Source organism: Cupriavidus sp. 05N40 (assembly GCF_056397305.1).
Window position 1 is genome coordinate 57,672 of record NZ_JBFTND010000004.1, and the last position, 44,810, is coordinate 102,481.

Annotated in this window: 41 protein-coding genes, 1 other RNA gene and 2 pseudogenes; 34 read left to right on the forward strand and 10 right to left on the reverse strand. The window is 66.6% G+C overall.

Annotation, left to right across the window (positions count from 1 at the left end; genetic code table 11):
- The first annotated feature begins 437 nt into the window (after positions 1 to 437).
- The 7 genes from AC1DO7_RS02005 to AC1DO7_RS02035 all read left to right on the forward strand — a co-directional run bounded on the left by AC1DO7_RS02005 (position 438) and on the right by AC1DO7_RS02035 (position 7,534).
- Complete coding sequence (locus AC1DO7_RS02005; RefSeq protein ID WP_441613627.1) at positions 438 to 1,874, forward strand: high affinity choline transporter 1; 1,437 nt, start codon at positions 438 to 440, stop codon at positions 1,872 to 1,874.
- Positions 1,875 to 2,072: 198 nt separating this feature from the next.
- Positions 2,073 to 2,429 carry an FmdB family zinc ribbon protein gene (locus AC1DO7_RS02010; protein ID WP_477115732.1) on the forward strand — a complete coding sequence of 119 codons (357 nt, stop codon included), beginning with the start codon at positions 2,073 to 2,075 and terminating at the stop codon, positions 2,427 to 2,429.
- A gap of 14 nt (positions 2,430 to 2,443) precedes the next feature.
- Positions 2,444 to 3,145 (forward strand): DUF502 domain-containing protein, encoded by a 702-nt coding sequence (locus AC1DO7_RS02015; RefSeq protein ID WP_477115733.1) that lies wholly within the window; start codon positions 2,444 to 2,446, stop codon positions 3,143 to 3,145.
- A 43-nt stretch (positions 3,146 to 3,188) separates the two neighbouring features.
- Complete coding sequence (gene aspS / locus AC1DO7_RS02020) at positions 3,189 to 4,994, forward strand: aspartate--tRNA ligase (protein WP_441613624.1); 1,806 nt, start codon at positions 3,189 to 3,191, stop codon at positions 4,992 to 4,994.
- A 228-nt stretch (positions 4,995 to 5,222) separates the two neighbouring features.
- Positions 5,223 to 6,116, forward strand: coding sequence for a hypothetical protein (locus AC1DO7_RS02025; protein ID WP_441613623.1), 894 nt, complete (start codon positions 5,223 to 5,225; stop codon positions 6,114 to 6,116).
- A gap of 171 nt (positions 6,117 to 6,287) precedes the next feature.
- Positions 6,288 to 6,761, forward strand: a complete 474-nt coding sequence (nudB, locus tag AC1DO7_RS02030) for a dihydroneopterin triphosphate diphosphatase (protein WP_477115734.1) — start codon at positions 6,288 to 6,290, stop codon at positions 6,759 to 6,761.
- Complete coding sequence (locus tag AC1DO7_RS02035) at positions 6,758 to 7,534, forward strand: endonuclease/exonuclease/phosphatase family protein (protein WP_477115735.1); 777 nt, start codon at positions 6,758 to 6,760, stop codon at positions 7,532 to 7,534. Before nudB ends, AC1DO7_RS02035 begins: the two co-directional genes overlap by 4 nt.
- A gap of 123 nt (positions 7,535 to 7,657) precedes the next feature.
- On the opposite strand, the gene AC1DO7_RS02040 is transcribed toward AC1DO7_RS02035, so the two are convergent.
- Positions 7,658 to 8,554: a LysR family transcriptional regulator gene (locus AC1DO7_RS02040; RefSeq protein WP_441613620.1), complete on the reverse strand. Its 897-nt coding sequence runs from the start codon at positions 8,552 to 8,554 to the stop codon at positions 7,658 to 7,660.
- A gap of 65 nt (positions 8,555 to 8,619) precedes the next feature.
- Between AC1DO7_RS02040 and AC1DO7_RS02045 the strand changes: the two genes are divergently transcribed.
- A complete protein-coding gene (locus AC1DO7_RS02045; protein WP_441613619.1) occupies positions 8,620 to 9,321 on the forward strand; it encodes a short chain dehydrogenase in 702 nt (233 codons plus the stop codon).
- Between the two features lie 45 nt (positions 9,322 to 9,366).
- Here AC1DO7_RS02045 and mobB read toward each other — a convergent pair whose 3' ends face one another.
- Complete coding sequence (mobB, locus tag AC1DO7_RS02050) at positions 9,367 to 9,873, reverse strand: molybdopterin-guanine dinucleotide biosynthesis protein B (protein WP_441613618.1); 507 nt, start codon at positions 9,871 to 9,873, stop codon at positions 9,367 to 9,369.
- A 130-nt stretch (positions 9,874 to 10,003) separates the two neighbouring features.
- On the opposite strand from mobB, the gene clsB reads away from it, so the two are divergent.
- From clsB to AC1DO7_RS02085, 7 genes are all read left to right on the forward strand, one after another.
- Entirely contained in the window at positions 10,004 to 11,326 is a 1,323-nt protein-coding gene (gene clsB / locus AC1DO7_RS02055) for a cardiolipin synthase ClsB (protein WP_441613617.1), read from the forward strand.
- A 372-nt stretch (positions 11,327 to 11,698) separates the two neighbouring features.
- Complete coding sequence (locus tag AC1DO7_RS02060; protein ID WP_043343612.1) at positions 11,699 to 12,289, forward strand: TetR/AcrR family transcriptional regulator; 591 nt, start codon at positions 11,699 to 11,701, stop codon at positions 12,287 to 12,289.
- Positions 12,290 to 12,364: 75 nt separating this feature from the next.
- Complete coding sequence (locus tag AC1DO7_RS02065; RefSeq protein WP_477115736.1) at positions 12,365 to 14,152, forward strand: acyl-CoA dehydrogenase C-terminal domain-containing protein; 1,788 nt, start codon at positions 12,365 to 12,367, stop codon at positions 14,150 to 14,152.
- 218 nt (positions 14,153 to 14,370) lie between these two features.
- Positions 14,371 to 16,797 carry a 3-hydroxyacyl-CoA dehydrogenase/enoyl-CoA hydratase family protein gene (locus tag AC1DO7_RS02070; protein WP_477115737.1) on the forward strand — a complete coding sequence of 809 codons (2,427 nt, stop codon included), beginning with the start codon at positions 14,371 to 14,373 and terminating at the stop codon, positions 16,795 to 16,797.
- Positions 16,798 to 16,815: 18 nt separating this feature from the next.
- Positions 16,816 to 18,117 (forward strand): acetyl-CoA C-acyltransferase, encoded by a 1,302-nt coding sequence (locus tag AC1DO7_RS02075; RefSeq protein ID WP_477115743.1) that lies wholly within the window; start codon positions 16,816 to 16,818, stop codon positions 18,115 to 18,117.
- Between the two features lie 72 nt (positions 18,118 to 18,189).
- Entirely contained in the window at positions 18,190 to 19,146 is a 957-nt protein-coding gene (locus AC1DO7_RS02080; RefSeq protein ID WP_441613614.1) for a DegV family protein, read from the forward strand.
- A gap of 48 nt (positions 19,147 to 19,194) precedes the next feature.
- Entirely contained in the window at positions 19,195 to 19,971 is a 777-nt protein-coding gene (locus tag AC1DO7_RS02085) for an enoyl-CoA hydratase (protein ID WP_441613613.1), read from the forward strand.
- 40 nt (positions 19,972 to 20,011) lie between these two features.
- On the opposite strand, the gene AC1DO7_RS02090 is transcribed toward AC1DO7_RS02085, so the two are convergent.
- The 3 genes and pseudogenes from AC1DO7_RS02090 to AC1DO7_RS02100 form a co-directional block, all read right to left on the reverse strand.
- A complete protein-coding gene (locus AC1DO7_RS02090) occupies positions 20,012 to 20,695 on the reverse strand; it encodes a Fe2+-dependent dioxygenase (protein ID WP_441613612.1) in 684 nt (227 codons plus the stop codon).
- A 77-nt stretch (positions 20,696 to 20,772) separates the two neighbouring features.
- A pseudogene (locus AC1DO7_RS02095) lies at positions 20,773 to 22,977 on the reverse strand (TonB-dependent receptor).
- 269 nt (positions 22,978 to 23,246) lie between these two features.
- On the reverse strand, positions 23,247 to 23,651 hold the full coding sequence (locus AC1DO7_RS02100) for an acyl-CoA thioesterase (protein ID WP_441613611.1): 405 nt from the start codon (positions 23,649 to 23,651) through the stop codon (positions 23,247 to 23,249).
- Positions 23,652 to 23,879: 228 nt separating this feature from the next.
- Between AC1DO7_RS02100 and AC1DO7_RS02105 the strand changes: the two genes are divergently transcribed.
- Both AC1DO7_RS02105 and AC1DO7_RS02110 read left to right on the forward strand, forming a co-directional pair.
- Positions 23,880 to 25,775 (forward strand): ABCB family ABC transporter ATP-binding protein/permease, encoded by a 1,896-nt coding sequence (locus AC1DO7_RS02105; protein ID WP_441613610.1) that lies wholly within the window; start codon positions 23,880 to 23,882, stop codon positions 25,773 to 25,775.
- Positions 25,776 to 25,834: 59 nt separating this feature from the next.
- Positions 25,835 to 25,924, forward strand: a pseudogene (locus AC1DO7_RS02110) (ABC transporter permease); the annotation flags it as partial.
- Between the two features lie 59 nt (positions 25,925 to 25,983).
- On the opposite strand, the gene AC1DO7_RS02115 reads toward AC1DO7_RS02110, so the two are convergent.
- Together AC1DO7_RS02115 and AC1DO7_RS02120 are read right to left on the reverse strand one after the other, a co-directional pair.
- Positions 25,984 to 26,442, reverse strand: coding sequence for an Lrp/AsnC family transcriptional regulator (locus AC1DO7_RS02115; RefSeq protein ID WP_441613609.1), 459 nt, complete (start codon positions 26,440 to 26,442; stop codon positions 25,984 to 25,986).
- A gap of 68 nt (positions 26,443 to 26,510) precedes the next feature.
- A complete protein-coding gene (locus AC1DO7_RS02120; RefSeq protein WP_441613608.1) occupies positions 26,511 to 27,080 on the reverse strand; it encodes a cysteine dioxygenase family protein in 570 nt (189 codons plus the stop codon).
- A gap of 174 nt (positions 27,081 to 27,254) precedes the next feature.
- Between AC1DO7_RS02120 and AC1DO7_RS02125 the strand changes: the two genes are divergently transcribed.
- From AC1DO7_RS02125 to AC1DO7_RS02150, 6 genes are all read left to right on the forward strand, one after another.
- Positions 27,255 to 28,232, forward strand: coding sequence for a LysR family transcriptional regulator (locus AC1DO7_RS02125; protein WP_441613607.1), 978 nt, complete (start codon positions 27,255 to 27,257; stop codon positions 28,230 to 28,232).
- 118 nt (positions 28,233 to 28,350) lie between these two features.
- Entirely contained in the window at positions 28,351 to 29,658 is a 1,308-nt protein-coding gene (locus AC1DO7_RS02130) for a Glu/Leu/Phe/Val family dehydrogenase (RefSeq protein ID WP_477115738.1), read from the forward strand.
- A 409-nt stretch (positions 29,659 to 30,067) separates the two neighbouring features.
- A complete protein-coding gene (locus AC1DO7_RS02135; protein WP_441613605.1) occupies positions 30,068 to 30,967 on the forward strand; it encodes a glutamate/aspartate ABC transporter substrate-binding protein in 900 nt (299 codons plus the stop codon).
- Between the two features lie 63 nt (positions 30,968 to 31,030).
- Positions 31,031 to 31,759 carry an amino acid ABC transporter permease gene (locus AC1DO7_RS02140; protein WP_441613604.1) on the forward strand — a complete coding sequence of 243 codons (729 nt, stop codon included), beginning with the start codon at positions 31,031 to 31,033 and terminating at the stop codon, positions 31,757 to 31,759.
- A gap of 11 nt (positions 31,760 to 31,770) precedes the next feature.
- Positions 31,771 to 32,454, forward strand: coding sequence for a glutamate/aspartate ABC transporter permease GltK (gene gltK, locus AC1DO7_RS02145; RefSeq protein ID WP_477115739.1), 684 nt, complete (start codon positions 31,771 to 31,773; stop codon positions 32,452 to 32,454).
- Entirely contained in the window at positions 32,451 to 33,185 is a 735-nt protein-coding gene (locus AC1DO7_RS02150; protein ID WP_441613602.1) for an amino acid ABC transporter ATP-binding protein, read from the forward strand. Before gltK ends, AC1DO7_RS02150 begins: the two co-directional genes overlap by 4 nt.
- A gap of 79 nt (positions 33,186 to 33,264) precedes the next feature.
- On the opposite strand, the gene AC1DO7_RS02155 is transcribed toward AC1DO7_RS02150, so the two are convergent.
- Positions 33,265 to 34,095, reverse strand: coding sequence for a class II glutamine amidotransferase (locus tag AC1DO7_RS02155; protein ID WP_441613601.1), 831 nt, complete (start codon positions 34,093 to 34,095; stop codon positions 33,265 to 33,267).
- Positions 34,096 to 34,273: 178 nt separating this feature from the next.
- On the opposite strand from AC1DO7_RS02155, the gene AC1DO7_RS02160 reads away from it, so the two are divergent.
- The 5 genes from AC1DO7_RS02160 to rnpB all read left to right on the forward strand — a co-directional run bounded on the left by AC1DO7_RS02160 (position 34,274) and on the right by rnpB (position 39,014).
- Positions 34,274 to 35,362, forward strand: coding sequence for a tartrate dehydrogenase (locus AC1DO7_RS02160; RefSeq protein WP_441613600.1), 1,089 nt, complete (start codon positions 34,274 to 34,276; stop codon positions 35,360 to 35,362).
- Positions 35,359 to 36,672, forward strand: a complete 1,314-nt coding sequence (locus AC1DO7_RS02165) for a glycerate kinase type-2 family protein (protein ID WP_441613599.1) — start codon at positions 35,359 to 35,361, stop codon at positions 36,670 to 36,672. Before AC1DO7_RS02160 ends, AC1DO7_RS02165 begins: the two co-directional genes overlap by 4 nt.
- A gap of 47 nt (positions 36,673 to 36,719) precedes the next feature.
- A complete protein-coding gene (pyrC, locus tag AC1DO7_RS02170) occupies positions 36,720 to 37,754 on the forward strand; it encodes a dihydroorotase (protein ID WP_477115740.1) in 1,035 nt (344 codons plus the stop codon).
- A gap of 14 nt (positions 37,755 to 37,768) precedes the next feature.
- Entirely contained in the window at positions 37,769 to 38,614 is an 846-nt protein-coding gene (locus tag AC1DO7_RS02175; RefSeq protein WP_441613597.1) for a DUF3025 domain-containing protein, read from the forward strand.
- A 59-nt stretch (positions 38,615 to 38,673) separates the two neighbouring features.
- Positions 38,674 to 39,014, forward strand: an RNA gene (rnpB, locus tag AC1DO7_RS02180) — RNase P RNA component class A.
- A 121-nt stretch (positions 39,015 to 39,135) separates the two neighbouring features.
- On the opposite strand, the gene AC1DO7_RS02185 is transcribed toward rnpB, so the two are convergent.
- Positions 39,136 to 39,558, reverse strand: a complete 423-nt coding sequence (locus AC1DO7_RS02185) for an OsmC family protein (RefSeq protein WP_441613596.1) — start codon at positions 39,556 to 39,558, stop codon at positions 39,136 to 39,138.
- A 758-nt stretch (positions 39,559 to 40,316) separates the two neighbouring features.
- On the opposite strand from AC1DO7_RS02185, the gene rplM reads away from it, so the two are divergent.
- The 5 genes from rplM to erpA all read left to right on the forward strand — a co-directional run bounded on the left by rplM (position 40,317) and on the right by erpA (position 43,111).
- Positions 40,317 to 40,745 (forward strand): 50S ribosomal protein L13, encoded by a 429-nt coding sequence (gene rplM / locus AC1DO7_RS02190; protein ID WP_017226025.1) that lies wholly within the window; start codon positions 40,317 to 40,319, stop codon positions 40,743 to 40,745.
- 11 nt (positions 40,746 to 40,756) lie between these two features.
- Positions 40,757 to 41,149, forward strand: coding sequence for a 30S ribosomal protein S9 (rpsI, locus tag AC1DO7_RS02195; RefSeq protein ID WP_441613595.1), 393 nt, complete (start codon positions 40,757 to 40,759; stop codon positions 41,147 to 41,149).
- 3 nt (positions 41,150 to 41,152) lie between these two features.
- Complete coding sequence (locus tag AC1DO7_RS02200; RefSeq protein WP_441613594.1) at positions 41,153 to 42,148, forward strand: DUF6776 family protein; 996 nt, start codon at positions 41,153 to 41,155, stop codon at positions 42,146 to 42,148.
- Between the two features lie 41 nt (positions 42,149 to 42,189).
- The gene (locus AC1DO7_RS02205) at positions 42,190 to 42,633 is read left to right on the forward strand and encodes a bactofilin family protein (protein WP_441613593.1); all 444 of its coding nucleotides are present in this window, start codon (positions 42,190 to 42,192) and stop codon (positions 42,631 to 42,633) included.
- Positions 42,634 to 42,742: 109 nt separating this feature from the next.
- Positions 42,743 to 43,111 (forward strand): iron-sulfur cluster insertion protein ErpA, encoded by a 369-nt coding sequence (erpA, locus tag AC1DO7_RS02210; RefSeq protein ID WP_441613592.1) that lies wholly within the window; start codon positions 42,743 to 42,745, stop codon positions 43,109 to 43,111.
- An 84-nt stretch (positions 43,112 to 43,195) separates the two neighbouring features.
- On the opposite strand, the gene AC1DO7_RS02215 is transcribed toward erpA, so the two are convergent.
- Positions 43,196 to 43,993 carry a phytanoyl-CoA dioxygenase family protein gene (locus AC1DO7_RS02215; protein WP_441613591.1) on the reverse strand — a complete coding sequence of 266 codons (798 nt, stop codon included), beginning with the start codon at positions 43,991 to 43,993 and terminating at the stop codon, positions 43,196 to 43,198.
- 93 nt (positions 43,994 to 44,086) lie between these two features.
- Between AC1DO7_RS02215 and AC1DO7_RS02220 the strand changes: the two genes are divergently transcribed.
- Positions 44,087 to 44,810 (forward strand): LysR family transcriptional regulator (locus AC1DO7_RS02220; RefSeq protein WP_477115741.1); only part of this gene is annotated, 724 nt, incomplete at its 3' end.

Sequence of the window (44,810 nt, forward strand, 5' to 3'; positions counted from 1 at the left end):
TTCCTCTTGAGGTCGTGGGCGGCAGCGCGGCGCGCCGGCGGGGTGCCGGCGGGCGGCTCGGTGGCGCTGCCTTGCCTGCTTTAATGCGCAAGGCACGGGTGACGCTGACGGCAGCTTTGTAAGCTGTGTAACCGGGCGTAAGCCGCATGGCCGGCGACGCCCGTGGCGCGGCGGTCGGGTGCCCCGGCCACCTGTGGCGCCTGCGCAGCATCGGCACGGCAATTTCCGCGCGGCCGGGAATTTTCTTCGCTCGCAGCTGTCTGCGTGGCTATAATCCGCGTTTTGATTCGGCTACGACCGCAGGCTTAGATCAGCCACCCATGCGGCCCCGACCGATGAATTGGACCCGGGACGGGGCAGAGGGGCAGACCAGCGCATCCCGCCCGCCCGGCAACCGGTTTCTCGCCGCAAGGGCATATCTGGGATAGGGCAGCAGCATGCTGATCTGGTTCGTCGTCATCTACTGGGTAATCTCCGTCGGCATTGGCCTGTGGGCCGCGCTGCGCGTGCGCAACACCGCGGACTTCGCGGTCGCCGGCCGCAGCCTGCCGTTCTACGTCGTCACCGCCACCGTGTTCGCCACGTGGTTCGGCTCGGAGACGGTGCTGGGCATCCCCGCGGTCTTCCTCAAGGAGGGCCTGTCCGGGGTGGTGTCCGATCCCTTCGGTTCCTCGCTGTGCCTGATCCTGGTCGGGCTGTTCTTCGCGCGTCCGCTGTACCGCATGAACCTGCTGACCATCGGCGACTACTATCACAACCGCTATGGGCGGCTGGCCGAGGTGCTGACCACGGTGTGCATCGTGATGTCCTACCTGGGCTGGGTCGCCGCGCAGATCAAGGCCCTCGGGCTGGTGTTCTTCACCGTTTCGGACGGCGCTCTGTCGCAGGACGCCGGCATGATGATCGGGGCCGCCAGCGTGCTGGTCTACACCCTGTTCGGCGGCATGTGGGCGGTGGCGGTGACCGACTTCATCCAGATGATCATCATCGTGATCGGCATGCTGTATATCGGCTTTGAGGTCAGCGGCCAGGCCGGCGGCGTGGTGGCGGTGGTGTCGCACGCGGCGGCGGCGGGCAAGTTCGAGTTCCTGCCCTCGCTGGACCTGGTGCAGATCATCGGCTTCGCGGCTGCGCTGTTCACCATGATGCTGGGCTCGATTCCGCAGCAGGACGTGTTCCAGCGCGTCACCTCGTCGCGCACCGAGAAGATCGCCGGGCGCGCCTCGGTGCTCGGCGGCGTGCTGTATTTCTGTTTCGCCTTCATCCCGATGTTCCTGGCGTATTCAGCCACCATGATCGATCCCGAGATGGTGCAGAAGTACATCAACACGGACTCGCAGCTGATCCTGCCCAAGCTGATCCTCACCCATGCGCCGATGTTTGCCCAGGTCATGTTCTTCGGCGCGCTGCTGTCGGCCATCAAGAGCTGCGCCTCGGCCACCCTGCTGGCGCCGTCCGTGACCTTCGCCGAGAACATCCTGCGGCCGTACTTCCGCCACCTCGACGACCGCCGCTTCCTGCGCGTGATGCAGGCCGTGGTGCTGTCGTTCGCCGTGCTGGTGACCCTGTTCGCGCTGAACTCGCACCTGTCGATCTTCCATATGGTGGAAAACGCCTACAAGGTCACATTGGTATCGTCCTTCGTGCCGCTCGCGTTCGGCATGTTCTGGAAGCCGGCCACGCGCCAGGGCGGCCTGGCCGCCATCCTGCTGGGGCTGGCGTCGTGGCTGTGCTGCGAGATCGCCTTTGCCGACGCGGCGGTGCCGCCGCAGATGGTCGGCCTGATGTTCTCGCTCGGCGGCATGGTGTTCGGATCGTTGCTGCCGCAGTGGATCGGCGACCATCCGCGGGTCAAGGAAGTGCACCTCGCCTGAGCGAAGCCGGCCCGGGATGCGCCAGGCGTGCGTTCTGAGGCATTTTCTGCCCCTTTTCCTGCGGCCCGGCATACGCAGAACGGTTTATAATTCAAGGCTTTGCACCGCCATGTGACGCACGGGAACGGCAATCTCCCGGCCAGCGCGGCGGCGCGGTTCCATCCAATTTCCGTTCCAGAATCCTCGCGGAGAGCCACTATGCCGATCTATGCCTACCGTTGCGACGCCTGCGGCCACGGGCGCGATGTGCTGCAGAAAATGAGCGATGCCCCGCTCACCGACTGCACATCCTGCGGCGCGGCGGGCACCTTCAAGAAACAACTGACCGCGGCCGGCTTCCAGCTCAAGGGCTCGGGCTGGTATGTCACCGACTTCCGCGGTGGCGGCAACWGTGCCGCCGCCGCGCCGGCCACGGCCCCCGCCAGCGGTGGCGACAGCGCCGGCGCGGCGCCCGCATCGGGCGGCGACACGGCGGCGGCGGGCACCAGCGCCGCCTCCACCACCACCGCATCGACAAGCACGGCCGGCGGTTGCGGCAGCGCTTGCGCCCATTGAAAGCAGAACGCACCGTGCCGGCGAAGAAAACCTCCGCCCTCAAGACCTGGTTCCTGACCGGGCTTCTGGTGCTCGTGCCGCTGGGCATCACGCTATGGGTGCTCAGCCTGGTCATCGGCACCATGGACCAGAGCCTGGCGCTGCTGCCCGAAGCCTGGCGGCCGGACCGCCTGATGTTCGGCAAGCGCGTGACGGGGCTGGGCGCGATCCTGACCCTGCTGTGCATCCTGGTCGTCGGGATGCTGGCCCACAACTTCATCGGCCAGCGGCTGGTGCGCTGGTGGGAAGCGCTGCTCGGCCACATCCCGGTGGTCGGCCCGATCTACACCAGCGTCAAGCAGGTTTCCGACACGCTGCTGTCCTCCTCCGGCAACGCCTTCCGCAAGGCGCTGCTGGTGCAGTATCCGCGCGAAGGCTCGTGGACCATCGCCTTCCTGACCGGGCGTCCCGGCGGCGACGTGCAGAATCATCTCCAGGGCGAGTACGTCAGCGTCTACGTGCCGACCACGCCCAATCCGACCTCGGGCTTCTTCCTGATGATGCCCAAGGCCGATACCATCGAACTCGACATGACCGTCGACGCCGCGTTGAAGTRCATCGTCTCGATGGGCGTGGTGGCGCCGTCCGAGCTGCCGCGCAAGAGCGGCACGGTGCGCACCGACGAGGCGCAGGCCGAAGCCCTCGCCGAATCCGCCGACACAACGCCTTCAAATTGATCGCCGGCCGCACCAGCGGCCGCGTTATTCCGGGAATTCTCTTATGTCCTCCATGCGTACTCACTATTGCGGTCTCGTGACCGAACAACTGACGGGCCAGGAAGTGGCCCTGACCGGCTGGGTGCAGCGCCGCCGCGACCATGGCGGCGTGATCTTCATCGACCTGCGCGACCGCGAAGGCCTGGTGCAGGTGGTGTGCGATCCCGACCGTCCCGAGATGTTCAAGGCGGCCGAAGAGATCCGCAACGAGTTCTGCATCCGCGTCACCGGCAAGGTGCGTGCGCGTCCGGCGGGCACCGAGAACGCCAACCTGACCTCGGGCAAGATCGAAGTGCTGTGCCACGAGCTGACCGTGCTGAACCCGTCGGTCACGCCTCCGTTCCAGCTCGACGACGACAACCTGTCCGAGACCACCCGCCTCACGCACCGCGTGCTGGACCTGCGCCGCCCGCAGATGCAGTACAACCTGCGCCTGCGCTACAAGGTGGCCATGGAGGTGCGCAAGTTCCTGGACGCACAGGGCTTCATCGACATCGAGACCCCGATGCTCGGCAAGAGCACGCCGGAAGGCGCGCGCGACTACCTGGTGCCGTCGCGTACCAACCCCGGCCATTTCTTCGCGCTGCCGCAGTCGCCGCAGATCTTCAAGCAGATGCTGATGGTGTCGGGCTTCGACCGCTACTACCAGATCACCAAGTGCTTCCGCGACGAAGACCTGCGCGCCGACCGCCAGCCCGAGTTCACGCAGATCGACTGCGAGACCTCGTTCCTGACCGAGCAGGAGATCCGCGACCTGTTCGAGGACATGATGCGCACGGTGTTCAAGAACGCCATCGACGTGGACCTGGACGCCAAGTTCCCGGTGATGGAGTTCCGCGAAGCCATGGCCCGCTTCGGCTCGGACAAGCCTGACCTGCGCGTCAAGCTCGAATTCACCGAACTGACCGACGTGATGAAGGACGTCGACTTCAAGGTGTTCTCGGGCCCGGCCAACAGCGACAACGGCCGCGTGGTCGGCCTGCGCGTGCCGGGCGGCAGCGCCATCTCGCGCGGCGAGATCGATGCCTACACCCAGTTCGTCGGCATCTACGGCGCCAAGGGCCTGGCCTGGATCAAGGTCAATGAAGTGGCCAAGGGCCGCGACGGCCTGCAATCGCCGATCGTCAAGAACCTGCACGACGCCGCCATCGCCGAGATCCTCAAGCGCACCGGCGCCCAGGACGGCGACATCATCTTCTTCGGCGCCGACAAGGCCAAGGTGGTCAACGATGCCATCGGCGGCCTGCGCCTGAAGATCGGCCATTCGGAGTTCGGCAAGACCACCGGCCTGTTCGAAGACGTGTGGAAGCCGCTGTGGGTGATCGACTTCCCGATGTTCGAGTACGACGAGGAAGACGCGCGCTGGGTTGCCATGCACCACCCGTTCACCAGCCCGAAGGACGAGCACCTGCAGTACCTGGAGACCGATCCGGGCAAGTGCATCGCCAAGGCCTACGACATGGTCCTGAACGGCTGGGAAATGGGCGGCGGCTCGGTGCGGATCTTCCGCGAGGACGTGCAGAGCAAGGTGTTCCGCGCGCTCAATATCGGCGAGGAAGAAGCCCGTGCCAAGTTCGGCTACCTGCTGGACGCGCTGCAATACGGCGCGCCCCCGCACGGCGGCCTGGCCTTCGGCCTGGACCGCATCGTCACGATGATGGCCGGTGCCGATTCGATCCGCGACGTGATCGCCTTCCCCAAGACCCAGCGCGCGCAAGATCTGCTGACGCAGGCGCCGAGCTCGGTCGATGAGAAGCAACTGCGCGAACTGCATATCCGCCTGCGCGCGGCCGAGCCGAAGACCGCCTGAGTTCCTGGCGCTTGCGCCTGAATGGAAGGGCCTTGTGTGGCGCCAACGCTGGTTGGCGCCGCCAGGGCCCTTTTTGATTTCCGTGCGTCTGTGCCGTGTCCGGCATGCGGGCTGGTTTCCAATTGTTACATCGCGGAACGAAGCCCCCCGGCCCAAGTCTTCTTCCTTTATGGCGCCAAGCCGCAAGCCCATTTCGAAGGCACGCCGGCCGCGCGGGAGGAATCTGTCGTGTCCCTGGATGTAGAACCGATCCGCCAGTTTTTGCTGGCCCATGCCGAAACCATCGTGACCTGGCTGGTGGCCGGGCTGGCGATGATGTTGCTGGCGCGTTTCGAGTTGCGGCGCGCGGTGCGCCGTTCGGCGATCGCCATGTCGGAGTCGGTTGCCACCACGGTGGCCGCCTGCGTGCCCGATATCGCGCATGCCGCGCAGAGCGGCGGTGCCGCCGCCGCCGTGCCGATGCTAGAGCCGGTCGAGATGCAGCGCGCCGACGCGCTGCGCCGGGTTGCGCTCGACACCGTCGGCACCGTGATGGCACGCGGGCGCTGGCTGGAGGACCTGGGCAACCTGCGCGTGGCCGAGGAGGCGCTGTTGCAGGGCAGCCGCGCCGGCGGCGCCGACCCGCTGCTGGTGGTGGCGCCACAGCAGGTGGTGCAGGCTTACCTGGCGGCACAGCGCAGCTTCGACGAGTACGCTGCGCAATTGCGTGACGAGCGCCGCGAGGCGATGCGCCTGCAAGACGGGCTGCAGGCGCTGGCGGCGGAGGCCGCGCATGTCGAGCAGGAGACCGCGAGCATCGTGATGCGTTTCGAGCAGGCCAACGCGCAGGCGGCACATGGCGTGGAACCCGGCGACTACCAGCGTTTCCTGATCCAGAAGTACAACGCGCTGGGCGTGCGCGAGAAGGAGATCGCGCAGGAGCGCGCGCAGCTTCAGACACAGGCCCAGCTGGCCGCCGACCGCCTGGCGGCGCATGCCAGCGCCGCTTCGCGCGACTACACGCAGGCGCTCACGCCGCTCATGCAGCAGCTGCGCGCGGCGTGGGGCCACGGCGATTCGCCTGGCGTGTTCGAGACCTGGCTGCGCGAGGCGCCGGCTCCGTCGAACGCACACGCTGCCTGAGTGCCGGCGGGCGCCCGCAAAAGTCGCCCGCAAAGATCGCCCGCAGGGCCGCTCGCGGCCCATCCCATGCCTGCCGGTTCCACCATGCGCGAAATCGCGGAGCCGCGGCGTTTTCCCGTCGCGGCTCCGCCCATCTGGGGTAAGCTTGGGAACGTTGTCCGCCTCCATCCCATGTCCTACRAGATTCCCCGATCCGTGCTGGTCGTGATACATACGCCAGACCTGCAAGTGCTGTTGCTGGAGCGTGCCGACCGGCCGGGATACTGGCAATCGGTCACCGGGAGCCTGGATGCGCCCGACGAGCCGCTGGCCGTGACGGCCGCGCGCGAGGTGGCCGAGGAGACCGGGCTTATCGCCGCCGAGCACCGGCTCGAAGACTGGCAGCACACCCTCGACTACGAGATCTACCCGCAGTGGCGCCACCGCTACGCGCCGGGCGTGACGTGCAATACCGAGCACTGGTTCGGCCTGCGCGTGGCGCGGCCGGTGCCGGTGACGCTGGCGCCGCGCGAGCACCTGCAATGGCAATGGCTGCCGTGGCGTGAAGCGGCGGCACGCTGTTTCTCGAGCAGCAATGCGCAGGCCGTGCTGCAACTGGACTGGCGAGTGCAGGGACGGCGCGCTCCCTGCGGAGCCGCTTCATGAGACTGCGCGTCGTCACCTACAACATCCACAAGGGTGTGACCGGCATCGCGCRCAAGCCGCGGATCCAGAACGTGCGCCTGGGCTTGCAGACGGTCGATGCCGACATCGTCTTCCTGCAGGAAGTGCAGGACCGCAACGATCGCCTGGTGGCCGCCGCGCTGTTCGATCCCGACTACACCCAGCTCAACTACCTGGCCACCGACGCCTATCCGCATTCGGTGTACGGGCGCAACGCGGTGTACGACCACGGCCACCATGGCAACGCCATCCTGTCGCGGCATCCGATCCTGATGTCGGAAAACCTCGACATCTCCGATCACCGCTTCGAGCAGCGCGGCCTGCTGCACGCGGTGGCGGACATGAACGGCACCGAAGCCCACCTGATCTGCGTGCATTTCGGGCTGTTCGCGCGCAGCCGCGCGCGCCAGGCCGAAGCCCTGGTCAAGCGCGTGTGCGATGTGGTGCCGGCCGAGGCGCCACTGCTGATCGCCGGCGATTTCAATGACTGGAACCACCGGCTCGACGACCTGATCTGCTCGACCCTGGGCACCACGGAAGTCTCGCATGCCGGCGGCTCGCGCCTGCACACCTTTCCCAGCCACATGCCGTGGTGGCAGCTCGACCGCATCTATGTGCGCGGCTTCGAGATCGAGAGCGCCAGCGCGCTGACCGGACGCGACTGGGCGCAACGTTCGGACCATGTGCCGCTGATGGCGGAGCTGGCCCGCATCGCGGTGCCGGAGCGGCCACTGAAGGCCAAGGTCCGCTCCTGAAGCCGGGGGGGCATCCTTCCACCCCCGGTGCGCGCCGGCGCGTCGCGTCTTCGGCAGCTTGCCGCACCTTTCTCCGCACCATCCTCCGCACCATCCTCCGCACCTTCCGCGCCTTGCCTTTCCTCAGATCCCCATTTTCTCGAGCATCCCCTCGACGAAGCGTACCCGCTTGGGCAGCGGGCGCGGGTCGCGCGGATAGAGCAGGTGCACCGGGCGCGGCGGCGGCAGGGCGTCTTCCAGCAACGGCACCAGCAGGCCCGCGGCCAGGTCGGCGGCCAGCAGCACTTCGGGCTGCATCACGATGCCGCAGCCGGCCAGCGCGGCGCGGCGCAATACTTGCCCGTTGTTGCTGCCGAGCGGGGCGCCATCCGCCGCCGCGCCGCCGTCCGGCAGTTCTGGCCAGCCCATGCCATGGCGCCACAACAGATGGTTCAGGCAACGGTGGCCGGCCAGTTCGGCCGGCGTGCGCGGCACGCCGGCATGCGCCAGGTAGGCCGGTGCCGCGCAGATGCACATGCGGTAGGGCCGCAGCGGGCGCGCCACCAGTTGATCCGAACCGGCGAGGGTGCCGATGCGGACCAGGGCGTCGAAGCCATCTGCGATCAGGTCCGCGTAGGCGTCATCGAGCACCAGTTCTACCTTGACCTCGGGGTGACGCAGCAAGAACGCCGCCACCGCCTCGGCCACCGCGGTCTCGCCCAGCGTCACGGGCGCGCCGACGCGCAGCAGGCCGCGCGGCTCGCTGTGCAGGCGCTCGGCCACGGTGTCGGCGGCACGCACCTGCGCCAGGATGCGCCGGCATTCGTCCAGGTAGAGGCGGCCGGCTTCGGTCAGGCGCTGGCGGCGCGTGCTGCGCTGGAGCAGGCGCACGCCGAGGCGCTGTTCGAGTTGCCCGACATGCTTGCCTACCATCACCGCCGACAGGCCCAGTGCCGCGGCGCAGGCCGTGAAGCTGCCGGCCTCCGCGGCGGCGGCGAAGATCTCCATGCTGCGCAGCTTGTCCATCGATTCCGAATCCATGGTTAGGAATGCTCGAAATCCTAGCCCATTTATCGTGTTCCCGCCGCGTATCAGAATGAATTCCATTGGCGGAAGGAAGGAATTGGCGCCTCGGCCGATTCCGCCGCTTCGGCCATTTCGGCCATTTCGGCCGCATCCCTCCCCATCATCCTGAAGGAACAACAATGAAGAAGATCGTCGTGATCGGTGCGAGCGGCACCCTGGGCAAGGCGGTGGTGGCGAATCTCTCGGCCCGCCATGAAGTGGTCGAGGTCGGCAAGACCAGCGGGGCGCTGCAGGTGGACATCACGGTGCCGGAGTCGGTGCAGGCGCTGTTCGAGCGGCTCGGCAAGGTCGACGGCATCGTCTGCGCCACGGGGCAGGTGTTCTTCGGCCCGGTGCCGCAGATGCGTGCCGAGGATTTCGCCATCGGCCTGAACGACAAGTTGCTGGGCCAGGTGCGGCTGGCGCTGGTCGGCCAGCACTACCTGAACGACGGCGGCTCGATCACGCTGACCAGCGGCATCCTCAGCGACCAGCCCATCCACGCCGGCGCAAATGCCTCCAGCGTCAACGCCGCGCTGGACGGCTTCGTGCGCGCCGCCGCGGTGGAACTGGGCCGGGGCCTGCGCATCAATGTGGTCAGCCCGACCGTGGTGCAGGAATCGTGGGGCGCGTACGGCCCGTTCTTCCCGGGCTTCGAGGCGGTGCCGGCGGCGCGCGTGGCGCTGGCCTACCAGCGCAGCGTGGAAGGCCCGGGCAACGGCGAGATCTACCGGGTCTGGTAAGCAGGCAATTCCGGCAATGCCGGCAGGGAGGGTCGTCGCGGCCGCCTAGCCGGTGTGCGCGCGCACCAGTGCGACGATGGCGTCCACGTCGGCCAGGTCGAGCACCGGCAGCGTGGTCATCGCCGCCACCTTCCCGGGCTGGTCGCTGGCCACGGCGACCACGCCGGGCACCTCAGGCCACAGCGGTGGCAAGCCCAGCGCGGGGCGGAACACTTCCAGCTTGGGAAAATCGCTGCGCTTGTAGCCTTCGACCAGCACCAGGTCGGTGTCGGCAGGCAGCACGCCGAGCGCTTCGGCCAGCTCGGGCGAGGGCTCCGACTCCGCATAGTTGCGCATCAGCGTCAGGTGGCGCGCGCCGACCAGGACCACGTTGGCGCAGCCCCCCTGGCGCATGCGCCAGGAATCCTTGCCCGGCGTATCGGGATCGAAGCCGTGGTGAGTGTGCTTGATCCCGGCCACGCGCAGGCCTGCGGCGACGAAGCGCGGGATCAACTGGTCCAGCAGCGTGGTCTTGCCGCTGCCCGACGAGCCGGAGATGCCGAAAACCTTCACGATAGGGTGGAAGACGGGATAAAGCGCTGAAGATAGCAGAGAACGGCGCGGGCGGCGCGGCCGGGCTCGCAGTGTTGCGCGTGTTGCCCCGCGCTCGCACATGACTTCGGCGTGGCTGATAATGTGCCTCATGTCTTCGATACCGCTCACCCGCCTGCCATACGCGCCGCCAGCCGCCGCCTTGCGAGACGATGCCGATGCGCCGGCGTCGCCGCGCGCGCCGCGCCGCGCCGGGCCGCTGCGCTCCGAGTGGCGCCGCGGCAAGCCGCTTGGCGGCAACGCCGTGCGGCTGCTGCACTGCGGCCGGGATTTTTTCCCGGCGCTGATCGCCGCCCTCGACCGCGCGGTGCTCTCGGTCTCCCTCGAAACGTATATCTACGCCGACGACGACGTCGGCGCGGCCGTGACCGATGCCCTGATCCGCGCCGCCGGCCGCGGCGTGGATGTGCGGCTGGTCGTGGACGGATTCGGCGCGGGCGACATGCCCGCCGCGCTGGCAACGCGCCTGCGCGAAGGCGGCGTGCGGCTCAAGGTGTTCCGTCCGCTGCGCGGCTTCAGCCTGGCTCGCCGCAACCTGCGGCGGCTGCACCGCAAGCTGGCGGTGATCGACCAGCAGGTCGGCTTCGTCGGCGGCATCAATATCATCGACGACCATAACCACGGCCCTTTCGAGAGCGAGGGGCTGGGCCCGCGCTATGATTTCGCGGTGGAGGTGCGCGGTCCGCTGGTGGGCCAGATCGCGCTGACCGCGGAGCGCCTGTGGTGGCAGCTTTCGCTGCGCGGCGAGATGCGCAGCGTGGGCCTGGCGGGCGTGGCGGCTGAATTTCCCCTGATCACCGATTTGCCGCTGCCGCGCCAGGATCTTGCCGGCGGCATGCGCGCCGCGCTGCTGTTGCGCGACAATCTGCGCAACCGCCGTGCCATCGAGCGCCAGTACCTGCAGGCTCTCGGCGGCGCGCGCCGCGAGGTCATCATCGCCAACGCCTATTTCCTGCCCGGCCACAAGATGCGCCGCGCACTGCTGGCCTGTCGCCGGCGCGGCGTGCGCGTGCGCCTGCTGCTGCAGGGGATGGTGGAGTACCGCTTGCAGCACTACGCCACGCATGCGCTCTATGACACCTTGCTCGGCGCCGGCGTGGAAATCCACGAATATGCCGACAGCTTCCTGCACGCAAAGGTGGCGGTCGTCGACGATGCCTGGGCCACGGTGGGGTCGAGCAATATGGACCCGTTCAGCCTGCTGCTTGCGCGCGAGGCCAATGTGGCGGTCTACGATGCCAGCTTCTGCGCCGAGTTGCGCCAGGAGCTGGAGCAGGCCATCGCCACGCGCAGCACCGAGGTCAAGGCCGCCACCCACGCGCGCCGCTCGGCGCTGCACCGCATGGGCAGCTGGGCCGCCTATATGGTGTTGCGCGTAGGCGTGGTGATCGCCGGCGTGACAGGGCGCTACTGAAGCGCTTTTAAGCGTTTGCTGCTTTGCGGCAGGTGCGGCACTCTCGGTCGTGGCATGCCGCTGCGTCGCCGTGTCGCAGCTTGTTGCGGCGCATCGAACGCAGGCGCTGCGTTTAGAAACGCCGGTCTAATTAAATGCTTGCCGCCGAAGGGCGTCGTCACAATAATCTGAACGACCGTTCTTTTTTGCCTTAGACTGCGTGCATTCGCGTCTGCCGGGCGGCGTCATCAGGCAGCCAGGCAGCGAAAAAAAGCATTACGTCAGGGTCATCCGCGGCAGCGATAGGGATCGCGCCGCGAAGAGAATGGAGAAAAAATCATGCGACACCAGTCTGCTCGTCTCGAATCCGCCACTTCCGCGTCCCCCGCGCCCATGCGCAAGGGGGAGATGACGCGCGTGGCGATTCTGGATGCCGCGCTGGAATTGTCGTCCCGCGACGGGCTCGAAGGCTTGACCATCGGCCTGTTGGCGGAACGCATGCAGATGAGCAAGAGCGGCGTGTTCGCGCATTTTGGTTCGCGCGAGGACCTGCAGGTGGAAGTGGTGCGCGAGTATCACCGGCGTTTCGAGCAGGAGGTGTTCTATCCCTCGCTGCACGAACCGCGCGGGCTGCCCCGGCTGCAATCCATGGTGCGGCGCTGGATGGAAAAACGTATCCAGGAAGTCACCACGGGCTGCATCTATATCAGCGGGGCGGTGGAGTACGACGACCGCGCGGAAAGCCCGGTGCGTGACGAGCTCGTCAAGAGCGTCACCATCTGGCGCGCCGCGCTCACGCGCGCCATCGACCAGGCCAGGGAAGAGGGGCACCTGCGCGCGGACTGCGATCCGCGCCTGATGCTGTTCGAGATGTACAGCCTTGAACTAGGCTTGCATCATGACGCCCGCTTCCTGCGCCTGCCCGCCAGCGCCGAGCTCGCCATGGTCGCGCTCAACAAGTTGATCCAGTCTTACCGTACCTGACGCCGCCGCGGCGTCCCGCGCCAGATCGTGCACGGGCGGCGTAGCGGCATCACCAATACCTCCAAGGAGTCTTTGATGGGCCAGTACACCRCACCGTTGCGCGACATGCAGTTCGTGCTCCATGAATTGCTCGGCGTGGAAGCCGAACTCAAGGCGCTGCCCCAGCACGCCGACATCGACGCGGAAACCATCAACCAGGTGCTCGAGGAAGCTGGCAAGTTCTGCGCCGAGGTGGTCTTCCCGCTCAACCAGAGCGGCGACCGCGAAGGCTGCACCTACGTCGGCGACGGCGTGGTCACCGCGCCGAAGGGCTTCAAGGAAGCCTATCACCAGTACGTGGAAGCCGGCTGGCCCGCGCTGGGATGCGATCCGCAGTACGGCGGCCAGGGCCTGCCCATCCTGGTCAACAACGCGCTGTTCGAGATGCTGAACTCGGCCAACCAGGCGTGGACCATGTATCCCGGCCTGTCGCACGGCGCGTACGAAGCGCTGCACGCGCACGGCACGCCCGAGCTGCAGAAGACCTACCTGCCCAAGCTGGTGTCCGGCGAATGGACCGGCACCATGTGCCTGACCGAGCCGCATTGCGGCACCGACCTCGGCATCCTGCGCAGCAAGGCCGAGCCGCAGGCCGACGGCTCCTACAGCATCACCGGCACCAAGATCTTCATCTCCGCCGGCGAGCACGACCTCTCCGCCAACATCATCCACCTGGTGCTTGCGCGCCTGCCGGACGCCCCGCAGGGCACCAAGGGCATCTCGCTGTTCGTGGTGCCGAAGTTCGTCCCCGACGCCAGCGGCAACCCGGGCGAGCGCAACGGCATCAAGTGCGGCTCGATCGAGCACAAGATGGGCATCCATGGCAACGCCACCTGCGTGATGAACCTGGACGGCGCGCGCGGCTGGATGGTGGGCGAGCCCAACAAGGGCCTCAACGCCATGTTCGTGATGATGAACGCGGCGCGCCTGGGCGTGGGCATGCAAGGCCTGGGCCTGACCGAAGTGGCCTACCAGAACTCGCTGGCCTACGCCAAGGACCGCCTGCAGATGCGCGCGCTGACCGGTCCCAAGGCGCCGGACAAGCCCGCCGATCCGATCATCGTGCACCCCGACGTGCGCCGCATGCTGCTGACGCAGAAGGCCTTCGCCGAAGGCGGCCGCGCCTTCAGCTACTGGACCGCGCTGCAGATCGACCGCGAGCTGTCGCACCCGGACGAAGCCGTGCGCAAGGAGGCCGGTGACCTGGTCGCACTGCTTACGCCGGTGATCAAGGCCTTCCTGACCGACAACGCTTTCACCGCCACCAACGAAGGCATGCAGGTGTTCGGCGGCCACGGCTACATCGCCGAGTGGGGCATGGAGCAGTACGTGCGAGATGCACGCATCAACATGATCTACGAAGGCACCAATACCATCCAGGCGCTGGACCTGCTGGGCCGCAAGATCCTCGGCGACATGGGCGCCAAGATGAAGGCCTTCGGCAAGATCGTGCAGGAATTCGTCGAAGCCGAGGGCACCAACGAAGCCATGCAGGAATTCGTCAACCCGCTGGCCGACCTGGGCGACAAGGTGCAGAAGCTCACCATGGAAATCGGCATGAAGGCGATGGGCAACCCCGACGAAGTCGGCGCTGCCGCGGTGCCTTACCTGCGCGTGGTGGGCCACCTGGTGTTCTCGTACTTCTGGGCCCGCATGGCCAAGATCGCGCTGGAGAAGGAAGCCGCCGGCGACAAGTTCTACACCAGCAAGCTGGCCACCGCACGCTTCTACTTCGCCAAGCTGCTGCCCGAAACGGCCGCCGAGATCCGCAAGGCGCGTGCCGGTTCGGCCACGCTGATGGCGCTGGACGCCGACCTGTTCTGATGTACTGAGGGCGTTTCGGCCGCGATCGGTTTGCCCCGTCTCCCGCTTGCGGGAGACGGGCGGGGGAGAGGGCAGGGGTTTGCGATGCGGCAACGCCCGCGCGCGCCTGCCCTCTCCCCCGGCCCTTGCCCATGAATGGGCGAGGGGAGACTACCCGGCGCGGCCGACGCCTGCTTACTCCCTGCCTCTTCTCAACGCTCACTTCCCTAGGAGCGCGCATGTCCAATTTCATCGTCAAGAAGGTCGCCGTGCTGGGTGCCGGCGTCATGGGAGCGCAGATCGCGGCGCATCTCGTCAATGCCCGCGTGCCGGTGGTGCTGTTCGATCTTCCGGCCAAGGAAGGCCCCAAGAACGGCATTTCGCTCAAGGCCATCGACAACCTCAGGAAGCTCTCGCCCGCGCCGCTCGCCATCAAGGACGAAGCCGCGCTGATCCAGGTTGCCAACTACGAGGACAACCTCGCCCTGCTCAAGGAATGCGACGTGGTGATCGAGGCGATCGCCGAGCGCATGGACTGGAAGCATGACCTGTACAAGAAGGTCGCCCCGCACCTGGCATCGCATGCCATCTTCGCCACCAATACCTCGGGCCTGTCGATCACCGCGCTGTCCGAAGGCTTCGACGCGGACCTGAAGTCGCGCTTCTGCGGCGTGCACTTCTTCAACCCGCCGCGCTACATGCACCTGGTCGAGCTGATCCCGACCGCCACCACGCAGCCCGCCATCCTGGACCGCCTGGAGACCTTCCTCACCTCCACGCTCGGCAAGGGCGTGGTGCGTGCCAGGGACACGCCCAATTTCATCGCCAACCGCGTCGGCATCTTCTCGATCCTGGCCGTGTTCGCCGAGGCCGAGAAGTACGGCATCCCGTTCGACGTGGTGGACGACCTGACCGGCGCCAAGCTGGGCCGCGCCAAGTCCGCCACCTTCCGCACCGCCGACGTGGTGGGCCTGGACACCATGGCCCACGTCATCARGACCATGCAGGACACCCTGCAGGACGATCCGTTCGCGCCGGTGTACAAGACGCCGGCCGTGCTCAAGGGCCTGGTCGACGCGGGCGCGCTGGGCCAGAAGACCGGCGCCGGCTTCTACAAGAAGGAAGGCAAGGCCATCAAGGTACTGGACCCCAAGACCGGCCAGTACGTCGACTCGGGCAAGAAGGCCGACGAGATCGTGGTGCGCATGCTGAAGAAGGAGCCGGCCGAGCGCATCAGGCTGCTGCGCGAATCCACCAACCCGCAGGCGCAGTTCCTGTGGGCGGTGTTCCGCGACGTGTTCCACTACATCGGCGTCTACCTCGAGCAGATCGCCGGCTCGGCCGCCGACATCGACCTGGCGATCCGCTGGGGCTTCGGCTGGAACTCCGGTCCCTTCGAGGACTGGCAGTCGGCCGGATGGACGCAGGTCGCCGAGTGGGTGAAGGAAGATGTCGACGCGGGCAAGGGCCTGTCCAGCGCCGCGCTGCCGGCATGGGTGTTCTCCGGCCCGGTGGCCRACAACCAGGGCGTGCATGCCGCGCAGGGTTCGTGGTCGCCGGCCGCGCAGGCCTTCGTGCAGCGCAACGCGCTGCCGGTCTATGAGCGCCAGGTGTTCCGCGCCGCGCTCAAGGGATCGGCCGCGGCCGATCCCCGCAAGGCGGGCCGCACCGTGGAAGAGAACGATGCGGTGCGCATCTGGGTCAGCGATGGCCAGGACGACGTGCTGGTGGTCTCGTTCAAGAGCAAGATGAACACCATCGGGCCGGACGTGATCGACGGCCTCACGCGCGCGATCGACCTGGCGGAAGCCGGGTACAAGGGCTTGGTGGTGTGGCAGCCCACCTCGCTGCAGCTCGGCGCGCCGGGCGGCCCGTTCTCCGCGGGCGCCAACCTGGAAGCCGCGATGCCGGCCTTCATGATGGGCGGCGCCAAGGGGATCGAACCCTTCGTCAAGAAATTCCAGGACGGCATGATGCGCGTGAAGTACAGCGCGGTGCCGGTGGTGGCGGCGGCGTCCGGCATCGCGCTGGGCGGCGGCTGCGAGCTGATGCTGCATTCGGCCAGGCGCGTGGCCGCGCTGGAGACCTATGTCGGCCTGGTGGAAGTGGGCGTGGGCCTGGTGCCGGCGGGCGGCGGCCTGAAGGAAGCCGCGCTGGCCGCGGCACGCGCGGCGCAGGCGGCCGGCAGCACCAACTACCTGCAGTTCGTCACCAGCCGCTTCCAGAACGCGGCCATGGCCCGGGTCTCGGCCTCGGCGCTGGAGGCGCGCGCGATGGGCTACCTGCAGCCGTCGGACACCATCGTGTTCAACGTGCATGAGCTGCTGTACGTCGCGCAGAACGAAGTGCGCGCGCTGGCCAGCGCCGGCTACCGCGCGCCGGTGCCGGGCACGCTGGTGCCGGTGGCCGGCCGCTCGGGCATCGCCACCATCAAGGCGTCGCTGGCGAACATGCGCGATGGCGGCTTTATCTCCGCGCACGATTTCGTGATCGCCAGCCGCATCGCCGAAGCCGTCTGCGGCGGCGACGTGGAAGCCGGCTCGCTGGTCAGCGAGGAATGGCTGCTGGCGCTGGAACGCCGTGCCTTTGTCGAGCTGCTCGGCACGGGCAAGACCCAGGAACGCATCATGGGCATGCTGCAGACCGGCAAGCCGGTGCGCAACTAAGGCAAGCGAGGAACCGACATCATGAAACAACTGCAAGACGCATACATCGTTGCCGCGACCCGCACGCCGATCGGCAAGGCGCCCAAGGGCGCGTACAAGAACACCCGCCCGGACGACCTGCTGGCCACCATCCTGCGCGCGGCCGTGGCGCAGGTGCCTGACCTCGATCCGGCGCTGATCGAGGACGCCATCGTCGGCTGCGCGATTCCCGAGGCGCAGCAGGGCCTGAACGTGGCGCGCATCGGCGCGCTGCTGTCGGGCCTGCCGGTCAGCGTGGGCGGCATCACCGTCAACCGTTTCTGCGCCTCGGGCGTGTCGGCGGTAGCGATGGCGGCCGACCGCATCCGCGTGGGGGAGTCCGACGTGATGATCGCCGCCGGCGTGGAATCGATGAGCATGGTGCCGATGATGGGCAACTCGCCGTCGATGTCGCCGTCGATCTTCGAGCGCGACGAGAACATCGGCATCGCCTACGGCATGGGCCTGACCGCCGAGAAGGTGGCGCAGAAATGGAAGGTCAGCCGCGAAGACCAGGATGCCTTTTCGCTGGCGTCGCACCAGAAGGCCATCCGCGCCCAGCAGGCCGGCGAGTTCAACGACGAGATCACGCCGGTGGAGATCGTCGAGCGATTTCCCGACCTGGCCACCGGCGAAGTCCGCATCAAGACGCGCACCATCTCGCTCGACGAAGGCCCGCGCCCGGAGACCTCGCTTGAAGGCCTGGCCAAGCTGCGCCCGGTGTTCGCCAACAAGGGCAGCGTCACCGCCGGCAACAGCTCGCAGACCTCGGACGGTGCCGGTGCGCTGATCCTGGTCTCGGAAAAGATCCTCAAGCAATTCAACCTGGTGCCGCTGGCGCGCTTCGTCTCGTTCGCGGTGCGCGGCGTGCCGCCCGAGATCATGGGCATCGGCCCCAAGGAAGCGATTCCCGCGGCGCTGAAGGCGGCCGGCCTGACGCAGGACCAGATCGACTGGATCGAGCTCAACGAAGCCTTCGCCGCGCAGGCGCTGGCCGTGACGCGCGACCTGGCACTGGACCCCGCCAAGGTCAACCGCATGGGCGGCGCCATCGCCCTGGGCCACCCGCTCGGCGCCACCGGCGCGATCCGCTCCGCCACCGTGGTGCACGCCCTGCGCCGCCACAACCTCAAGTACGGCATGGTGACCATGTGCGTCGGCACGGGGATGGGCGCGGCAGGGATCTTCGAGCGCGTCYGAACGCGCCGCCGGCGAAATGGGGCCACGGGGACACGGTTTCGCGCCGTGGCCCCGTGGCCCCGCAGCCCCGCGGCCCATTTCGCCACTCTCTCGATCAGGTGAAGAAAGCAGTGCCATGACAAGGAGACAGCTGCCGCCACGATGCGGCTCACCGGACAGGGAGGAAACAACAAGATGCAGGAGACAGTCATCGTGGCCGACGCCGCGTGCGACATGCCGCGCGCGCTGATGGCCCAACTCGGGGTACAGACGCTGCCGTTCCGCATTCGCGCAGGGGATCGCTTCGTGGCCGATGTGCGCGACGAGCCGGCCTTGCCCACGCTTTACGCGCAATACCTGGTCGGCAAGCAGGATCACTACGCCGAATCGATTCCCTTGCTGGAGCGGGAGATCGAGGACCACCTGCTCAAGCATGTGGTGACCACTTGCGACCGCGCGCTCCTGCTTACCATCGCCAGCACGCGCAGCAAGCTGTACGCGCACGCGTCCGGCGCGGTGGTCGGGACCGTGGCCAAGAGCTTCAAGGCACGCAAGGATGCGGGGCGCAGCGGCCTGTTCGACCTGACCGTGATCGACACCGGCGCGATCGGCCCGGGGCAGGCGCTGATCGTGCGCGAGGCCGCCCGCATGCTGGCCGGCGGCGCCAGCGCGCAGTCCGTCGTGGAGGCCGTGGAGGCGCGCCTGCGCGACGCGGCGCACATGTTCCTGGTGCCGGACGAGCTGCTCTATATGTACACGCGGGCGCGGCACAAGGGCGAGAACAGCATCACCTGGGGCCGCTACATGCTGGGCAGCGCCTTCAATATCCGTCCCGTCGTGCATATGCACCGCGGGCAGACCGAGGCGGTGGCCAAGGTGCGCGGCGCTGACGAAGGCATGCGCCGCGTGATGGCCCATGCCGAACGGTGCATCCGCGGCGGCCGCCTGCTCAGCCCGGCAGTTTCCCTCAGCTATGCGGGACCGCCCGAGGCGATCCGCGCCACCGCCGCCTTCCAGTCGCTGGCGCGCACCGCGCAACGGCACGAGGTGGAGCTGATGCTCGCGCCGATGAGCCTGACGGTCGCGCTCAACGTCGGCGCGAATGCGTTCGGGATGAGCTATCTTTGCGAGGATCCGCCGCCGCTGGAATAGGCTGCGGCGATACACAAGTCAACCAGGCAGTAAGGAGAAGACGATTCCATGAGCATCCTGACCAACATCGAGCAAGGCGTCCTGACCATCGAGTTCGATCGTCTGGACAAGAAGAACGCGATCACCGCGGCCATGTACCAGACCCTGGCCGACGCGCTGCGCGCCGCCGAGACCGACCCCGCCGTGCGCGTGATCGTGCTGCGCGGCAAGCCGGAAGTCTTCACGGCGGGCAACGATCTCGAGGACTTCATGCAGCGCCCGCCCACCTCGGTCGAAGGCGACCAGCCGGCGCCGGTGTTCCAGTTCCTGCAGCAGATCAGCCAGGCCGGCAAGCCGCTGGTGGCGGCGGTGAGCGGGCCAGCGGTTGGCGTGGGCACCACCATGCTGCTGCATTGCGACCTGGTCTATGCCTCCGAGACGGCCAGGCTGTCGCTGCCGTTCGCGCAGCTCGGGCTGTGCCCGGAAGCCGCCTCGAGCATGCTGCTGCCGCGCCTGCTGGGCTACCAGCGCGCCGCGGAGAAGTTGCTGCTGGGCGAGCCCTTCGGTGCGCAGGAAGCGCAGCAGATCGGCCTGGTCACGCGCGTGCTGCCGGTGGCCGAGCTGCACGACTTCGTGCTGCAGCAGGCGCGCAAGCTGGCTGCGCTGCCGGCGTCGTCGCTGCGCGAGACCAAGCGGCTGATGAAGGGCGGCGACAAGGACGCGGTGCAGGCCAGGATGGCGGAGGAGGGCGAGTCGTTCCGGCGCATGCTGCAGGCGCCTGAGGCCAAGGAAGCCTTCACCGCTTTCTTCGAGAAGCGCCGCCCGGATTTCTCCCGCTTCAACTGAGCCGCGCCGGCGCCGGGGGGCGTGAAAGGGCATCAGGGCATCAGGGCGTCGCCCATTCGCGCAGCAGGTTGTGGTACACGCCGGTGAGCCGCACCGTGGTGGCGTGCCCATGGCCGAGCGCCTGCGCGGTTTCCTGGACGGCGGTATCCAGGTCGAAGAGGAGGGCGCGCCGGGCATCGTTCCTCACCAGGCTCTGGATCCAGAAGAACGAGCAGAGCCGCGTGCCGCGGGTCACCGGGCTGACGCGATGCAGGCTCGAGGCCGGGTACAGGATCATGTCGCCAGCGGGCAGCTTGACCGCGTGCGTGCCGTAGGTGTCTTCGACGATCAGCTCGCCGCCGTCGTAGTCGTCGGGCCCGCGCAGGAACAGCGTGGCGGAGAGATCGGTGCGGATGCTGCCCGAACTGTCCGGAAGATAGCGGATGGCATTGTCGACATGGGTGCCGAACGATTGCCCGCCCTGGTAGGCGTTGAACAGCTTGGGATAGATCCTGGCAGGCAGCGCCGCCGAAAGGAACAGCGGATGGCGGCGCAGCGCCTGCTCGATCATCGCGGCGATATGCGCGCCCTGGCGGGAGTCGTGCGGCAACTGCAGGTTGTCCTTGGCAAGCGCGGACTGGAATCCCGCGGTCCCCTTGCCGTCGACCCAGTCGGCCTCCATCAGCAGGCGTACGCTTTCCCGTACCTGTTCCGGCGTCAGCACGCCGGGGATATGCACCATCATCGCTTAGACCTCGGGCTCGCGGGCCCCGCCTCGGGCGGGGCCACGGCTTGGAATCCTGCGCTCGGCAGGCAGGCGGATCAGAAAGAATAGACGGCGCTCAGCACGGCCGAGCGGCCATCGCCGTACTCGATCGCCGACGAGCGCGATGCGTTGCCCAGCACCTGGCGCACGCGGTCCACATAGGCCTTGTTGAACAGGTTGTCGATGTTCAGCTGGAACCGCAGGTGCCGGTTCGGCGCATAGCCGAGCATGGCGTTGTGCAGCCAGTAGCCGCCGAGCTTGCCGTCACCCGCGGAAGTGACGTTGCGCTTGCCGACATAGCGCGCGCCATAGCCCAGCGTTCAGCGGGACGGGAGCTGGTAGGTGGTCCACAGGCTGAGCGTATGGGGCGGCGTGTTGGCCATTGCCTTGCCCTCGCGCTCGGGCGTGGCCCGCGACCGGAGCGTGCTGCTGTTCAGGTAGGTGTAGTTGGCCAGGATCTCCCATTGCGGTGTCAGCTTGCCGGCCACGCCCAGCTCTGCGCCGCGCACGCGCTGCTTGCCCGCCAGGGCGTAGCTGCCGTCGGCCAGGCGTTCGCGTGCATTGCTCTTCTCGACCTGGAACAGCGCTGCGTTCAGTCCCAGGCGCCGCGCCATGAACTCCCATTTGCTGCCCACCTCATACGTCTTGTTCTTCTCCGGCGCGAGCGAGCCGGTGGCCTTGTCCACGCCTGAGCCGGTGGTGACCAGATATTCCGCGGACGGGTTGAAGGCGGTGCCGTAGGCAACGTAGATCCTGCCGTTATCCGCGGGTTTGAACACCAGCCCCGCCCGGGTGCTGAGCTGCCGGTCCGAGCTGTCCGCACGCTCCGTCGCCTTGCCTGTCGGGGTGCTCTCCGAGGTGCCGTCGATCCAGTCGTAGCGCAGGCCCAGATTCAGGTCCCAGTGCTTGCCCAGGGCAATGGTGTCGAGGGCGTACAGCGCCTTGACATCCAGCCAGGTCTTGTTGCTCGCGCTGTCCTGCCTGGCGATCGGGCCGCTCCAGAAGCCAGGCGGATTCCGGAGGTCGAAGCCGTTTGCGGGATAGTACCTGGCGAGATTGTAGGAATAGGTGGAGCGGTCGTAGGTTTCGCGGGAGATCTCGAAGCCGGTGACCAGCGTGTGCCCCAGCCCGAACGTGCCGAAGTGGCTGGTCAGGTTGGTCTGGTTGATCCACATGCCGCTGGTCGAGTCGCGGCCATAGCCTTGCGGGCCGGCCGGCTTGTAGCGGCCGGGCGGCAGGCCCGACAGGTCCACGTGCGAGGCGGAGATCACCGTGTCGCGGTGAAGACGCGAGTAGCGGGTCAGGCTCTGCAGCTTGAGGCTGCCGTTGAACTCATGCTCGAACCTGGCGGTGACGGCATCGGTGGTGATGTCCTCCTTGTCCAGGTTGCGCCAGCCGAAGTAGCTGTGGCGGCCGACGCCCGCGAGCGGGTTGCCATGCAGCGCCGGCACGCCGTAGTCGGGCAGGTTGTCGTCGCGCTGGTGGAAGTAGCTCAGCGTCAGGCGCGTCGGCGATTGCAGGCCGAATACGATCGACGGCGCGATGCCCCAGCGGCGACGGTCGACGGGGCCGCGCCCCGGCACGTCGTTCTCGTGCGCCATCAGGTTCAGGCGCACCGCGGAGGACCCCCCGCCCCACGGCAGCGGCTGGTTGGTATCGAGGGTCAGCCGGCGGAAATTGTCGGTCCCGAGGCCGGCGCCGGCATGCGTGAACCGCTCCGCCCCGGGCYGCTTGCTGATCATGTTGATGCTGCCGCCGGTGGTGCCGGCGCCGCCGAAGACCGAGTTCGGCCCCTTGATCACTTCGACCGCCTCGACGTTGAAGAGGTCGGTCCGGTTGTTCTGCCCGCTGTCGCGAAGCCCGTCGACCTGCATGTTCGCGTTGGCGCTGAAGCCGCGGATATTGATGCTGTCGCCCGAACCGGCGCCGCCCTCGCCCGCGTTGAAGGTGATGCCGGAGACGTTGTACAGCGCCTGCCGCAGGCTCAGGGCGTTCTGTTCTTCCATCACATGCTGCGGCACCACCGAGATGGTCTGCGGGGTGTCGAGCAGCGGCGCGGCGTACTTGGCCGAGCCGGAGACATCGACCTTGGCGCCGGGCAGCGGCGTTCCCCGTACGGTGACAGGCTCCAGCTCGACAGGCCTGCCCTGCCGTTCGCGGTCGTCCGCCAGCACTGGCGCGGCGCAGGTCGCCATTGCCAGGACGGCGCAGGCCAGGGGGCGACGCGGCGGCAGCGCGGCGGATCTTATGTATCGGCTCATTCCATGCTCCTAAGTGCATTTGAGAATCATTTGCATTTAAGTGCGTGGAGCGAGGTGAAGGAATTGGAAATGTCTGAACGCGCAGGCAGAAATTTCTGCTTTCTTCCGGGCGGACGGGAGGGGCGGGGCGGGGAGATTGCGCCCCGCGATGTGCGCGGGACGCTTCAGGGAGGACCGCAGGCGGGTCGCGGGGAGGGTGGGCTCCCGAGCCAGCCTGGTTCAGCCTGGTTCAGGATGCCGCGCAAGGGCCGCGCCGGCGGGCCGGCAACTCAGAGCTTCGGCAGCACCCGCGGCTGTCGCGTGTCATCGGTCGCCACATACGTCAGCGTGGCTTCCGTCACCTTGACGATTTCGTTGCTGTGGCGCATGCGTTGCGCGTAGACCTCCACCGACACAGTGATCGAGGTGCGGCCGGTTTTCTCGATATCGGCGTAGAAGCTGACCAGGTCGCCGACGAAGACCGGGTGCTTGAACAGGAAGGAGTTCACCGCCACCGTGGCCACGCGGCCCTGCGCGCGCTCCACCGCGGGGATCGAGCCGGCCAGGTCGACCTGCGCCATGATCCAGCCGCCGAACACGTCGCCGTGCACATTGGCGTCGGCAGGCATGGGGACCACACGCAGTGCGGGATTCTTGCCGGGCGGCAGGCAGGGTAGGACGGTGGCTTGATTCATGATGGCTTGAGGCAGGAAAACAGGGTTGGGGCGGGGCGCCGGGATCGCGGCGCGATGCCGCTACGGTATGGCGATGCTTGCCGGAGTGGACGGAGTGAGCTGGCCGCCGCACGGCGCCGGCATGGTGGCATGGCCGGAACACAGCCGCGACAAAGACGGATGCCAGGGTGGTGCCGGCTGAGCCAGCCGATCTCTGCCACAATCGCATATTCGCCCAAATTCTAACGTATGCGACGCTATTCCTCGTCGGCCGAGCCGTCCCCCGCCCAGCCCGCTTCCCTGTTCGGCAAGCCAGGCGCTCCCCGCAGCGACTGGCAGACCGTGCGCAACCTGCTGCCCTACGTCTGGCACTACAAATGGCGCGTGATCCTGGCGCTGGTGTGCCTGGTCGCGGCCAAGGTGGCCAACCTCGGCGTGCCGGTGCTGATGAAGAAGCTGGTGGACAACATGAACGTGCCTGCCGGCAGCGCCACCGCGCTGCTGGTGGTGCCGGTGGGGCTGATCCTGGCGTATGGCGTACTGCGGCTGTCCGGCACGCTGTTTACCGAACTACGCGAGATCCTGTTCGCCAAGGTCACGCAGAGCGCGGTGCGCGAGATTGCGCTGCAGGTGTTCCGCCACCTGCACGCGCTGTCGCTGCGCTTTCACCTCGAGCGGCAGACCGGCGGCATGAGCCGCGACATCGAGCGCGGCACGCGCGGCATCCAGTCGCTGATTTCCTATTCGCTCTACAGCATCCTGCCGACCCTGGTCGAGATGGGCCTGGTGATGGGCTTCTTCATCCTGCACTACGACATCTGGTTCGCCGCCATCACCGGCTGCGCGCTGGTGAGCTACATCGTGTTCACGATCGTGGTGACCGAGTGGCGCACGCACTTCCGGCGCAAGATGAACGAGCTGGATTCGCGCGCCAACCAGAAGGCGATCGATTCGCTGCTCAACTTCGAGACCGTGAAGTACTTCGGCAACGAGGAGTATGAAGCCCGCCGCTATGACGAGAACCTGCTCACCTACCGCTCCGCGGCAATCCGTTCGCAGAACTCGCTGTCTTTGCTCAACTTTGGCCAGCAGGCGATCATCGCCACCGGCCTGATCCTGATCCTGTGGCGCGCCACGGTGGGCGTGGCAGCCGGCAAGCTCACGCTGGGCGACCTGGTGCTGGTCAATACGCTGATGATCCAGCTGTACATCCCGCTGAATTTCCTCGGCGTGATCTATCGCGAGATCAAGCAGGCCACCACCGACATGGACCGCATGTTCGTGCTGCTGGGCACCAACCGCGAAGTCGCCGATGCGCCGGGCGCCCAGCCGCTGCGGGTGCGGGGCGCCGCGGTGCGTTTCGCCCATGTCGGCTTCGGCTACGAGAGCAACCGCACGATCCTGGATGGCGTGGATTTCACCATCGCGGCGGGCACCACCACCGCGGTGGTCGGGCACAGCGGCTCGGGCAAGTCCACGCTGGCGCGGTTGCTGTTCCGCTTCTACGACGTCGGCAGCGGCGCCATCGAGATCGACGGGCAGGATATCCGCGCGGTCACCCAGGACAGCCTGCGCGGCGCCATCGGCATCGTGCCGCAGGACACGGTGCTGTTCAACGACAGCATCTACTACAACATCGCCTACGGCCGCCCCGAGGCCAGCCACGATGAAGTCATCGCGGCGGCGCGCGCGGCGCAGATCGACACCTTCATCCGCGAGCTGCCGCAGGGGTACGACACGCCGGTGGGCGAGCGCGGCCTCAAGCTCTCCGGCGGCGAGAAGCAGCGCGTGGCGATCGCGCGCACGCTGCTGAAAAACCCGCCCATCCTGGTCTTCGATGAAGCCACCTCGGCGCTGGATTCGCGCACCGAGCAGGCCATCCAGGCCGAGCTGATCCGGCTGGCGCAGAACCGCACCACGCTGCTGATCGCGCACCGGCTCTCGACCGTGGTGCATGCCGACCAGATCCTGGTGATGGACCACGGCCGCGTGATCGAACGCGGCACGCACGCCGACCTGATGCGCATGGATGGCCGCTACGCCGAGATGTGGCGCATCCAGGCGCGCAGCGCCGCGCAGAACGCCACACCGGTGGAAGACGCGACGCTGGCCATCGAAGCGGGYGACGCCACGCAGGACGCCTGAGGCGCGACGGTCCGCATCGGACAGGCGCGGGTGCGCCAGATCATGGCACGCGCCTTTGACTGGTGGTGATCGCGGTGATGGCGATGGTGATGTATGAGTTCTTCGCGGTGGTGGAGCGGCGCATGACGGGCTGGGCCAGCCGCGGGTGAGGGCGGGTGTGTGCCGGTCTGGCTTGTGCGGCCAGCCTCGCTAGTCTCGCCAGCCTCGCCTACGCATAGTCAAGGGGCAGCGCCGTGGTGTACTTGATCTGCTCCATGGCAAAGCTGGAGCTGACATCGGCCAGCTCGGCCCCCTGGATCAGCTTCTTGTAGACGCGATCGTAGGCGGCGATATCCGGCACCACCACGCGCAGCAGGTAGTCGGTATCGCCCGCCATGCGGTAGAACTCGGTGACTTCGGGAATCGAGGCGACCAGGTCGTGGAAGGTCTTGAGCCACTTGGCGTTGTGCTGGTTGGTGCGGACCGAGACGAATACGGTTACGCCCACATTCAGCAGGGCCGGGTCCAGCAGCGCCACGCGCTTGCGGATGACGCCGCTTTCCTCCAGCTTCTGCACACGCCGCCAGCAAGGCGTGGAGGTGAGGCCGACGCGCTCGCCGAGTTCGGCCACGGGCAAGGTGGCGTCCTCCTGCAGGGCGGCGAGTATCTGGCGGTCGTAGCGGTCCATGGCGTGGTTCCTGTCGGGTTCCTGTCGTGCAGCATCGGTCGGTGTCCGGCCGCACGCACGCCCGCGGATCAGGCAGCGTCCACCAGCAGGTTCACACCGCTGCAGATGTGCTCCTGGTCCACCCCATAGATGTGCAGCGACACGGCCACTTCATCGCTGTCGTTGCCGAGCGCGTGGATATGGCGCAGGCCGGCCGGCACGCTGAAGGTGTCGCCCGCCGTGCGCGGCATTTCGCCGCACTGCCGCGCGCGCCGCGCCTGCGCATCCCAGCGGTAGTGGCGCTCGTGCAGCGTGCCGCGCAACACGCGGTAGGCGCACCAGGTCTGGTGGCCGTGCACCGGGCTGTGCTGGCCGGGCCGCCACACGATCAGCATGGCCGAGAAGCGTGCCAGCGGATCGGCGTGGACGAGGTGGCGCACATAGCCGTGGGGCGAGCCTTCGCGCAGCGATTCGGGCAGCAGTGCCAGCAGGGCCGCGGCGTCGGGCAGGCCGGCTTCGATGCCCTCGGCCACCATGCGCGCGCTCGCCGCGAAGGCCGAAGACATGCCGTCGGACAGCGGGGCGAAGAGGGCGCCGGGCGGGGCGCCGGGCGCGGGGTGGGCGACGGGGCCGGGCGTGCCGGCTTGCTGGGTGGCCATGACGGGCTCCTTGTTGGTATGCGCCCATCATAGCGCCCGGTCCGTAGCAAACGCGTGCGTCTTGTCGTGCAAATCTAGGTTGCAGTGTAATCTGATTCCACAAAAACTCAAGATAGTAGAATTTTGTTCCTGAGTGCGCGCCGGACGGGGGAAGCCGGTGGATAATGCCGCCTCATGGAAATCAAATGGCTTGAAGACTTCGTCAGCCTGGCCGAGACGCACAGCTTCTCGCGCTCGGCCGAGCAGCGTCATGTGACACAGCCCGCGTTCTCGCGCCGGATCCAGTCGCTGGAGTCCTGGGTGGGCACGGAGCTGATCGACCGCTCCAGCTATCCCACCAGCCTGACGCCGGCGGGCAAGGTGTTCTACGAGCAGGCGCTGGCGATGCTGGCGCAGGTCAGCGAGACGCGCGCGCTGATGCGGGGGCAGCGTTCGGCCAATGCCCAGGTGCTGGAATTCGCGGTGCCGCATACGCTGTCGCTGACCTTCTTCCCGGAGTGGCTCAAGGCGGTGGAGCGCGAGATCGGCACCCTGCCGTGCCGGCTGCGCGCGCTCAACGTCCACGACGCCGTGCTGGCGCTGGTCGACGGCGGCTGCGACCTGGTCATGGTCTACCACCACGCGCGCCAGGCCATCCAGCTCGATCCGGCGCACTACGACATGATGGTGCTGGGCATCGAGCGGCTGTCGCCGTACAGCGTGCCGGACGCCGCGGGCAAGCCGCTGTACCGCCTGCCGGGCACGGACAAGAAGCCGGTGCCCTTCCTGAGCTACACGCCGAACGCCTTCCTCGGCCGCATGGTGGACATGCTGCTCGACGAGACCCCCGACGCCCTCAAGCTCGACAAGTGCTACGAGACGGATATGGCCGAGGCGCTCAAGGTGATGGCGCTGGCGGGGCATGGCATGGCCTTCCTGCCCGAGAGCGCGGTGCGCGAGGACCTGGCCCGGCACCGGCTGGTGCGTGCCGAGCCGGCGCGCGGCGCGCCGCTGTCGATCGACATGGAGATCCGGCTTTACCGTGAAAAACCCGGCGAGCAGGCCAGCGAGCGGCGCAGCGCGCAGCTGCGCAACAAGCGCCAGCTGGTGGATCGCGTGTGGAACTCGCTGGCGGCGCGCAGCCTGCCCATGTCCGCGCCGCCGGGCGCATAGGCGCACGGATGTCGCCGCAAGGTTATGCAATCGGTGCATAACGGGATAATCAAACGGCATTGGCTTCGGCGGGGCGGCCTCCTCTAAGCTGGCCGCACTTTCACACCGAGACCAAACGATGTCTTCCGCCGCGCCGTCCAATCCTGCCGTCATGACTCACACGCTGCCGTCCTACCTCAATCCCGAGGCGCTCGGCCCCTGGGGCATCTACCTGCAGCAGGTCGATCGTGTCACGCCCTACCTGGGCTCGCTCGCACGCTGGGTCGAGACCCTCAAGCGCCCCAAGCGCGCCCTGGTCGTTGACGTGCCCATCGAGATGGACAACGGCACCATCGCCCACTTCGAGGGCTACCGCGTGCAGCACAACCTGTCGCGCGGCCCCGGCAAGGGCGGCGTGCGCTTCCACCAGGACGTGACGCTGTCGGAAGTGATGGCGCTGTCGGCCTGGATGTCGGTCAAGAACGCAGCGGTCAACGTGCCCTACGGCGGCGCCAAGGGCGGCATCCGCGTCGACCCGCGCACGCTCTCGCAGGGCGAACTGGAACGGATCACGCGCCGCTACACCAGCGAGATCAACATCATCATCGGGCCCAACAAGGACATCCCGGCGCCCGACGTCAACACCAACGCGCAGGTGATGGCCTGGATGATGGATACCTACTCGATGAATTCGGGCAGCACCGCGACCGGCGTGGTGACCGGCAAGCCGATCTCGCTGGGCGGCTCGCTGGGCCGCCACGAGGCGACCGGCCGCGGCGTGTTCGTGGTCGGATCCGAGGCGGCACGCAACATTGGCCTGGATATCAAGGGCGCCCGCGTGGCGGTGCAGGGCTTCGGCAATGTCGGCGCCGTGGCGGCCAAGCTGTTCCACGAAGCCGGCRCCAAGGTGGTGGCCGTGCAGGATCACCGCACCGCGCTGTACAACCCGGCCGGCCTGGACGTGCCCGCCATGATGGAATACGCCTCGCATAGCGGCACCATCGAAGGCTTCCAGGGCGAGACCATCTCCGCCGAGCAGTTCTGGCAGGTCGATTGCGAAATCCTGATCCCGGCCGCACTGGAAGGGCAGATCACCGCCAAGAACGCGCCCCACATCAAGGCACGCATGGTCATTGAAGGTGCGAACGGCCCGACCACGCCCGAGGCCGACGACATCCTGCGCGAGCGCAACATCCTGGTGGCGCCGGACGTCATCGCCAATGCCGGCGGCGTCACGGTTTCGTATTTTGAGTGGGTGCAGGACTTTTCCAGCTTTTTCTGGACCGAAGAGGAAATTAACCAGCGCCTGGTACGAATCATGCAAGAGGCATTCCGTGCGATCTGGCAGGTCGCCCAGGAAAACAAGGTGACCCTGCGCACGGCCGCGTTCATCGTGGCGTGCACGCGGATTCTGCAGGCGCGCGAAATGCGCGGTCTCTACCCCTGATCCTCAACGCCGGTTGCCGTTGCGGCATCGCCAATTGGTGATGCTGCGTCGCAGCAACCGGGCCGGACTTTTGGTAACGCGGCTGTCGGGCTTCCCGGCAGCCGCGTTGTCGTATGTTTCCTGCCTCGCGGCGCTGGCGCCGGGCGGCCGGATAACGGGCCGGCGACGGCTTCCTGCCTGCCGGCTCCGGGCGGCGTCCGGTGTTGCGGAAATGGGAAAAAGCGGTTTGGCGCGGCATGCGCGGGGTGGGGGCGAGGCATGGCCCGACTCCCCCGCAAACCATGCCTGTATTGGCTTTGTTAGGGGAAAAACCCGTTGTCTTGGGTGTCTGCCTGCGCAATACTATTTCGTCGGCGGGTGGTTTTTTGTTAGAGTCCCGCCTTTCTCTCTTCATGGTCAAGGAGATGTTATGAATGTTGCCAAGTTGGCTTCCCTGATGATTGCAGCCGGCGTGCTTTGCGGTACCGCGCAAGCAGCCGAGCAATTGACGGGCACGCTGCAGAAGATCAAAGACACCGGTGTGATTACGCTTGGCGTTCGTGAATCGTCGATTCCGTTCAACTACAACCTCGGCGGCGTGCGCCAGGTCGGCTATTCCTACGATATCAACGTCAAGATCGTGGAAGCCATCAAGGACCACCTGAAGCTGCCGAACCTGCAGGTCAAGGAAATCCCGATCACCTCGCAGAACCGTATCACCCTGCTGCAGAACGGCACCATCGACATCGAGTGCGGCTCGACCACGAACAACCTCGAGCGCCAGAAGCAAGCATCGTTCACCACCAGCATCTTCATCATCGGCACCCGCATCATGGTGAAGAAGGATGGCGGCATCAAGGACTGGGCCGACCTCAAGGGCAAGAACGTGGTGACCACCGCCGGCACTACGTCGGAGCGCCTGCTGCGCAAGATGAACGATGACCAGAAGCTGGGCATGAACATCATCAGCACCAAGGACCACGGCCAGTCGTTCCTGACGCTGGAATCGGGCCGCGCGGTCGCCTTCATGATGGACGACGCGCTGCTGTACGGCGAACGCGCCAAGGCCAAGAACCCGAACGACTGGATCGTGGTGGGCAAGCCGCAATCGCGCGAGTCCTACGGCTGCATGATCCGCAAGGACGACGCACCGTTCAAGAAGCTGTCGGACACCGTGATCACCGGCATGATGAAGGACGGTTCGATCAACACCCTCTACACCAAGTGGTTCCAGCAGCCGGTGCCGCCGAAGGGCCTGAACCTGGACTTCCCGCTGTCCGAAGACATGAAGGCGTTGTTCAAGACGCCGAATGACAAGGCGCTCGACTGATCCTGGGATTCCGGTTGTGCGAAACGGAAGGCATGTCCTTCCGTTTCTTTTTGAGGACTCATCATGAATTACAGCTGGCATTGGGGTGTATTCCTCGAACAAGCCGCCCAGAACGAGACCTATCTTGACTGGATGATTTCCGGGCTCAAGGTCACGCTGGCGCTCGGGCTCTCGTCGTGGGTGATCGCCCTCGTCATTGGCTCGGTGCTCGGCGTGCTGCGCACGGTGCCCAACAAGTGGCTGTCCGGCCTTGCCGCGACCTACGTCGAGATCTTCCGCAATATTCCGCTGCTGGTGCAGCTGTTCATCTGGTACTTCGTCATGCCCGAGCTGTTGCCCGGCGGCGAAATGTTCAAGCAGATGAACCCGTTCGCGCAGCAGTTCCTGGCAGCCATGCTCTGCCTGGGCACCTTCACCGCGGCCCGTGTCTGCGAACAGGTCCGCTCCGGCATCAACTCGCTGCCGCCCGGCCAGCGCAACGCGGGCCTGGCGATGGGCTTCACGCTGGCGCAGACCTACCGCTTCGTGCTGCTGCCGATGTCGTTCCGCGTCATCGTGCCGCCGCTGACTTCCGAGTTCCTGAACATCTTCAAGAATTCCGCGGTCGCGTCGACGATCGGCCTGCTGGAACTGGCGGCGCAAGGCCGGCAACTGGTGGACTACACGGCGCGCCCGTATGAGTCCTTCATCGCGGTGACCCTCATGTACGCGCTGATCAACATCGTCGTGATGCTGCTGATGCGCTGGGTCGAAGGCCGCACGCGCGTGCCCGGCTTCATCGGCGGCAAGTAAGAGGACACGTCATGGCATATACATTCGATTTCAGCTCGATCAACGCGACCACGCTGGAAGTGCTGGGCGAGGGCATGCTGGTCTCGCTCAAGATCACCGTCACCGCGGTGGTGGTCGGTATCGTCTGGGGCACCATCCTGGCGATGATGCGCCTGTCCTCGGTCAAGCCGCTGAACTGGTTCGCGCAGGGATACGTGACCATCTTCCGCTCCATCCCGCTGGTGATGGTGTTGCTGTGGTTCTTCCTGATCATCCCGCAGGTGCTGCAGAAGGTGTTCAACCTGTCGCAGGCGTCGGACCTGCGCATGAYCTCGGCGCTGGTGGCGTTCGCGCTGTTCGAGGCGGCTTACTATTCCGAGATCATCCGCGCCGGCATCCAGAGCGTGTCGCGCGGGCAGATGTTCGCCGCCCAGGCCATGGGCATGACCTACGGGCAGTCCATGCGGCTGGTGATCCTGCCGCAGGCGTTCCGCAACATGGTGCCGCTGCTGCTGACCCAGGGCATCATCCTGTTCCAGGATACGTCGCTGGTCTACGTGAGCGCGCTGGCCGACTTCTTCGGCCAGGCCTACGGCATCGGCGAACGCGACGGCCGCATCGTGGAGATGCTGCTGTTTGCCGGCCTGGTGTACTTCATAATCTGTTTCTCCGCATCGCTGCTGGTCAAGCGTTACCAGAAAAAGGTGGCCGTATGATTGAAATCAACAACGTCTCCAAGTGGTACGGCGCCTTCCAGGTGCTGACCGATTGCACCACCAAGGTCGCCAAGGGCGAGGTGGTGGTGGTGTGCGGTCCGTCTGGCTCCGGCAAGTCGACCCTGATCAAGACCGTCAACGCGCTGGAACCGTTCCAGAAGGGCGACATCACCGTGGACGGCACCTCGGTGGGCTCGCCCAAGACCAACCTGCCCAAGCTGCGCTCGCGCGTGGGCATGGTGTTCCAGAACTTCGAGCTGTTCCCGCACCTGTCGATCACCGAGAACCTGACCATCGCCCAGATGAAGGTGCTCGGCCGCTCGAAGGAAGAGGCGACCGCGAAGGGCCTGAAGTACCTGGACCGCGTGGGCCTGAAGGCGCAGGCGGCCAAGTTCCCGGGCCAGCTGTCGGGCGGCCAGCAGCAGCGCGTGGCGATCGCCCGCGCGCTGTCGATGGACCCGATCTGCATGCTGTTCGACGAACCCACCTCGGCGCTGGACCCGGAAATGGTCAACGAAGTGCTGGACGTGATGGTGCAGCTGGCGCAGGAAGGCATGACCATGATGTGCGTGACCCACGAAATGGGCTTCGCGCGCAAGGTCGCCAACCGCGTGATCTTCATGGACCAGGGCAAGATCGTCGAGGACGCCGACAAGGAAGAGTTCTTCGGCAATATCGAGGCGCGCTCGGACCGGGCACGCCAGTTCCTGTCGAAGATCCTGCATCACTGAGACGGCAGGTCGCCGCCACGGCGGCTCGCCATGGAAAAGGGACGCCGCGGCGTCCCTTTTTCGTTGCCGCCCGCGCCCCTCAGGTACAGGCGCTGTTGGCCGCGTTCCTGGCCTGCACGTCGGCCGGAATCGGCACCGTCAGCGTCATCACCGAGCGGCCTTCCTCGAACATCATCAGCTCGCCCGGCGCGAAGGCGGTCCAGGTCTCGTTGTCGGTCAGCGGGGCGGTGGCGATGACCGCCACCCGGTCGTCCGGCGTGGTGACCTGGGCGAAATCGATCGAGAGGTCTGCATCGATCAGGTGCGCCGTGGAGAACGGCCACTGGCGCACGATGTAATAGAGGCGGGTGGAGCAATGCGCGAACAGGGCCTGGCCGTTGGACAGCAGGTAGTTGAACACGCCGTGCAGGGTGATCTCGCGCGTGATGTCGGCCAGCGCGTGGCAGAGTTCGTTGAGCGGCGGCTGCGAGCCGGGAAAGCGCTTGCGCAGACCCTGCATCAGCGTGCAGAAGGCGAGCTCGCTGTCGGTATCGCCGACCGGCTGGTAGACGCCGGACAGGAACGGCGAGAAGTTCTTCAGGTCGCCGTTGTGGGCGAAGATCCAGTGCCGGCCCCACAGTTCGCGCATGAAGGGGTGGCAGTTCTCCAGCAGCACGGTGCCCTGGGTCGCCTTGCGGATATGCGAGATGACGTTCTTGGACTTGATCGGGTAGCGCTTGATCAGGTCGGCCACGGGCGAGGTGCCGGCGGACTGGTTGTCGATGAACAGGCGGCAGGCCTTGTCCTCGAAGAACGCCACGCCGAAACCGTCGGCATGGTGGTCCGTGACGCCGCCGCGGGCGGCGAAGCCGGTAAAGGAGAACGTCACGTCGGTCGGCGTGGCGCAGTTCATGCCGAGCAGCTGGCACATGGCGGGGCACCGGACCGGCAGCGGGCTGCCGGATTGCAATAGAATGTTCCATTATCCGGCCAGCCCGGGTTATCTGCCAAGCGCATCGTTTTCCCGGGTTACCCCGGCCTACCCCGGCCTATCCCGGCATCCCCCGACCTCTTTCGTATCTGTATCTCTTTTGCGGGCCATTCGAGACATGAGCAAATACAAGATCGCAGTCATCCCCGGCGACGGCATTGGTACCGAAGTGATGCCCGAGGGGCTGCGGGTGATGGACGCCGCCGCGCGCCGGTTCGGCCTGGACATGCAGTTCGACCATTTCGACTTCTCCAGCTGCGACTACTATGCGCGGCACGGCAAGATGCTGCCGGACGACTGGTTCGACACCCTGGTCAAGTACGACGCGATCTATTTCGGCGCGGTCGGCTGGCCCGATGCCGTGCCCGACCATGTCTCGCTGTGGGGCTCGCTGCTGCAGTTCCGCCGCTCGTTCGACCAATACGTGAACCTGCGGCCGGTGCGGCTCATGCCCGGGATCCGCAGCCCGCTGGTGGACCGCGACGGCAACCCGCGCAAGCCCGGCGACATCGATTTCTACGTGGTGCGCGAGAACACCGAGGGCGAGTATTCCAGCATCGGCGGGCGCATGTTCCCCGGCACCGACCGCGAAGTGGTGATCCAGGAAACGGTGATGACGCGCACCGGCGTGGACCGCATCCTCAAGTTCGCTTTCGAGCTGGCGCAGAAGCGCCCCGGCAAGCATCTGACCTCGGCCACCAAGTCCAACGGCATCTCCATCACCATGCCGTACTGGGACGAGCGGGTCCAAGCGATGGCGGCGAACTATCCCGGCGTGAAGGTCGACAAGTACCACATCGACATCCTCACCGCGCACTTCGTCCAGCATCCAGACTGGTTCGACGTGGTGGTGGCCAGCAACCTGTTCGGCGACATCCTCTCCGACCTGGGCCCGGCCTGCACCGGCACCATCGGCATCGCGCCGTCGGGCAATATCAACCCGGACCGCACCTTCCCCAGCCTGTTCGAGCCGGTGCACGGTTCCGCGCCGGACATCGCCGGGCGTGGCGTGGCCAACCCGATCGGCCAGATCTGGTGCGGCGCCATGATGCTGGAACACCTGGGCCACGCCGACGCCGGCGCAGCCGTGCTCGGCGCCATCGAAAAGGTGCTGGCGGCCGGCCCGGAGCATGCCCCGCTGACCCGCGACATCGGCGGCAAGGCCGGCACGGCGGACCTGGGCCAGGCCATCGCAGGTGCGCTGTGAAGGCGGCCGACGCGCGCGCGCTGCTGCTGGAGACATTCCAGGCAGCGGTAGGGGCGGCCGATCCGCTGCGCATCGTGGCCGACCACCTGCCACCGCCCCGGCCGGGCGGCCGCACGCTGGTGGTGGGCGCCGGCAAGGCCGCCGCCTCGATGGCGCTGGCGGTGGAGCAGGCCTATGCGCGCCTGGATCCGACCCATGTCATCGAAGGACTGGTGGTCACGCGCTACGCCCATGGCCTGCCGACCGACCACGTGCGCGTGATCGAGGCCGGCCATCCGGTGCCTGATGAAGCGGGCGAGCGCGCCGCGGCCGAGATCCTGGCCCGCGTGGGCGCGCTCGGGCCCGACGACCGGCTGGTCGTGCTGGTTTCGGGCGGGGGCTCCAGCCTGCTGTCGCTGCCGGCCGACGGCATCGCCATGGCTGACCTCAAGGCCACCACGCAGGAGTTGCTGCGCTGCGGCGCGCCGATCACCGAGATGAACATCGTGCGCAAGCATCTCTCGCGCATCCAGGGCGGCCGGCTCGCCCAGGCCAGCCGCGCGCCGGTCACCACGCTGATTGTCTCGGACGTGGCCGGCGACGATCCGAGCGCGATCGCCTCGGGCCCCACCGTGGCGGACCCGAGCACCTATGGCGACGCGCTGGACATCCTGCGCCGCTATGGGGCCAGCGTGCCGCCCGTGGTGCGCCAGCACCTGGAACGCGGCGCGCGCGGCGAAGTGGCGGAAACGCCAAAGCCGGGCGATCCGCTGTTCGCCCGCGTCGACAATCGTGTGATCGCAACGGCGCATGGAAGCCTGGAGGCCGCGGCGGAGCGCTTCCGCGCCCAGGGCATCCAGCCGGTGGTGCTGGGCGACACCGTGACCGGCGAGGCGCAGGAAGTGGCGCGCGTCTACGCCGCGCTGGTGCGCGAGATTCGCACGTACAATGCGCCGTTCGCCGCGCCGGTGGCATTGATTTCCGGCGGCGAATGCACTGTGACGCTGCCCCAGGGCGGTGCCGCGGGCGGCGCCAGGCCGCGCGGCGGGCGTTGCTCCGAGTTCCTGCTGTCGCTTGCGCTGGAGCTCGATGGCGCGGGCGACGTGTACGCCATCGCGGCCGATACGGACGGCATCGACGGCTCGGAGGATAATGCTGGCGCGTTGCTCGACCCTTCGACGCCGGCGCGCGCGCAGGCCGCCGGCGCTCCGGCGCGCGCCCGGCTCGACGCGCACGACGCCTGGGGCTTCTTCGATGCCGCCGGCGACCTGGTGGTGACCGGCCCCACGCGCACCAATGTGAACGACTACCGCGCCATCCTGATTCTGTAATCCCCCGAGAAAGCGCCGGCCGCCAACGACGGCCGGCCATCCAAGCCATGACCCAGACCCTCACCATCACCCGCCCGGACGACTGGCACCTGCACCTGCGCGACGGCGCGGCACTGGCTGCCGTGCTGCCCGACACTGCCCGCCAGTTCGCGCGCGCCATCATCATGCCCAACCTGAAGCCGCCCGTGACCACGGTGGCGCAGGCGGCGGCCTACCGCGACCGCATCCTGGCCGCGCTGCCCGCCGGCATGGCATTCGAGCCGCTGATGACGCTGTACCTGACCGACAACACCCCGGCCGAGGAAATCGTCGCGGCCAAGGCCAGCGGCTTCGTGCACGGCGTGAAGCTGTACCCGGCCGGCGCCACCACCAACAGCGACGCCGGCGTGACCGACCTGCACCGCTGCGCGCCCGCGCTCGAAGCGATGGAGCGCGCGGGCCTGCCGCTGCTGGTGCACGGCGAGGTAACCGATTCCGAGATCGACATCTTCGACCGCGAAGCCGTCTTCATCGACCGCGTGATGACCCCGCTGCGCCGCGATTTCCCCGGCCTCAAGGTGGTTTTCGAGCACATCACCACCAAGGATGCCGCCGAGTACGTGCGCGACGCCGAAGGCCCGGTGGGCGCCACCATCACCGCGCATCACCTGCTGTACAACCGCAACGCCATCTTCACCGGCGGCATCCGCCCGCACTACTACTGCCTGCCGGTGCTCAAGCGCGAGATCCACCGCGAAGCCCTGGTGGCCGCGGCGGTGTCGGGCAGCCCGCGTTTCTTCCTCGGCACCGACAGCGCGCCGCACGCGCGCGGCCTGAAGGAACATGCCTGTGGCTGCGCCGGCTGCTATACCGGCCTGCACGCAATGGAGCTGTATGCCGAGGCGTTCGAGGATGCCGGCGCGCTGGACAAGCTCGAGGCATTCGCCAGCTTCAACGGCCCGGCCTTCTACGGCCTGCCGCGCAACGGCGGCACGCTCACGCTGACGCGCGAGCAATGGGAGCTGMCGGCCGAACTGCCCTTCGGCGACACCACGCTGGTGCCGCTGCGCGGCGGGGAAACGCTGCGCTGGAAGGCCAGCTGAGCCGCGCAAGCCCGGTGAGCAAGCCGGAGAGCGTCACGCTGGCGCTGGCCGGCGCCGTGGCGCGGATCGACTGGACCCAGCCCTGGTACCGGCCGTTTGCGCAATCCGGCACGGCGCTGTCCGGCGCGCTGCAGGACGGCGCCGACCTGCGCGCCGTGCTCAGCGAAATCAGCGCGCGGCTTGGCCTGTGCAATGCGCGGGGTTTGCCGTTGCGCTTCGTGCCCCAGGCCGAACTACCCGCCGGCACGGCCTACGAATCGCATATCCATGCCAGCGGCGCGGTGCCCACGCGCGACAACCTGCATGACTTCTTCAATGCGCTGGTCTGGCTGCATTTCCCGGGCGCCAAGCGTGTGCTGAACCGGCTGCAGGCAGAGGCGATTGCCGAGGCCGGCGTGCAGGAACGCCGCGGCGTCCTGCGCGATGCCGCCACCTTGTTCGACGAGAACGCCATCCTGTTCCTGAGTGTCGACGGCAGCCTGGCGGGCGCGCTGCGCGGCTTTGCCTGGCAGGAACTGTTCGTGGCGCGCCGGCTTGCCTGGGGCGGCAGCGGGGAGGGCGCGGCCCGTTGTGGCGTGGTGCCGTTCGGGCACGCGTTGCTGGAAAAACTGGCGCAGCCCTACAAGGCGTTGACCGCGCACGGCTGGCCGATGGCCGTTCCGCCTTCGGCGGACGGTGGGCTGCCCGCATCGCTGGATGCGGCTGTCGCCGCTTCGCTCGAATCCGCCGGGCTGCATGGCGGGCGTTTCGCGCCGCTGCCGGTGATGGGGATTCCCGGCTGGTGCGATGCCAATCGCGATCCCGCCTTTTATGCCGACACCGGCGTGTTCCGCCCCGGCCGGCGCGCGGCGGCGGCATGACCCGGGCGCGGCGCCGGGGTGACCGGCGCGAGGCCAAACGGTGTTAGACTGCGGGCCGCAAAGCAGGCCAGACAATCGCTGCTTGCACCGCAAGGTGCAAGGGGAGGAAAGTCCGGACTCCACAGGGCAGGGTGTTGGCTAACAGCCATCCACGGCAACGTGCGGAATAGGGCCACAGAGACGAGTCTTGCCGCCGGGTTCTCCCGGCGGGAAGGGTGAAACGCGGTAACCTCCACCTGGAGCAATCCCAAATAGGCAGGCATTGAGGCGGCCCGCTGAGCCTGCGGGTAGGGAGCTGGAGCCGGCCGGTAACGGTCGGCCTAGAGGAATGATTGTCACGTGCCGCTGGCCGCAAGGCTGGCAGCGCGCACAGAATCCGGCTTATCGGCCTGCTTTGCTTCTCGATTCTTCCGCCTTGCCGCGTTCGCGGCCCGGGCGTCGCGCGGCCGGTGTCCCGGCCGGCGCATCCTTTCCACGCTTTCCGCGCCTGCCGCACCCGCTTTCCGCGCCTTCAGGGCCCCTTACGCTTCCACGATTTCGAGCGTATGGGTGATCTCCGCCGTCTTGGCCAGCATGATCGAGGCCGAGCAGTATTTGTCATGCGACAGGTGGATGGCGCGCTCGACCGTGCCGGGGTTGAGGTTGCGGCCGGTCACCGTGAAATGGAAGTTGATGCGCGTGAAGACCTTCGGGTCCTCGCTCGCGCGTTCCGCTTCCAGCTTCACGCTGCAGCCGCGCACGTCCTGCCGGCTCTTCTTCAGGATCAGCACCACGTCATAGGCCGTGCAGCCGCCGGTACCCAGCAACACCATCTCCATGGGCCGCGGAGCCAGATCATGGCCGCCGCCTTCCCGCGCGCCATCCATCGCAACCACGTGCCCGCTGCCAGTCTCGGCCACGAAGGTCATGCCGTCGACGCCCATCCAAGTTACTTTGCATTCCATTTTGTTCGATCCTGCGCTTTAGTGAGTGCGTATTCGATCACGAACACGCGATTTCGAAACTTGCCTTTTGAGTATATGCCACCTGCCCTCGCGTGGTCGGAGCGGGTCGGATCCCTCCAAAAACCGAGGGTTTCCTCTAAGATGACAGTTTTGTGACACATGAAATCTGACGCAAGCTATTGATTTTTCTGGAYAAATGCCGATATCGGCAAGCTGCATCAATTTTTTACAATGCAAAATGGCATTCCGCACTGCAAATTTTCTTGCACCGCGGGAGCGCTCATGTATAATTTGAATCATTGAACGACGGCATGCAAGGCAAGCCAGAGTGCGAAAGCGAATCGCCAGGGAATTCCCGGCGGTTGTGCCGGCCGCACCGTCAGCCGGGCCCCGTCGATCTCCAAGTGTCTCCTCCACCCTCCTCCTTTGGTGGATTCAAACCCAAGCTCGATAGCTTGGGTTTTTTTTATGCCGCGCCGGCGCAGACCGGCCCCGCGCGGTGGTCCGGGAACATACCCCGGACGTCGCATGACGCCCCCATCTTGACGCAGGCCCGAGAGTTTGCTTGTGCCCCTGTCAAAAACCACAGTATAATCGTCGGCTTTTCCGTCATGCCCGCGGAAGAAGAATTCAGGGAGAGCCTGCACATACAAGCAGGGAAGGCCAGGTCCCAAGGACCGGCCGACGACGCTAGTCATCGATCATGTGATCGGTGCGCGTCACGTAACGGGCAGGTTCTACAAGTCTCAGGAAAAATCATGAAGACCTTTTCCGCCAAGCCTGCAGAGGTAAAGCGCGACTGGTACGTGATTGACGCGACGGACAAAGTCCTCGGCCGTGTTGCCAGCGAAGTGGCACGCCGACTGCGCGGCAAACACAAGCCGGAATTCACTCCGCACGTCGACACTGGTGATTACATCATCATCGTCAACGCAGCCAAGCTGCGTGTGACGGGTACCAAAGAAACCGACAAGAAGTATTATCGTCACTCGGGCTACCCGGGCGGCATTTACGAAACGACGTTCGGCAAGATGCAGCAGCGTTTCCCGGGCCGCGCCCTGGAAAAAGCTGTGAAAGGCATGCTGCCGAAGGGCCCGCTGGGCTATGCGATGATCAAAAAGCTGAAGGTTTACGCCGAAGCCGATCATCCGCATGAAGCACAGCAGCCCAAGGCGCTGGAAATCTAAGGGGGCCATCCATGATCGGAAATTGGAATTACGGTACTGGCCGCCGCAAGAGCGCCGTGGCTCGTGTCTTCATCAAGTCGGGCAAGGGCGATATCATCGTCAACGGCAAGCCCATCAATGAGTATTTCGCTCGCGAAACCTCGCTGATGATCGTGCGCCAGCCGCTCGAACTGACCGCCAACGCACAGACCTTCGACATCAAGGTCAACGTGACCGGCGGCGGCGAAACGGGTCAGGCCGGCGCAGTGCGCCACGGCATCACCCGTGCGCTGATCGACTACGACGCTGCACTGAAGCCCACGCTGTCGAAGGCTGGCTTCGTCACGCGCGATGCGCGTGAAGTGGAACGTAAGAAGGTTGGTTTCCACAAGGCGCGTCGTCGGAAGCAATTCTCGAAGCGCTGATGTGTGTCCGACGGGTCCGGGTCACCGGATTCTGTCGAGACGGAAAAAACCGCACGGTTCGCCGTGCGGTTTTTTTTTGCCGCCGTCCTGGCCGTTGTCTGCGACGCGGCAGGTTTTACGCGCGCTTTACAATTTCCATGCCTCTTCCCGGATACAATCCCGGCACTTCCCGCCAGGAGACCTGCAGATGACTCGACCGCCAGCAAGGCCGTATTGCGCTCCGATGCCGGTGTCGCCCGCGCGGGTCATGCGCGGCGCATGAGATATCGTCTGCTGCGTCCGCGCCGTGGCGCGCTGTCGCGGCCGCTGGCCGTACGCTCGCACCGGTCCTGGCCGGTGCGCGTGCTGGGCGCGGTGCTGATGGCGATCCTGCTCGCGGCGGCGGCGGGATGGGCATATCACGCCGGCCGGGGGCTCGCCGGCGCGGGTGCGGACATGAAGGTGGAGAACCGGGCGCTGCGCGAGCAGCTCGCCTCGATGTCGGCGCAGCGGGAGCGCCTGCAGGCCGTGGCCAATACCGCCGAGTCGCAGCTGCAGATGGCGCGCGGTGCCCAGGAAGGCCTGGTCCAGCAGCTGAAGGCGGCCGAAGGCGAGGTCGCCCTGCTCAAGGAAGACCTGGCGTTCTTCGAGAGCTTGCTGCCGGCAGGCGGCAATACCTCGGGCATTCATGTGCGGAGTTTCCGTGTCAGCCTGGATGAAGCCGACACACTGAAGATGCACTACCGATTGCTGGTGATGCAGGGCGGATCGAAGGCGTTTTCCTCGATGCCGGAATTTCGCGGTGAGTTACAGTTGGTGGTCTCGCTGATGCGGGACGGCAAGCCCGTCACCCTGAACCTGGACGAAGACCAGGCCGGCTCCTTGCCGGACCTGCGCCTGACGCACTACCAGCGCATCGAGGGAACGTTCCCCTTGCCCGCGGGCGCCGCCGTGCGGGCAGTGACGGTAAGAATTTTGCAAAACGGTCAGTTGCGCGCGACCCAGACGGCCATGCCGTAGGGCCGCGCGGGGCCGGCCACTCCAGAGGGGCGAAAGGACCTATGTTGTTTTCCAAGAAAAAGGGTTTGGCCATCGATACCCTGATCGGCCAGCACAGCGTGATCCAGGGCGACCTCACGTTCTCGGGCGGCCTGCGCCTAGACGGGCGCGTGCGCGGCAACGTGACGGCATCGGCTGACCAGGCAAGCATGCTGGTCATCAGCGAAAAGGGCGTGGTCGAGGGCGAGGTCCGCGTCGGGCACCTGATCCTCAACGGAACCGTGACCGGTCCCGTGCATGCATCGGAGCTGCTGGAGCTGCAGCCGCACGCGCGCGTGCACGGCGAAGTCCATTACGCCGCGCTGGAAATGCACCAGGGCGCGCTGGTGGAAGGGCGGCTGGTGCCGCTGGGCGTCAGCGAACCGAAGGCGCTGCCCAACCTGTCGCTGGCGAGCACCGCGCAAGGCTTGCCGGAAGCGGCCGAGGAATCGCAGAAAACCGCCTGATGGCGCACCTGCTGCGTGCAGGGAAGGCAGAAGCCCTTGAAGTTGCGGGGTTTCGGCACGATCTTCCCGGAGCGCTTAAAATACAGGCGTATCTAAATAGGAGAACCCCATGAACGCAGTCGCAGAGGCACCCGTAACCGAGGACATGCCGGCCCCGTTCGTCTTTACCGACAGCGCTGCCGACAAGGTCAAGCAGTTGATCGAGGAAGAGGGCAATGCCGACCTGAAACTGCGCGTCTTTGTGCAGGGCGGCGGCTGTTCCGGCTTCCAGTACGGCTTCACCTTYGATGAAGAAGTGAACGAGGACGACACCACCCTCAACAAGAACGGCGTCACGCTGCTGATCGACTCGATGAGCTACCAGTATCTGGTGGGCGCCGAGATCGACTACAAGGAAGACATCAACGGCGCGCAATTCGTGATCAAGAACCCCAACGCCAGCACGACCTGCGGTTGCGGCTCTTCGTTCTCGGTCTGACGTACCGGCGGCAAAGAAAAAAGCGCACTTCGGTGCGCTTTTTTGTTTTTCCGCCTTTTGCTCCCTGCCCAGGCCGGAGCTGGCCTACGGCGCACGGCGCCAGACCACGGGAAACCAGTCTTCGCGCATCCGCTCTCCATCGGCCAGCCCGATGCCGGGAAACGGCGGCGAGGTCCGTCCCGGGCGTCCCAGGTAACGCACGTCATCGCCGAGGAAGCGCGCCGAGAAGGCGCGGCGCCGCCCCGTCCCGGTGTTGCCCGCCGCGCCGTGCACGGTGCGGAAGTCGAACACCACCGCATCGCCAGGCTGCAGTTCCGGCGCCAGGAGCGCATGGCTGCCGTCTTCCACGTCGGGCATTTCCATGAACTTGTCCTCGCCCGCGTAGAAATTCTCATTGCTGGCCCAGCGCTTGGGCCGTACCAGCCGGGGCCAGCGGTGCGAACCCAGCACTACGCGCAGCGTGTTGGCCGTGGTGACCGGGTCCAGCGGTATCCAGTAGCTCGCGGTCTGCAGCCCGTCCACGCAGTAGTAAGGCAGGTCCTGGTGCCAGGGCGTGGGCTTCGCCGTGCCCGGCTCCTTGACCAGGATGTGCTCGTGGAACACCTGCACGGCAGCGGCCTGCATCAGCTGCCCGGCAATGCCCGCGGCCGGCGAGTGCCGGATGAATTCGGAGAACGGCGCAATGCGCTGCCAGTTGCAGTAGTCCTCGAAGAAGCGGCCGCGCTCGCCGTCGCCGACGTTCTCGATGGCAAAAGGCCCCGGGCTGGCGAGATTCTGCTCGAAGCCTGCGCGCAAGGTGGTCACCCACTCGGTAAAGGCGCCGCGCAGCACCAGCGCGCCGTCGCGCTGGTAGTTCTCGATATCGGTGGGGGATAGGGTCACGATGTTCCTGTGGGGGCTGGGCTGATGACCAAGTATCGTGGCGGCCGGGCAATAGGAAAACTATATATTTCCTATGCTGTAGTATAGGAAATCATGATTGGTTTCTCCTTCCGCCAGCTCGAATACTTCGTTGCCGCCGCCGAGCACGGCAGCATCAGTGCCGCGGCGCGGGCCCGGCATGTATCGCAGCCGTCGGTTTCGCTGGCGATCGCGCAACTCGAAGGCGTGCTCGGCGAGACCCTGTTCCGCCGCCAGGTCAGCCGCGGGCTGGAGCTGACGCCGGCCGGCCAGCAATTGCTTGGCCGCGCGCGCGACATCCTGGCGCTGGCGACGGGTCTCGCGGTGAAGGGTGGGGAGGGTGCGAGCGGGCGCGGCCTGAGCGGGCAGCTATCGCTGACCTGCTTCCAGGATCTCGGTGCTTACTATGCCCCGCGCCTGCTGGCCGGATTCCGCCGGCAGTACCCACATGTCTCGGTAACGCTGTTCGAGGCCGACCTGGCCGCCGTGCACCGTACGTTGAGCGCGGGCAAGGCGGAGCTCGCTCTGACCTATGACCTCGGCTTCGACCAGCGCATCGCGCGCTGGGTGGTGGCGCGGCTGGCACCGTACGCGCTGCTGCCGGCGACCCACGCGCTGGCGTCGCAGCCGAGCGTCAGCCTGGCCGAGCTGGCGGGTGAGCCGCTGATCCTGGAAGACATTGCGCAGACCCGCGAGTATTTCCTCTCGCTGTTCTGGGCGCATGGCTTGCGCCCGCGCCTGTACCAGTACACACAGACCTTCGAGATGCAACGCGGGTTGGTGGCGCATGGCTATGGCG

Bases quoted from the DNA above. Each gene is read 5' to 3' on its own strand.
- AC1DO7_RS02120 (WP_441613608.1), bottom strand. From the start codon at position 27,080: ATGGCCACCCAGCAAGCCGGCACGCCCGGCCCCGTCGCCCACCCCGCG.
- AC1DO7_RS02140 (WP_441613604.1), top strand. From the start codon at position 31,031: ATGAATTACAGCTGGCATTGGGGTGTATTCCTCGAACAAGCCGCCCAG.
- AC1DO7_RS02085 (WP_441613613.1), top strand. From the start codon at position 19,195: ATGAGCATCCTGACCAACATCGAGCAAGGCGTCCTGACCATCGAGTTC.
- AC1DO7_RS02155 (WP_441613601.1), bottom strand. From the start codon at position 34,095: ATGTGCCAGCTGCTCGGCATGAACTGCGCCACGCCGACCGACGTGACG.
- AC1DO7_RS02115 (WP_441613609.1), bottom strand. From the start codon at position 26,442: ATGGACCGCTACGACCGCCAGATACTCGCCGCCCTGCAGGAGGACGCC.
- AC1DO7_RS02185 (WP_441613596.1), bottom strand. From the start codon at position 39,558: ATGGAATGCAAAGTAACTTGGATGGGCGTCGACGGCATGACCTTCGTG.
- rpsI (WP_441613595.1), top strand. From the start codon at position 40,757: ATGATCGGAAATTGGAATTACGGTACTGGCCGCCGCAAGAGCGCCGTG.
- AC1DO7_RS02100 (WP_441613611.1), bottom strand. From the start codon at position 23,651: ATGAATCAAGCCACCGTCCTACCCTGCCTGCCGCCCGGCAAGAATCCC.
- AC1DO7_RS02205 (WP_441613593.1), top strand. From the start codon at position 42,190: ATGTTGTTTTCCAAGAAAAAGGGTTTGGCCATCGATACCCTGATCGGC.
- AC1DO7_RS02150 (WP_441613602.1), top strand. From the start codon at position 32,451: ATGATTGAAATCAACAACGTCTCCAAGTGGTACGGCGCCTTCCAGGTG.
- aspS (WP_441613624.1), top strand. From the start codon at position 3,189: ATGTCCTCCATGCGTACTCACTATTGCGGTCTCGTGACCGAACAACTG.
- AC1DO7_RS02080 (WP_441613614.1), top strand. From the start codon at position 18,190: ATGCAGGAGACAGTCATCGTGGCCGACGCCGCGTGCGACATGCCGCGC.
- AC1DO7_RS02005 (WP_441613627.1), top strand. From the start codon at position 438: ATGCTGATCTGGTTCGTCGTCATCTACTGGGTAATCTCCGTCGGCATT.
- clsB (WP_441613617.1), top strand. From the start codon at position 10,004: ATGTCTTCGATACCGCTCACCCGCCTGCCATACGCGCCGCCAGCCGCC.
- AC1DO7_RS02090 (WP_441613612.1), bottom strand. From the start codon at position 20,695: ATGATGGTGCATATCCCCGGCGTGCTGACGCCGGAACAGGTACGGGAA.
- AC1DO7_RS02135 (WP_441613605.1), top strand. From the start codon at position 30,068: ATGAATGTTGCCAAGTTGGCTTCCCTGATGATTGCAGCCGGCGTGCTT.
- AC1DO7_RS02160 (WP_441613600.1), top strand. From the start codon at position 34,274: ATGAGCAAATACAAGATCGCAGTCATCCCCGGCGACGGCATTGGTACC.
- AC1DO7_RS02040 (WP_441613620.1), bottom strand. From the start codon at position 8,554: ATGGATTCGGAATCGATGGACAAGCTGCGCAGCATGGAGATCTTCGCC.
- AC1DO7_RS02060 (WP_043343612.1), top strand. From the start codon at position 11,699: ATGCGCAAGGGGGAGATGACGCGCGTGGCGATTCTGGATGCCGCGCTG.
- rplM (WP_017226025.1), top strand. From the start codon at position 40,317: ATGAAGACCTTTTCCGCCAAGCCTGCAGAGGTAAAGCGCGACTGGTAC.
- AC1DO7_RS02125 (WP_441613607.1), top strand. From the start codon at position 27,255: ATGGAAATCAAATGGCTTGAAGACTTCGTCAGCCTGGCCGAGACGCAC.